We start from the raw sequence: 55809 nt of genomic DNA on the forward strand, positions 1-55809 counted from the left end.
ACGATGGCGAGTTCATCCAATGCCACGATCGATATTTGCCGTTCGTTCCGCATTTCGGTGCCGCGCGGATACCAGGGCTCGCGTCCGCCCGACCGCCGCGTCGACCCGGCATGGAAATCGCCCGCTATACCGTCGAAACCCAGCCGCAATTCGTCCGCCAGGCGCGTCTGGAAATGATCCGATGGCGCCACGTAAAGTGCTGCCGCCTTGGCGACAAGCTTTCGCGCGGGGACGATTTCAACCGGCTTTTCAGCTTCGGGGAAGAGATCCAGCATGGCTTCATTCCTTGGATGATGCCGCTTGGTTTTGCCCTTCGGCTGGCAAGGCCGCAAGAGCGGTTTGGGCCAAATCGCGCAACTCTTCGACCGAAGCGCCGTCCCGAGCCTGGATCGACATGCCATTCATCACACCGGCAAGGTATTTGGCGAAGCCCTCGACCGAGAGGTTTTCCGGGAGGTCGCCCACTACCCTGCCCTTGGCCAGCCGGGCTGCAATCGCCGCTTCACTTGCCTTGCGATAGATCTTGAGTTCATCGGCGATGGCTTGCGCCTGCGGCGAGGCTGCCAACGCGCCGCTGACGAACAGACAGCCAGCAGGCTTGCCGGGCCTGGAATACGCCTCCGCCGCGCCGACCAGCAACCGCCGGATCGCTTCCCGCGTCGATACCGGCGCGCTCAGCGCTTCCAGCGCAAACCCAATCTCGGTTTCGTGGTAGCGCGTCAGTGCCTTGCGGAACAAGGTCTCCTTGTCGGTGAAGGCGTTGTAGATCTGCGGCGGCGTCAGGCCCATCGCCTCGCGCAGCATGGCCAGCGACGTCGCCTCATAGCCATGCTCCCAGAATAGATGCATCGCCGCATCCAGCGCCCGGTCGGGATCGAATGCGCGCGGCCGTCCGCCACGGGGCTTTTCCAAATCTTCCATATCGATCGATACGAAACCTGTTGACTCGCCTTCTTCTTGTAACGTAACAATTGATACGAAACATCGCAAGCCGGACGAATATCCGCCGGAAGCTATGCAAACCAGTGAACAGGAGAGAGCCAAATGCCAATCACCGTGACCGCGCCGGAAGGCGTACTGACCCCTGCGGGAGAACGCGAGATCCTGCCGCGTCTCAGCACCGCCCTCATCGAAGCCTCGGGCGCCACCGGCAATCCGTTCTTCACCGCGATCGTCGGCGGCACGGTCCATGTCCTGCCGCTTCATCGCATCTACGCCGGCGGCGTCAATTGCCCGGTCGTGATGGTCGAGCTGAAGCTGCCCAACATCGGCCTCGGTTCGATCGAAGCTCGAAATAGCTTCATCACCGCAGCCGCCGGGATCGTCGCCGAGCTTTGCGAGCCAAACCACCGGCCCGAAGACACCTGGATCAACATCGTCAACGCACCCGACGGCGGCTGGGGGATCGGTGACAGGCAATATACGGGCGAGGCGCTTATCACTGCCGCCACCGCCGCCGCGCACTGATCCGGCAAAAAGCAAACCCATGCGGCTCTCCCCTTCCCTGTTCTTCACCACCAATTGCGAACCGGCACTGACCTTCTACGAGCAGTGCGGCCTTGGCCGGGGGACGATCCTGCTGCGCTGGGGCGACAACGATATGCCGGTGCGAACCGAAGCCATGCGTGGAAAGGTGCTGCACGCGCGGTTCGAAGGCCCAGGCGTCCTGTTCCACGCTTCGGACAATGACGATGCGGAGCCAATGAAAGGCTCCGCCTTGATGCTGGAATTCGACGACCTGACCGCGATGCGCGGGCTTTTCAACCGCATGGGTGAGGCTGGCCGGATCACCGTCCCTCTGGCGAGGCAAGTTTGGGGAACCAGGTTCGGCATGCTGGTCGACGCCTTCGGCGTGCAGTGGATGTTTAACTGTCCCAATGAATGAGGTCCGCTGCGGGTCACGATCTTCTTACCTGAATCGAACCACTCCCACACAGCGCCGCATTGCCGCCGCGCTGTGCCGGCTACATGATGCCTCCGAACCATCGCGGAGGGTCTCATGCGTCCCGGGACGGCAATCACGCTTCTTTGGCTGATCTGGGTGGTGTCGTGGGCCGCTGCCGCCTTCTGGGCCGACAAAGCCTCGAAGCGTGCCGGCTTCCGGGCCGAGGCGCCTTACCGCGCGGCTCTGATGATCGGCACCATCCTGCTCTTCATTCCGGCGCATAACTATGTCGGCCGGCTTCGCCTGTGGTCCCCCAACCTTGCCGAAGCGTGGATTTGCGTCGCACTGATTGCCGTGGGCTTCGCCCTCTGCTGGTGGGCGCGCCTGCATCTCGGCCGCTTGTGGTCGGGTACCGTCACCGCCAAGGCCGGGCACCGTGTCGTCGACACCGGCCCGTACGGCCTCGTCCGCCATCCGATCTACACAGGACTGCTTTTGGCCATCCTTGCCACCATGGCGGCGAAAGGCACTGTCTGGGGTGTTGCCGGCGCCATCCTGCTGACCATCGGCATCGTCATGAAGGCAAAACTCGAGGAACGCTTCCTGCGCAGCGAGCTGGGCAGCGCGTATGACGACTACATCAGGCGGGTACCGATGCTGGTGCCGTTCGCACCGGTCTGACACGAATAGCTCTCTACAGCATCCTGAGAAGCGCGCCGCCTATCGAATACCCCGCGCCAAAAGCGCAGATCAGGCCGAAATCGCCAGGGTTCATGTCGGCGTGGTTCTCCGACAGTGCAACGATGGCGCCCGCGCCCGCCGTGTTGCCAAGCCGTTCAAGCACCATCGGCGCGCGGTCGTGATCGACCTCGTGGCCGAATGACAGTTTCAGGATCATGGCATTCATCCGCGCATTGGCCTGATGAAGCCAGAAGCGCCTCACTGCCTGTGGCATCAGGCCATGCTCGGCGAGGAATTCCACGATGAACTTCTGCCCGGCGACGGTGACTTCCTTGAACACCTTGTTACCGACCTGCTTGATCAGATTGCCTTCCAGGTTGATCATGTACGGATCGTCCTGGGCGGTGCGGGTGTGGTAGCCGAGATTGGTGCGGATGTTGTTCGACATCTGCGTCCAGATGCGTGTGTCGAGCACCTCGAAACGTCCAGGCCGCTTGTCGCCCTGAGCAAGTCCCTCCACCACCATCGACACCGAGGCATCGCCGAAGATGAAATGCGTCTGCCGGTCGCGGAAATTGAGATGGCCGGTGATGATTTCCGGCGTCGTCACCAGAATGCGCTTGTGCGCGCCCGAGCGCACCAAATTCACCGCCATGTGAAGGGCCGCCGCGGCGGACGAACAGCCAAGCCCCATGTCGAATCCGGCGCCCTTGGTGCCCAGCGCCTCCTGCATTTCGACGGCGATCGCCGGATAGGGCCGCTGGTGATGCGAGGCCGAGCAGATCACCAGGTCGATATCGGACGGTTCTAGGCCAGCATGGTCGAGAGCCTTCTTGGCCGAGGCGATACCGAACTCGGCTTCGAGCGACAACGCATCGTCGGGCCGTGCCGGAATGCGCGGCGCCATGCGGGTCGGATCGAGAATGCCCTCGCGCTCGATGACGTGACGGGTGCGCACGCCCGAAGCGTGGACAATGAAGTCACTGTCGGATTTCGGCAGCGGCGGCTCGCCGGTGCCCAGGCGGCGCGCATTCTCCATGTCGACCCAGGCATTGAAGCTGGCGACCAGTTCTTCATTGGTGATTGTGGCTTCAGGGATTTCAACGCCGATGCCGCTGATGATGACGCGATGCATATATCCAGTCCGTCCGGCGTTCCAGGCTTCATGTGGACGCCGGAATGCGCCGGCGCAACAGTTTTCTCACCGCGGCGGTTTACACCGGCTTAAACCAAAGGTTTAGGCCGACTTAAGCCAATCCTCACCAAGCGCACATCTTGGTGTTGGTCTGCGGGTTGTTCCAGCAGGCACCATCGTCGCGGCTGCGCACGAACTGCCCCGGCAGCGGCACATTGCGGTGGCCAAGATTGACATAACCATAGGCAAAGCCCGGCTCGTCGATCTCCAGAACATAGGTCGGATAGCCCGGCGACGAGATGCGGAAACTGCCGGCGCCGTCAATCGAGCGATAGCTGCAGGCGAAATAACCGTCATCGCTGGTGAAGCAGCGCGCTCGCTTGGCCTCCGCCGAGATCGAGAACGCCAGAAGTGCCGCCGCGCACACGCCACCGCCGAAAAGCATCTTTTTCAGTGTCATTATCCACCCCTGCCTGCTGGCATTGTCATCCCAAGATGACTGAAATGCGCATGGCGGCGACACCCGGTCAAGCGGAGCAATGTTACGCCGTGCAACGTGGATAATCAGGCCCGTTTGGCGACGATGAAGATGCGCGGAAAGCGCAAAAGCACCTTGCCGCTCGCCGTCTTCGGATAGGCCTTGGCGATCTTGGCAGTGTAGCTGTCTAGGAACAGCGCCCTCTCATTCGCATCGAGCGGGTCGACAAAGGGCTTCAAACCCGTCGACTTCACCCATTCGACGATCGCCTCGGCGTCGGCAAGCGGGTGGTTGTAGATCGTGTGCCAGATGTCCAGCCGATCGCTGAGCGGCGAAAGAAGGTCATAGTAGAACGACACCGGCGGCAGGGGGGCGCGCGCCGCGCCCTTCATCTTGGCGGCAAACGGCATTTCGGCGGCGGTTTCTCGCATCAGGCGGTGCGAGTCCTCGCCCATATTGTCGGGCATCTGGACGGTCAAGGCGCCACCCGGCGCCAGGAAGCCCATCAGCCGCTGGAAGACCGCGGGATGCTCGGGCAGCCATTGGAACACCGCATTGGCGAAGATCACGTCGACCGGCTCCGCCGGCTGCCATTTTGAGGCATCGGCGAGATCAAAAGTGACCTCGGGGAGACGCGCCTTCGCCTTCTCGATCATGTCGGGCGAAGTGTCGAAACCGCTTACCTGCGCATTCGGCCAGCGCGCGACAAGCAGCTCGGTCGAATTGCCCGGCCCGCAGCCGACGTCGACGACCCGGCGCGGAAAATCCACCGGCACCTGCGCCACCAAGTCCCGCGCGGGCCGCGTGCGCTCATCCTCGAATTTCAGGTACTGAGCGGCTGACCAATCGGGCTTTTGTAAAACGCCGCCGTTATTCATCGATAGACCTCGCGACGGTTGCCTATTTCCACGACCAGGACGACAAGACGGCTATCCCAGAACTGGACGATGATGCGGTAGTCGCCGACGCGAAATCGCCAAGCTTCTTCTTTGGTCGCGGTCAGACGCTTGGCCAGAACTTTCGGATCGGGATGCGCCGAAACTCTTCCAGAGAGGAATTCCAGGATTCGGCGCTGGTCCTTTGTCGAAAGCCGCTCAATATCTTTTTTGGCTCGCAGCGTGAACTCGACACGCCAACTCATCCAGCGGCGGGCTTCTTGCCGCGCTCCTCGACTTCACGAAGTTCAAGCTTGCGGATCATCTCCTCCAGCGGGACACGAACGCCGTCATCATTCCTGATGCGCTCCTCGGCAATCCTGGCGTCCTGCCAATCCTCGATAGCCTCGAGGATCGCATCAACTGCGACCTGATCGGCCGTGCGACCGCTGGCCTTGGCCATGTCGGCTAGGAGCTTCTCGGTCTTTTGCGGCAGTTTGACTGTGATCATGTACAGCTCCGTCAGGCCAATTTAGGTCAAACGCCGATCACCCGCAACGGCCCTGCCCCTTACCGCGTCAGCCTCTTATAGGTCATGCGGTGCGGGTTGACGGCATCCGGCCCGAGGCGGCGGATCTTGTCCTGCTCGTAATCCTCGAAATTGCCCTCGAACCATTCGACGTGGCTGTCACCCTCGAATGCGAGGATGTGCGTCGCCAGGCGGTCGAGGAACATGCGATCGTGCGAGATGATGACCGCGCAACCGCCGAAGTTTTCCAGCGCGTCTTCCAGTGCGGCCAGTGTTTCCGTGTCGAGATCGTTGGTCGGTTCGTCGAGCAGCAGCACGTTGCCGCCGGTCTTCAGCATCTTGGCCAGGTGCACGCGGTTGCGCTGGCCGCCCGAGAGGTTGCCGACCTTCTGCTGCTGGTCGCCGCCACGAAAGTTGAACGAGGCGCAATAAGCACGCGTGTTGGCCTCGAACTTGCCGAGTTTGACCACTTCGGCGCCGCCGGAAATCTCTTCCCACACCGTCTTCGACGGATCGAGCGCATCGCGGCTCTGGTCGACATAGCCGAGCTTCACCGTTTCGCCAACGCGGATCGTGCCGGCACCCGGCTTTTCCTGGCCGGTGATCATGCGGAACAGCGTCGTCTTGCCGGCGCCGTTCGGGCCGATGACGCCGACGATGCCGCCGGGCGGCAGCTTGAATTCCAGCCCGTCGATCAAAAGCGTATCGCCAAAGCCCTTCGACAGGCCCTCCGCCTCGATCACGACATTGCCGAGCCGCTCGCCATGCGGAATGACGATCTGTGTATCGCTCGGACGCCGCTTGTCGGCTGCATCCAGAAGATCCTGGAACGCCTGGATACGCGCCTTGGATTTGGTCTGGCGCGCCTTCGGGCTCGACTGGATCCATTCGCGCTCGCGGCCGATGGCGCGCTGACGGGCATCGTCCTCGCGGCCTTCCTGCTTGAGCCGCTTGGCCTTGGCTTCGAGGTACTTGGTGTAGTTGCCCTCATAGGGAATGCCGCGGCCGCGATCGAGTTCGAGGATCCAGCCGGTGACATTGTCGAGGAAGTAGCGATCGTGCGTGATGATCATCACGGCGCCCGGATAGGCACGCAGATGCTTTTCCAGCCACGCCGTGGTTTCGGCGTCGAGATGGTTGGTCGGTTCGTCGAGCAGCAGAAGGTCGGGCTGGCGCAGCAAGAGCTGGCAAAGCGCTACGCGGCGGCGCTCGCCACCCGAAAGCTTGGTGACTTCTGAATCCTTGGGCGGGCAGCCCAGCGCTTCCATCGCCATCTCGACCTGTTGTTCGAGATCCCACAGGTTGAGCCGGTCCATCTCGTCCTGGAGCTTGGCCGACTCGTCGGCCGTCTCGTCGGAATAGTTCATCATCAATTCGTTGTAGCGCTCGATGATGGCGGTCTTGGCGGCGACGCCTTCCATGATGTTTTCGAACACGGTCTTGTTCGGATCGAGGGCCGGCTCCTGTGCCAGGTAGCCGACAGTGGCGCCTTCAGCCAGCCAGGCTTCGCCGTTCCACTCCTTGTCGAGCCCGGCCATGATCTTGAGGATCGTCGACTTGCCCGACCCGTTGGGGCCGAGGATGCCGATCTTGGCGTCCGGATAGAAGGACAGATGGATGTTCTCGAGCACCTTCTTGGTGCCGTAGGCCTTGTTGAGGCCGGCCATGTGATAGATGAACTGGCGTGCCACGCGCGCTTTCCCTGAAAAACTGACTGATCCAGAAAACTGACTGGATTTGTCGAATTGAGTGGAGGTTGGCCGCTATGTAGGCGATGCGGCGGCGAACGGCAATCGCTTTTGCCACATCTGGGCGGTCACGTGGACAAGCGCGCACTGCCGGGACCCGCCCGGAGCCGCGCCCCGTACTTACTGGAACCCGATCGCGTCGACGGTGCCGGTCGGGCAGCCGGCCTTGTTGGTCGGCACCGACGCCAGCAGCAGACCCTTGAGCGAGCTGTCGGGGCCGATCGGGCCAGCGAGGCCGAGTGTCAACTCCCCGATCAGCCGCCGGCCGCTCGACGGATCGATGACGCAGGACACGCGTACACGGTCCCCGGCCCCGGCACCGAAGGCGGCGTCGAAGGCGCCGCGGATCTGGTCCGCAGTCAGCTTGCCGCCGATGTTCTTGGCAAAGAGACCGCGCACCGGCGAGCTGTTCACCTCACGCATCAGCTTGAGCGCGTCGGAGAAGTATTCCTGCTGGCTTTTGCCGTAGCAGGTGCCGTGCTTGATCCACTCATGCCGATCGAGCTGCGAAGCCGTGCCCGGCATCACCTTGTCGAGTTCCGCGCGTGTGCCCGCGTCCAGATTGACGGGCGGCAGATCCTTCCAGTGGGCCGGAATGTCGTTGGCCTTGTCGCCAGCTGCGGCCTGGCAATAGAAATTGCCGTTCGGCTGCGGCCACAATCCGTGCAAGGTGAAGTTGGTGGCATCGAATTCGTTCGGATTTTGCGCCTTGCATTCGGCCTTGCTCGACTTGGTCTCGCAAAAAGCCGGCTGCCAGCTCAGTGCGAAGACGTATTCGGGTTTTCCGGCCGTTGCCGGATTGCCTTTACCGGCTGGTGCTGCCGGCACGGTCGCCACGCTGCCGGAGACATGGCCGCAGCTAACCTTCACCCACCGTCGCTCCGGATCGGCGCCCGGCACCTGGATAAGGTAGTGCGTCGGCGGCTCCTTGTTGCCGGCAAGCAGCTGGTAGCTCTGTCCGGCATCGGTCGAGACATTGCCGGGGTTCTTGCCGTTCTTGATGGCTTGCGTTGCCGGACAGGCGGCGTCGGCGACGAAGCTGCCGCTCATCTTGACATCGGCATGCGCCGCACCAGCCAGCGACGCCGCCAGCATGGCCAATCCGAAAACAACACCAATGCGCATGGAGAATCCCCGGCTGAAGAAAGTGGGCGACAGACTGAAGCTGTCTCCATGTCAGAATTGCGATATTTCAGCGGCCAAATGCAAGAAACATCGTCGCGGAAAAGCAGGCACAGCGGATTGACGCAAAACCGGCACCGGCGCAAACAAAGCCGGCGCCGCGATGGTGCCGGAGCCTGGAGACCAAGCGGCATGTCATTCAGCCAGCAGCGCGTGGTTGCCTCGCCGACCGGTGCCGTTCTCAATCTTTTCGTCAGGCATGCCGAGGGCCGGCCGCGTGCCGTCGTCCAGATCAACCACGGGCTGGCCGAGCACGCCGCGCGCTATGCCCGCTTTGCCGATTTCCTCGCCCAGCGCGGCTTCCACATCTATGTCCACGATCATCGCGGCCATGGTGCGACCAAGGCCCCCGACGCGCCGCTCGGCAGGTTTGCCGGCAAGGACGGACCGGCCAAGGTGATCGCCGACATCGATGCCATTCACGATGTCATCGCCAGCGAATGCCCGAACCGGTCGGTCATCCTGTTTGGTCATTCGATGGGTGCGTCAATGGCGCTGAACTACCTGCTGCGCCATTCGCCGCGCGTTCATGCCGCCGCGATCTGGAACGGCAATTTTTCTCAAGGCCTGCTCGGCCAGCTGGCGCTCGGTATTCTTGCCTGGGAGCGGTTCCGGCTGGGCTCGGACGTTCCGTCGCGGCTGCTGCCGAAACTCACCTTTCAGGCCTGGGGCAAGGCGGTGCCTGACCACCGCACGCTGTTCGACTGGCTGTCACGCGACGAGGCCGAGGTGGCAAAATACATCGCCGACCCGCTATGCGGTTGGGATGCCTCGGTGTCGATGTGGCGCGACGTCGTCAGCATGGCATTGAACGGCGGCAAGGATGCCGGCTTTGCCGGCATCCGGCGCGGCCTCCCCGTCAACATCGTTGGCGGCGAAAGAGATCCCGCCTCGGATTACGGCAAGGGGATCACGCACCTTGCCGGTCGTATGCGTGCGATGGGCTTTTCGAATCTCGTTTCAAAGGTTTACGCCGACACCCGCCACGAAAGCCTGAACGAAGTGAATCGCGACATCATCATGGATGATTTTGCGACCTGGGCCGACGGCGTGCTGAAGGGCTGAAGGGATTGGCCTATCGCAAGAGCCGTGACAGCCATTGCAGGGCTTGATAGAGGCTCTGCATTCGCAGCAATCAAGGTGATTGCAGCAACCACGGTGATTTATGGCCGAACCCCCGCTGAAAGGCGTCCGCGTCGTCGAACTCGCCCGCATCCTTGCCGGGCCATGGGCCGGGCAATTGCTTGCCGATCTCGGTGCCGACGTGATCAAGGTCGAGAGCCCCGATGGCGGCGACGACACCCGCAAATGGGGTCCGCCCTTCGTTATGGGCAAGGATGGCGAGAACCTGTCGGCTGCCTATTACCATTCCTGTAATCGTGGCAAGCGCTCCATCGCCATCGACTTCTCGACGCCGGCGGGCGCCGAGACCGTGCGCCGGCTGGTCGCGACGTCGGATGTGCTGATCGAGAATTTCAAGCTCGGCGGCCTGAAGAAATACGGCCTCGACTATGACAGTCTGCGCGAGATCAACCCCCGCCTCGTCTATTGCTCGATCACCGGCTTCGGCCAGGATGGCCCATACGCGCCACGCGCCGGCTATGACTTCATCATCCAGGCCATGGCCGGCATGATGTCGATCACCGGCGAGGTCGGCCGCGAGCCGCAAAAGGCCGGCGTCGCCATCTCCGACATCTTCACCGGCCTCTATTCGGTCATCGCCATCCAGGCTGCACTACGCCATGCCGAACAGACCGGCGAAGGCCAGCAGATCGACATGGCACTCTTCGACACCCAGATCTCGGCGCTCGGCAACCAGAACCTCAACTATCTCGTTTCCGGCAAGTCGCCGGTGCAGATGGGCAATGCGCATATGAACATCGCCCCTTACGAAGTGGTGCCGGTCAGGGATGGCCACATCATCCTGGCCGTCGGCAATGACGGCCAGTTCGCGAAATTCTGCGCTGCCGTCGGGTTGGACGATTTGCCTGTCGATCCAGACTTTGCGACAAATCCGGCCCGGGTCGCCAACCGGGTCAAGCTGCGCGAACGCATCATCGAGGCGCTGAAGGTTTTTGATCGCGATCCGCTGCTGGCAAAGCTGGAAGCGGCGAGCGTGCCGGCCAGCCCGATCAATACAATCGGCCAGATGTTCGCCGATCCGCAGACCATCGCCCGCGGCATGCGGCTCGATCTCGACGACGGCCACGGCAACCTTCTGCCTTCGGTGCGCGCGCCGATGGTCATGTCTGGCACGCCGCTCGTCTATGAACGTCCCTCGCCGCGCCTGGGCGAGCACACGCAAGAAATCCTTGCCGAACTGGAGAAGTCTGGACAATGAAGACCGGCGGACAACTGATCGTCGACGCGCTCGAAGCCAACGGCACCGACCGCATCTATTGCGTGCCGGGTGAATCCTATCTGGCGGTGCTCGATGCGCTGCACGATTCGGCGATCCGCACCATCGTCTGCCGCCAGGAAGGCGGTGCTGCGATGATGGCCGATTGTCACGGCCGCCTGACCGGCAAGCCCGGCATCTGCTTTGTCACCCGCGGCCCCGGCGCCACCAACGCCTCAGCCGGCATCCACATCGCCATGCAGGATTCCATACCCGTCATCCTGTTCATCGGCCAGGTCGCCAGCCATGCCAAGGAGCGCGAGGCCTTCCAGGAGGTGGATTACGTCAGGTTCTTCGGTGACATCGCCAAATGGGTGGTCGAGATCGACGAGGCGTCGCGCATCCCGGAATTCGTCACCCGCGCCTTCGCGGTGGCGACATCGGGCCGCCCTGGCCCGGTCGTCATCTCGCTGCCGGAAGACATGCTGACCAGCGTCGTCGAAGCGCCTATCGCGCTGGCCCACACACCGGTCGAAACGCGAGCCGGCGAAGCCGAACTCGACGCGCTGGAGAAATTGCTGGCCAACGCCAAGCGGCCATTCGTCATCCTCGGCGGTACGCGCTGGGATGCCGAGGCGGTTGCACAAATGCGCACGATCGCCGAGGCGTGGTCGCTGCCGGTCGGTTGTTCGTTCCGCCGCCAGATGCTGTTCGACCATCTGCATCCGAACTATGCCGGCGATGTCGGCATCGGCATCAATCCGAAGCTGGCGACAGCGATCAAGCAGGCCGACCTCGTGCTGCTGATCGGCGGCCGCATGGGCGAAATGCCGTCGTCCGACTACACTCTCTTGAAAAGCCCTTATCCGGACCAGGCGTTGGTCCATGTCCATGCCGACGCTGGCGAACTCGGCCGCGTCTACCGGCCTGCACTGGCGATCAACGCCTCGCCATCCGCCTTTGTCGAAGCCTTCGCCAAGCGTAAGCCGGCCTCGGAGCCGACCTGGGCATCCGAGACGCCAAAGCTGCATGCCGCCTATCTCGACTGGTCGACGCCGCCGGAGAGCGGCCCCGGCTCGGTCCAGATGGGGCCGATCATGAACTACCTGGAAAAGATGCTGCCCGATGACGCCATTCTCACCAATGGCGCCGGCAATTACGCCACCTGGGTGCATCGCTTCCATCGCTCCCGCCGCTTCGCCACGCAAGCAGCACCGACCTCAGGCTCGATGGGTTATGGCACGCCCGCTGCGGTCGCCGCCAAAGAGCTGTTTCCAGATCGAACCGTGGTCGCCTTCGCAGGCGACGGTTGCTTCCTGATGAACGGCCAGGAGTTCGCCACCGCTGTGCAGTATGACCTGCCGATCGTCGTCGTCGTCGTCAACAACGGCATCTATGGCACCATCCGCATGCATCAGGAGCGCGAATACCCCGGCCGCGTCATCGCCACTGATTTGAAGAACCCTGACTTCGCGGCCCTCGCCCGCGCCTATGGCGGCCATGGCGAAACGGTGGAGAAGACCGCGGAGTTCGCCCCGGCCTTCGAGCGTGCGCTCGCCAGCGGCAAGCCGGCGATCGTCGAAATCAGGCTCGATCCGGAGGCGATCACGCCGACCCGGACGATGAGCCAGATCCGCGACAAGGCGTGATTCACACAAAAGGGGCGGTCGCCCGCCCCTCTTTCGGAACAGCCTGTACCTACTTCGCCTTTTCGATCTGGCCGCGGATCTCACCGTCCTGGTTGGCTGATGTATGGATGTTGACGTAATATTTGCCTGCCTCCAGGTCAGCCGTCTGGGCATCCGTAAGCGTTTCAGATCCCCTGATCGGGCTCTTGAGCTTTTTGAATGGGATGACCGGGTCGGCGTTTGCACCCATCGCCGCCGGGCCGTGAATGTGCGCGCCCGTTGCTGGTCCGCTGAGGCCGGAATATTTGACGTTCCAGCTGAGCTTCTTCTTGGCCGTGTCGAACGTGAAAGTGGCCGTGCCCTTGCCCTTCGTGGTGACGGGCGGGTTTTGCTGGCCGCCGTCGAGCGTCGCCTTGAACTTTTCCGTGGCGGCCAGAGCCGGCGATGCGAACAGGAACGCGGTCGAAATGGCCAGCGCCGAAAGCGCCGGGAAGAAGGATAGGTTGCGCATGAAGCACCTCCGATTGGGATGTCGCATCCGTCGCGCCTCCCGGCGCGCGCATGCGGTAATGCAACGGCTGAGCAGCGAAATGTATCCCACCACACGCTTTTGTGATGGCTGATGAAGGAATCCGATCATTGCCCTTCCCGATTCCAGGGAAGGTGACCCGTCAGACTGCCGCCAGCGCCTGTGTCAGGTCGGCGATCAGATCGTCCGGGTGTTCGACACCAATCGACAGCCTGACCGTGGTCTCAAGCACGCCGATGCGCTGGCGCACCTCGAAGGGAATTCCCGAATGGGTCATGGCCGCGGGGTGACTGGCCAGCGATTCCGTTCCGCCGAGGCTTACCGCCAGCTTGAAGATCTGCAGCCCGTTGAGGAAGGCGAAGGCCGCCTTCTCCCCGCCCCTGATGTCGAAGGAGAAGGTCGAGCCGGCGCCACTGCATTGCGCCCTGTAGACGCGGCCCGCTGGCGTACCCTCGCCCAGGAATGGCAAATAATGTACCGTCTCGACCTTGGCATGATCGCGCAGGAATTCGGCGACCAGGCGCGCATTGTCGTTGGCCCGCTCCATTCGGATCGACAGCGTCTCCAGCGACCGGCCGAGCATCCAGCAGGAATGCGGGTCGAGCTGCGTGCCGATCGCGCCGCGAAGCGCTTTGATCGACTTGGTGACCGCCTTGCTGCCCATGGCGGCGCCGGCTATGAGGTCGGAATGGCCGCCGACATATTTGGTCAGCGAATAGACGGAGACATCGGCGCCATGTTCGATCGGCCGCTGGAAAACTGGGCCGAGCAATGTGTTGTCGCAGACGACGATCGGCGTCGACCCTTGAGCCGCGCCAATCTCGTCGGCGATCATCCGCATCAGAGCGATGTCGACCAGGCTGTTGGTCGGATTTGACGGCGTCTCGATCAGGATGACCGATACGCGGCCTTTCGCGACGGCCGCGTCGGTAGCCCCGCGCACTGCCGTCTCGTCGACGCCGTCGGCGAAGCCGACAGCACCAATCCCGAGACCTGAAAGCGTGCGCGTCAAAAGCGTCTCGGTGCCGCCATAGAGTGGCTGCGAATGCAGGATGACGTCGCCCGGACGGGCATAGGCGAGCAGTGTGGTGGCGATCGCCGACATGCCTGACGAAAACAGGATGCAGGCATCCGTCCCTTCATAGATCGCCAGCCGGTCCTCGACGATCTCGCTGTTGGGATGGTTGAAGCGCGAATAGACCAGGCCGGACGCGGTACCACTCGGCGGCTCCTTGCGGCCCGACGTGTAGTCGAAGAAGTCGCGTCCCTCTTCCGCCGACTTGAAGACGAAAGTCGAGGTCAGGAATACCGGTGGTTTGACCGCGCCCTCCGAAAGCTGCGGATCGAAGCCATAGCTCAGCATCAGCGTTTCCGGATGGAGCTTGTGGTTGCCGATATGGGTTTTCGACGGGCGTGGCGCGGTCATGATTTTTCCTGCCTTTTTCGAGGGGTGTCACGGCAATTTATGCGATCCCGATCCGCCAGTCCTTGCTATTCTGCGGCTCGCATGGGCGCATTGCCGCAACAAATTGCCTGGAGAGACCGAAAGTGCAGCAGAAGATAGCTGATGATTTCGACCGCAAGATCCTGCGCGAGCTGCAGGCCGACGCCCGCATCACCAACAACGAGCTTGCCGAACGGATCGGCCTGTCGCCCTCGCCCTGCCTGCGGCGGGTGCGGCGGCTGGAGGAAACCGGCGTCATCAGGGGCTACACCACGCTGGTCGATCCCTCAGCCTTTGGCTGGAGCATGGTCGCCATCGCCACAATCCGGCTCAGCCGCCAGAACGAGGACGAGATCGTGATGTTCGAGGACGCGATCCGCGGCTGGGAAGAGGTGCTGGAATGCCACCTCGTCACCGGTTCGCGCGACTATGTGCTGAAGGTGGTGACCGGAAGCCTCGAGCAGTACGAGCGCTTTATCAAGGAAAAGATCGCGCGACTGAAATGCGTCGCCTCGATCGAGACCAGCTTCGTCATGAACACCATAAAGGAACGGCGCCTCTGACACCAATGCATGTCGCCCAAAAGTGTGCAGCGGTTTTGGGATGGCGACATGCATCAAAACAAAAGGGATAGAGCGGTTCTACCGAACCGCTCTATCCAAAGGCGCCGCTATCGAGATCGGGATGCCGACTAGGCTTACTTGACCGCCTTGTCGGTGATGGCGGTGGTGTAGGCGCCGGTCGGCTCCTTGGTGATGATCTTCTGGTCGAGAAGCGCCTTGGCGGTGCGCTCGTAGGTTGCCGGATCGAGCTTGCCGTCGGCATTGTCGATCAGCTTGGCGACTTCGCTCATCATCCGCTTCTGGTGGTTTTCGTCCTGGCCGCCGCCGTCCATGACGATGCTCGCGGCTTCGTCATTGTGGTCGATGGCGTATTTCCAGCCCTTCATCGAAGCGCGCACGAAACGCACCATCTTGTCCTCGAAGGCCGGATCCTTGAGCTTGTCTTCCGACGCATAAAGCCCGTCCTCGAGCAGGTCGTTGCCCATGGCCGAATAGTTGAACACGGTCAGCTGTTCGGGCTTGTAGCCGGCGTCGATCAGCTGCCAGTACTCGTTGTAGGTCATGACCGAGATGCAATCCGCCTGCTTCTGGATCAGCGGCTGCACGTCGAAGCTCTGCTTCAGGACAGTGACGCCGTCCGGACCGCCATCGGTCTTCAGGCCAAGCTTGTTCATCCAGGCGTAGAATGGATATTCGTTGCCGAAGAACCAGACGCCGAGCGTGTGGCCCTTGAAGTCGGCTTCGGTCTTGATCGGGCCGTCCTTGGGGCAGACCAGCTCCATGCCGGCCTTCTTGAACGGCTGGGCGATATTGACCAGCGGCACGCCCTTCTCGCGGGCGGCCAGCGCACCGCCCATCCAGTCGACGATGACGTCGGCGCCGCCACCGGCGATCACCTGCTCGGGGGCAATATCCGGACCGCCCGGCTTTATGTCGACGTCGAGGCCTTCGGCCTCATAGAAACCCTTGGCCTTGGCAACATAGTAGCCGGCAAACTGGGCCTGCGTGACCCATTTCAGCTGCAAGGTCACCTTGTCGGCGGCCATTGCCTGGAAAGCGGCTAGCGACATCGCGCCGGCCAGAACTGGAATAACAAGTCTTTTCATGTTTTTACCCTCTGAAGTTAGCACCCTTAAACCCACCGCCCCTATCCACCACGGACAGAGGGATGCCAAAACGTGACGGCTCTTTCGACAAGAGCGACCACGCCATAAAAGACCGAACCCGCAAGTGCTGCAACTGCGATTTCGGCCCAGACCATGTCGATGTTCATCCGCCCGACCTCGGTCGAGATGCGGAAGCCCATGCCGACGACAGGCGTACCGAAGAACTCGGCGACGATGGCGCCGATCAGCGCCAGCGTCGAGTTGATCTTCAGCGCGTTGAAGATGAAGGGCGCGGCTGCCGGCAGCCTGAGCTTCAGCAACGTCTGCCAGTAGCCCGAAGCATAGGTGCGCATCAGGTCGCGTTCCATATGGCCCGAGGCGGCGAGACCCGCGACCGTGTTCACCAGCATCGGGAAGAAGGTCATGATGATGACCACCGCCGCCTTGGACTGCCAGTCGAAGCCGAACCACATGACCATGATCGGTGCGACGCCAATGATCGGCAGCGCCGAGACCATGTTGCCGATCGGCAGCAGCCCGCGCCGTAGGAACGGCACACGGTCGGCGAGCACCGCGGCGATGAAGCCGGCGCCACTGCCCACGACATAGCCGAAGACAACCGCCTTGAAGATGGTTTGACGGACGTCGGCGCCGAGCACAGGCAGCGAACCGGCGATGCGCACGCCGATGGCGCTAGGCGGCGGCAACAGGATGAAGGGGATGCCCGCGCCTCGCGTCACCGCTTCCCAGATGATCAGGATCCAGGCGCCGAAGATGGCTGGGATGATCAGGCGCAACCCCGTCCGAGCCCAACTGGCGAAAGGACGTAATGACGACAGCACCGCCACGCAGCGCCAGCCAAGCAGCCATGCGGCCGCGAGCAGCAGGAAATACGGCGCCAGTGCGGTGCCCTCAAAACCGGTAATGCCCGATATCAGCAGCCAGGCGATCAGGTGAGCGCCGACAAAGAGCACCATCGCTTCAGCAAGGGGCGGAATCCTGATCATCGAGACCAGCGCTGCCAGCATGGCCAAGCCGAACATCAGGCTTTTGGTTCCGAGAGAGGGATAGTTGATGCTGACCGTTGGGTCCGTAAGCGCCGCCGCTTCCGGCTTCGACATCGCGCCGAGCGCCACCGCGATCAGGCACAGCACGATGGCCAGCCCAGCTTGCCAGGAAGGTTTCAGCCAGTTCATGCCGGCCTCCCGCCCATGGCACGGTCGACGATGCGCCCGGCAATGCCAACCACCATGACCAGGAGTGCGGCCACCACCGAACCTGCGACCAGTGCCGACCAGATGTCGATGGACTGGCTATAATAGGCGCCGGCCAACAGCTTGGCGCCGATGCCGGCGACAGCGCCGGTCGGCAGTTCGCCGACGATGGCGCCAACGAGGCTGGCCGCCACCGCCACCTTCATCGAGGTAAACAGGAACGGCACGGAGGCTGGCACGCGCAATTTCCAGAAGGTCTGCGCACGGCTGGCATTGTAGGTGTGCATAAGGTCAAGATGCATGATCTCGGGCGAGCGCAGCCCTTTCACCATGCCCACCGTCACCGGGAAGAACGACAGATAGGTCGAGATCATCGCCTTCGGCACCAGCCCGGTGATGCCGATTGCCGCCAGCACGACGATGATCATCGGCGCCACCGCCAGGATGGGAATGGTCTGCGAAGCGATGATCCACGGCATCAGGCTGCGGTCGAGCGTCGCCACATGCACGATGCCGACAGCGATGATGATGCCCAGCGCCGTGCCGAAAGCAAAGCCGAGCAGCGTGGACGACAGCGTCACCCAGGCATTGTAGACGAGGCTGCGACTGGAGGTGACGGGCCGCAGGAACGTGTTTTCGAAAAAATTCACCGCCACCTGATGCGGCGCCGGCAGCGTCGGCTTCGGCTGCGCCAACGTGTTGGCGATGAACTCGCTCAGGGCAGGTGATTCACCGGCGCGGCGGTCGAGATCGCGCTGGAACGGTGTGTTGAGGATGACGGCGAAAACATACCAGAGGACGACGACGCCAGCGAGGATCGAGGTCACGGGAATGAGCTTGTCGCGGAAGGTGTCCATCTAGCGAACCTCGCTAGGTACGCGCCCTCCTCTCCCCGACGGGGAGAGGGTGGCCGGAGCGAAGCGGAGGTCGGGTGAGGGGGTAGAAATCTTTCCGTCCAGGCAAGCCAAGATCGTATCCAGGACCGCTCGACGTTCGGCCAAAACCTCATGGTTCCAGAACCGGAGAACCGAATAACCATGGCCATTCAGCCAAGCTGTTCTGGCCGGATCGGTTGGTGAATCCGCGTGTTGGCTGCCGTCGAGTTCGACAATCAGGCCCATCTCACGGCAAACAAAATCAGCGATGAATGGCCCAAGCGGCACCTGCCTCACAAATTTGTAGCCGTTGAGGTGACGGCCCCTCAGTTCTCCCCAAAGCCTGTACTCGGCTTCGGTCTCGTCAAACCGCAGCTTTCGGGCGCGCTCGGTTGCCCCGACCTTTCTTTTGGTCGGATCTGTCGGTGCCGCCCCCTCACCCGACCTCCGCTTCGCTCCGGCCACCCTCTCCCCGTTGGGGAGAGGAGGAACCTCATCGTTCGCGAGCTCAATCATCATAACTATGCCCTGCCCGCAACCCGTCGCGCACCCGCGCGGCGATCGCCAGAAACTCCGGCGTCTCGCGAATGTCGAGCGGCCGCTGTTTCGGCAGCGTCGACTCGATGACATCGCTGACGCGGCCGGGACGCGGCGACATGACGACGATGCGCGTCGATAGATAGACGGCTTCTGGAATGGAATGAGTGACGAAGCAGATGGTCTTGTTGGTCCGCCCCCACAGTTCCAGCAATTGCTCGTTGAGATGGTCGCGCACGATCTCGTCCAGAGCTCCGAACGGCTCGTCCATCAGCAGCAGGTCGGCATCGAAGGCCAGCGCGCGGGCGATCGAGGCGCGCTGCTGCATGCCGCCCGAGAGCTGCCAGGGATATTTCTTCTCGAATCCCGAGAGGTTGACGAGATCGAGCGTGCGCTTGATCCGTTCCGCCTGCTCCGCCTTGGACAGGCCCATGATCTCCAGTGGCAGCCCGACATTGCGCTCGATGGTGCGCCAGGCAAACAGCGCTGCCGCCTGGAAGACATAGCCATAGGCGCGTTTCTCGCGTGCCTGTTCTGCTGTCATGCCGTTGACCGAAATCGTCCCCGAGGTCGGCTTCTCCAGATCGGCGATGACGCGCAGCAGCGTGGTCTTGCCGCAGCCCGAGGGCCCGATGAAGGAGACGAACTCCCCCTTGCCGATGGTGAGATCGACATTGGACAGCGCCTGCACCGGCCCGTCACTGGTCTGGAAGGTCAGTCCAAGTTTGCTTGCCGCGACGACGGCTGGCGAAGTCCCTGTCATCGGCTGCCGCCCGCCTGGTCCCGTCCCCGCAGCGCCGGCTGGAATCCGATTGCTTTTATTGCGATGTTGTTTTCCACTCGCCCTGTCCCATTGGTCTTGTCCCACACTCAATCGACGCCCGGAGTTTCCCGATGTCGCCCAAACCCACTTGTCATCTTATCCGCCCTGAAAGCACTTATGAAGGCAGGCAGGGATTGACCTATTTCGCCGGCATCGCCGCCGAAACCGTCGGCGCCTCCGGCATCTGCATGCACGTCCTCACCATGCCACCCGGCGCCCGCGCCAAGGCGCACATGCATGAGAGCCATGAAACGGCGATCTATGTCCTCTCCGGCGAAGTCCATACCTGGTATGGCGACCGGCTTGAGCATCATATCGTCGTCAAGGCTGGCGACCTTTTCTACATTCCCGCCGGCGTGCCGCATCTGCCGGCCAATCTGAGCGGCGCCCCGTCTTCGGCCGTCATTGCCCGCACCGATCCCAACGAACAGGAAAGCGTCGTCCTGTTGCCGGAACTGGATGCGCTGGTCGCCTGAATCCGACGGCATCGATAGGAACTTGCGCGTCATCGGCACCGGGAAACTTCCCCATACACAGTGCCATCCTCATCCGCGATCACCAGCTTCTTGGCGTTCTTGGGACTGCGCTTGATGGTGAACTGTATCGGCGACTGACCATCCCCGCCGTCTGCCTCGCACATTGACTTTACCACCAGCGAACCGTCAGCCTGCGTCTTCCTGTCGGTAAAGGTGCAGGCGTTGGTCGCGGTGATGAATTCCGTAGCGTTCAGCAGCAGCATGTCTTCCGCATAGACTTTCTGGCCGTTCTTGTTGATGCAGCCGGACTTGTTGCCATAGGGCTTGGACAGATCGATGCCCGCCGCCGAGGCTTGGCCCGCAGCCAGCACGAGAACCATCGCGACAGATAGACCAAAACCACGCATGCTCACCCCCAAAACGTCACAAACATGATTGCAGCGGCCCTATTTCCTCAAGGCCGGGGATGGTGATAAAGAAACCATCCTCTCCCTTGTTGGTGACCACGACGGTTTCGACCGTCGTTCCTGCCTCGCCTTCGGCAGAACAGGTCGAAATCAGCGATTGTTCACCCAGCACCGGCTTCAATTGCTGCGCGAACCGGCAGCCGCTGCCATAGGTTTCGATGCCTTCGGCGGTCAGGACGATATAAGCGTCACTGTCCTGATAGCCGACCTTGAGGCCGGCACACCCGACATCATTGCCCCAGGAGCCGGCCAGCACGCCGCCGGCTGCCGGGCCGGCCAGGACCAACGAAAAGAGCGCGGCCGAACGCGCCAAGCTCAAACCCCGGTCGCCGGGATACCGGTGCGTTCCACCTTGCGCGGCGCGGAAATCTCTTTCCACGTCGACAGCGCCCGGTTGACCGCCGCATTCGGCTCGCGAGCGACGAACTCGCCATGGCCGGGCTTGGCCTTGACCTCGGCCTCCTGGATCGACAATTCGCCGCGCGAGAAGACGAAGCGCGGCAGGCCAGTCACTTCGAACCCTTCGAAGACGTTGTAATCGATCACCGACTGCTGCTTTTTCGACGTGATCTTCTTCTTGGCGCCGGGATCCCAGACGACGATGTCGGCATCGGCACCTTCGACGATGGCACCCTTTTTCGGATACATGTTGAGGATCTTGGCGATGTTGGTCGAGGTCACCGCGACGAACTCGTTCATCGTCAGCCGGCCAGTGTTGACGCCAGTCGTCCACAGCACCGGCATACGATCTTCCAGTCCGCCGGTGCCGTTCGGGATCTTGGTGAAATCGCCGACGCCGTTGCGCTTCTGCTTGGTGGTGAAGGCACAGTGGTCGGTCGCCACCACCTGCAGCGAGCCCGCCTGCAGGCCGGCCCACAGCGAGTCTTGGTGGAGCTTATTGCGGAAGGGCGGGCTCATCACGCGGCGCGCCGCATGGTCCCAGTCCTTGTCGAAATATTCGCTCTCGTCGAGTGTCAGATGCTGGATCAGCGGCTCGCCGAACACCCGCATGCCCTTCTGCCGCGCGCGGCGGATCGCCTCATGGCTCTGCTCGCAGGAGACATGCACGACATAAAGCGGCACGCCGGCCATGTCGGCGATCATGATGGCGCGGTTGGTCGCCTCGCCCTCGACTTCGGGCGGGCGCGAATAGGCATGACCCTCCGGACCATTGTTGCCGGCGGCAAGCAGCTTCTGCGACAGGGCCGCAACCACGTCGCCATTTTCGGCATGCACCAGAGGCAGCGCGCCAAGGTCGGCGCAGCGCTGGAACGACGCATACATCTCGTCGTCGTCGACCATCAGCGCGCCCTTGTAGGCCATGAAATGCTTGAACGAGGTGATGCCCCTGTCGACGACATCAGCCATCTCGTCGAACACCTGCTTGCCCCACCAGGTGACCGCCATGTGGAAGGAGTAGTCGCAGGATGCCTTCGAGGTCTTGTTGTCCCACATCTGCAAGGCTTCGAGCAGCGACTGCTTCGGCGCCGGCAGGCAGAAATCGACCACCATCGTCGTGCCGCCAGCAAGGGCTGCCCGCGTGCCGGATTCGAAATCGTCGGCCGAATAGGTGCCCATGAACGGCATTTCGAGATGGGTGTGCGGGTCGATGCCGCCCGGCATGACGTAGCAGCCGGTGGCGTCGAACTCGTGGTCGCCATGCAGTCCCGCGCCGATGGCAACGATCTTGCCGTGGCTGAACAGCACATCGGCCTTCCAGGTGCGGTCGGCAGTGACGATGGTGCCGTTCTTGATGACTTTGGTCATTTTTCTTGTTCCCTTGTTCTCTTCGCGCTTCTTTGCGAGCGGCGTTTGGAAAGTAGATTTCTAAGCTCACTCCACGATGACAGCCGTCTCCACCACCGCGTGGAACAATACATCGGCGCCGGCGCTGGCCCATTCCTTGGTGATCTCCTCAGCCTCATTGTGGCTGAGACCATCGACGCAGGGGCACATCACCATTGCGGTCGGCGCAACGCGGTTGATCCAGCAGGCGTCATGACCCGCGCCGGAGACGATGTTGCGATGGGAATAGCCGAGGCGTTCGGCGGCATCGCGGATCGCCTTGACGCAACCTGCGTCAAAGGTGACCGGATCGAAAGCGCCGACCTGTTCGACTTGGTAGCGGATGTCGAGCGCCTCGCAGATCGTGTCGATGCCTTCGCGGATGCGGCCGTCCATGGCATCCAGCACTTCCTTCTCGGGCGAGCGGATGTCGATGGTGAAGACGGTGCGGCCGGCGATGATGTTGCGCGAGTTGGGATAGACCTCCATGTGGCCGACCGCGCCGACGGCGTCGGGCTGGTAGTCCATGGCGATCTCGTGCACCAGTTCGATCACCCGTGCCATGCCGAGCCCGGCATTGCGGCGCTTTGGCATCGGCGTCGAGCCGGTATGCGCTTCCTTGCCGGTCAGCGTCACCTGCAGCCACTTCAGGCCCTGGCCGTGGGTGACGACACCGATGTCGATGCCCTCGTCCTCAAGGATCGGTCCCTGCTCGATATGCAGTTCGAAAAAGGCGTGTATCTTGCGGTCACCGACTTTCTCGGTGCCCTTCCAGCCGATGCGTTCGAGCTCCTCGCCGAATTTTTTCCCCTGCTGGTCGGTGTGCCCGTAGACATCGGCCTGGTCGAGCACGCCGGCGAACACGCCGGACGCCATCATCGCCGGCGCGAAGCGCGCGCCCTCCTCGTTGGTCCAGTTGGTGACAACGATCGGATGTTTGGTCTTGATGCCGAGATCATTGAGCGAGCGCACCACTTCAAGCCCGCCCAGCACGCCGAGCACGCCGTCATATTTGCCGCCCGTCGGCTGCGTATCGAGATGACTGCCGACATAGACTGGCGGCAGGCTGGGATCGGTGCCTTCTCGGCGGGCAAACATCGTGCCCATCTCGTCGACGCCCATTTCGAGTCCGGCCGCATCGCACCAGCGCTTGAACAGATGCCGGCCCTCGCCGTCCTCGTCGGTCACGGTCTGGCGATTGTTGCCGCCGGCAATGCCGGGGCCGATCTTCGCCATCTCCATAATGGAATCCCACAAACGGTCTGAATTGATTCGCAGATTCTCACCGGGTGCGGCCATGCTTTAAAACCTCATCGATTGCAGGGCGCCGGCGTCCCCCTCCCCCTCGAGGGGAGGGTGGCCGCGAAGCGGTCGGGTGGGGTCGCCGAACATGCGCTCGACCTTCTCCTTGACCACCTGTGCGACATGCCACGCGCTATTTATGACATCGGGCTCGTCAACGCGAAAGACGTCGAACCCGAGCGACCGGAGATAGGCATCGCGGACGGCATCGTGCCGCTTACCCCTCTCATGTTCGTGCAGGTCACCATCGACTTCTACGACCAGCTTTACGGCGAGGCACGCGAAGTCGACGATATAAGGCCCGATCGGGCACTGGCGGCGGAACTTGATGCCCGCCGACTTCAGCTCCCGCAGTTCATACCACAACAGGGATTCGCCCTTGGTCGCGTGAACTCGAAGCGCGCGCGCCTTCTGGCGCATTTCGAAACTCACGCGGGTACGGGGCATCAGGAGCGACCTCGCAGCAAAAGATCAGGTCGGCGCACTGCCGCACCGACCCCACCCGACCGCTTCGCGGCCACCCTCCCCTCGAGGGGGAGGGATATCCGCGTCCAGTTCTTCAATCGATCGCCCTCAGCACGTCCCGGACATGGTCGATCAATTCGTTGATCTGGCCCTTGGTGATGATCAGCGGCGGCGACAGCGCAATGATATCCCCGGTGGTGCGGATCAGCGCGCCGCGCTCGAATGCCTTGACGAAAGCGGAGAAGGCTCGCTTGGTCGGCTGGCCGGCGATCGGAGCCAGTTCGATCGCGCCGATCAGGCCGATGTTCCTGATGTCGATGACGTTCGGCTCGCCCTTCAGCGAATGCAGCGCGTCTTCCCAGTACGGCGCCAGCTCCTCGCCGCGGGTGAGTAGTCCCTCTTCCTTGTAGGTGTCGAGCGTGCCGAGTGCTGCTGCACAGGCGATCGGATTGCCCGAATAGGTGTAGCCGTGGAAGAATTCGATCATGTGCTCGGGGCCGGTCATGAAGGCGTCGTGGATTTCCTTCTTCACGAACACCGCTCCCATCGGGATGACGCCGTTGGAGACGCCCTTGGCGGTGGTCATGATGTCAGGCGTGACGCCGAAGTAATCGGCGGCGAACGGTGTGCCGAGACGGCCGAAACCGGTGATGACCTCGTCGAAGATCAACAGGATGCCGTGCTTGGTGCAGATCTCGCGCAGCTTCTGCAGATAGCCCTTCGGCGGCAGGATGACGCCGGTGGAACCGGCGACCGGTTCGACGATGACGGCGGCGATGGTCGAGGCGTCATGCAGGGCGACGATGCGCTCCAGCTCGTTGGCGAGTTCCGCGCCATGCTCCGGCACGCCCTTGGTGAAGGCGTTCTTTTCCGGCAGATGCGTGTGCGGCATATGGTCGACGCCGCCGAGCAGCGTGCCGAACATCTTGCGGTTGGTGACGATGCCGCCGACCGAGATGCCGCCGAAATTGACGCCATGATAGCCGCGCTCGCGGCCGATCAGGCGGGTGCGGGAGCCCTCGCCCCTGGCGCGGTGATAGGCGATTGCCATCTTGAGCGCGGTTTCGACCGATTCCGAACCGGAATTGGTGAAGAAGACATGATCCATGCCCTTGGGCGCGAGGTCGACCAGGCGGTTGGCCAGTTCGAAGACGATCGGGTGGCCCATCTGGAAGGCGGGCGCATAGTCGAGTTCGGCAGCCTGGTGCTGGATCGCCTCGGTGATCTTCGGCCGGCAGTGGCCGGCATTGACGCACCACAGGCCGGCGGTGCCGTCGAGCACCTTGCGGCCGTCGCTGGTCGTGTAATGCATGTCCTTGGCGGACACCATCATGCGCGGCGCCTGCTTGAACTGCCGGTTTGCCGTGAACGGCATCCAAAATGCGCTGAGATCGTTCGGCGTGACTTTCAGCCGGTTGGACATGACCAAGACTTCCCCTTGTAACCTGTTTCGGTGCGCCCAACGCTTGGTCTTTGCCGCGTTTTCATGCTACGCAAATTTTGACCGATTGGACAAACGTTAGCACCGCCCTGCCGGCGGTCAAGGGATTACTAGCGGAAATGCGGCACCTGAAGTGCGTTCCACAGGCTAGGGAAAAACTGGTCCAGAGAATTGGTCCAGATGACCCTCAACACGAGGGCTTGCAAGGGTGACCACCGGAACGGACGCCCCTCGCCGGACCCGCATCCAGCAGGAAAAGCGGGAACTCATCCTGGAGGCGGCGCTCGAGGTGTTCTCCACCAACGGTTTCCGTGGTTCGACCATCGACCAGATCGCCGAAGCCGCCGGCATGTCGAAGCCGAACCTGCTCTACTATTTTCGCCGCAAGGAAGACATCCACGAGACTCTGATGCAGCGCCTTCTCGACACCTGGCTGGCGCCGCTGCGCGAGTTGGACGACATTGGCGATCCGCTGACCGAATTGCGCAGCTATATCAGACGCAAGCTGGAGATGGCGCGCGATTTCCCGCGCGAGAGCCGGCTGTTCGCCAACGAGATCCTGCAAGGCGCGCCGCGCATCATGCCGCTGCTGGCCGGCGAGTTGAAAACGCTGGTCGACGAGAAGGCCGTCGTCATCAAGGGCTGGATGCGTGCCGGCAAGATCGCCCGCACCGACCCCTGGCACCTGATCTTCTCGATCTGGGCAACGACGCAGCACTATGCCGATTTCGACGTCCAGGTCCGCGCCGTGCTCGGGCCGAACCGCGGCGGCGACGGCCGCTTCGAGGACGCGGCGAGATTTCTCGAGCAGTTGTTCCTCGACGGGCTCAAGCCGAAGGCCTGAAGCCTCAGGCGCTGCGACGTTCGGCCGGCAGCGCGTCCAGCAAGGTCTGCAGCTTGGCGACGGAGTTTTGCTCGGCAAGAGGCGTGTAGACGATCAGCTTCATGTCGGAGCCGTCGCCGATCGACAAGCTCATATGCTCGAAGGTCATGGCGCCCGCGCTCGGGTGCCGGACGTGCTTCACTCCCGACAGTCGGTGCGCGACGTCGCGCTGCGGCCACCAGCTGCGAAACTCGGGGCTAGAGCGCGTCATCAACTCGATCAGCCGCTCGAAATCCGGGTCGCCGACATATCTGGCGCTTGCGGCCCGAAACGAGGCAAGCACGGTGCGCGCCAATTGCTCCCAGTCGACCAGCAGGCGCCGGTGGTGCGGGTTGGTGAACACCATGTGGACGATGTTGCGGGCGTCACCTTCCAGCAGGCCATAATCGCCGAACACCGCGACCGCCGCCGGGTTCCAGGCCAGCACGTCCCAGCGCCGCCCGACAACATAGGCCGGCTGCAGCACCAGGCTTTGCAGCATATGCAGCAACGGACCGTCGACCTTTTCCGGCGCTACGGCACGGCGCTCCGGCTGCTGGCGGTCGGCAAGGATGAACAAATGCTGTTTTTCGGCGGCGTCGAGGCGCAACGCTTCGGCGAGCGCGGTCAGCACCTCGACCGACGGCCTGACCTCACGCCCTTGCTCCAGCCATGTGTACCAGGTGGTGCCGACGCCGGCGATCATCGCCACTTCCTCTCGGCGCAAGCCCGGCGTGCGCCGCCTGAGACCGGCGGTAATGCCTGTGGCTGACGGGGTCAGCCTTTCGCGGCGCGAGCGCAGGAAGGCGCCAAGCTCGCGCCGGCGGCTGTCTTCAGCCGAGTGAGTAGGGGTCGGGCGGGGTTGGGACTCCATGCGCCTAATATAGCAGTATTGATACCAGGATAAAGTTTGAACTGTTTGGCTCGCGCCAACTGCCCCATCTTCCACTCAGAGCAACAGAACGGAGGCTCTGAACATGGACCCGAAAGACAAGACAATCCTCGTCACCGGCTCAACCGACGGCGTCGGCCGCGTCGTCGCGCAACGGCTCGGCGCCGCGGGCGCCCGCGTGCTGGTACATGGTCGCGATGCAACGCGCGGCAAGGCTGTTGTCACTGAAATTGAAGCCACCGGCGGCAAGGCTGAGCTTCTGGTCGCCGACCTGTCCTCACTGGCCGAGGTCCGCCGCCTCGCCGGGGCCGTGCGTGCCAGGACAGACCGGCTCGACGTCCTTATCAACAATGCCGGTGTCGGCACCGCTGGACAAGGCGCCAAGCGCCAGGTCAGCGCCGATGGCTACGAATTGCGCTTCGCCGTCAATTATCTCGCTGGTTTCCTGCTGACGTCGGAACTTCTGCCGTTGCTGAAGGCCAGTGCTCCGGCGCGCATTGTCAATGTCGCCTCGGCGGGGCAGCAGGCGATCGACTTTAGCGATGTCATGCTGACCCGCTCGTATGACGGCGTGCGCGCCTATTGCCAGAGCAAGCTGGCGCAGATCCTGTTCACCATCGACCTATCGGAGCAGCTGAAGGGTACCGGCGTCATCGTCAACGCGCTGCATCCGGCGAGTTACATGAACACCACCATGGTTCGGCAGGCGGGTGTCACGCCTTGGAACTCGGTCGAGACCGGGGCTGACGCTATCCTCAATCTCGCCACGTCGCCAGCGCTCGACGGAAAAAGCGGCCTCTATTTCGACGGCCTGCGCGAATCCCGAGCCGATGCCCAAGCCTACGACGCCAAGGCAAGACAACAGTTGCGCGCCTTGAGTCTCGACCTCATCGACCCGGCCTCACCAACATCGAAAGAACAGCGTTCATGACCAAGGCGACCCAGCACACCGTCATCATCGGCGGATCGTCCGGCATCGGCCTGGCGACGGCGCGAAAACTGCTCGGCCCGGGCATGAAGGTGACCATCACCGGGCGCAACGAGGAGAAGCTGAAGAGCGCATGGAAAAGCCTCGGCGGCGCTGCCGACAAGGCTGCTTTCGATGCCGCGAAGCCGGACGAGGTCAGCGGCTTCTTCGAGCGCCTTGGCCCTTTCGATCATCTGGTACTGGCCGCCAGCGGCGGTAAGGGTCTTGGCCTCTTCCCCACGCTTGACCTGACCGACATCGGCAGCGGCGTCGACGAGAAAGTCCGCCCGCAGCTGTCTTGCCTGCAGGCTGCTTTGCCGACTCTGAACAAGGCCGGATCGGTCACCTTCATCTCGGCGGTCTCGGCTCAGCTCGCTATGCCGGGCGTCGCCGGCATCGCTGCCATCAATGGCATGCTGTTGACAGTGGTGCCGATCCTGGCGGTGGAGCTGAAACCGTTGCGCGTCAATGTGGTGGCGCCCGGCGTCATCGACACGCCGTGGTGGGACTTTCTGGCCGAGGAGCAGAGGCAGGAGCTCTTTGCCGATTATGCCGGCAAGACCCCAGTCGGCCGCATCGGTCGCGCCGAGGACGTCGCGGAGGCAATAGCCTTTCTCGTATCCAACAGCTTCATGACCGGCCAGGTGCTGACGTGCGATGGCGGCCTGCGCTATGCGGCCTAACGGGGTGCTCCGGAATGTGGGAATAATCAGGCGTGTCGGCCCCATACATCTTGTTGTCGATCGCTTCTTGCCACCTGGAGTCGGCGTCGGACGGTGAGACGCCGGCGGTCCCATGGGAGCGGGAATGAAGCCAATTCGGCGTGATTTCTCGAATCAATTGTGCAAGGCGTCCCATCGAAACCGTTCCTTTCCTTCCTTTCCCGCACGCGCGATCGCGGTTGCGCCGCTAGACCTAAAGTTGACCTCTCAGCCAGGCGAGCGTCTCGTCAACGCCGGCAAGCCCGTATCGCGCGGTGGTGTATGCTGGGGGTTTGACTCGTATCGACATGCCGCCGGCATCGTTGACGGTTTCGAAGCCGTTTTCGTCCGACGTGTCGTCGCCCAGGAAGACCGGGCGCCGGCCGGTGAATGGCGCGATATCCATGAAACGCCGGATCGCGGCGCCCTTGGCCGCCTCGAGCGGCAGCAACTCGACACCGGCATTGCCGGCAACCACCCGGTAGCCCTTGGGCAGCACGGCCAGCGCTTGCTCGACAAGCTGCGTCGCGCGAGGGAGCAGGTGCGGGGCGGCGCGCGTGTGGATGGCCAGCACCCGGCCTTTGCGCTCGATATAGGCCCCACGACCGAGCTCGGCCTCGATCTCGTCGGCAAGGGCCGCAATATCCGCCGGCTCATCCGCGATTTCGACGTCGTCGCCCGGCAGGAGCCTGTGTTCCAGGCCATAAAGCCCGGCTGCGCGCAGCTTCAAAGGCTGAAACAGCTGGTCCACGGCCGCAACGGAGCGGCCTGTGATGAAGGCCAATGCGCCGTTCAACTTGTGATCCAGGCCTTGCAGCAAAGCGCGAAGCTCGGCGCTGACCGAGACCGCGTCCGGATGTTCCGCATGCTCCAGCAGGGTGCCGTCGATGTCGAGGAACAACGCCCAATCGCCGGTCAGCAAGGCCTGCGGCCTTTGCAGGGTTTTGCTTGCAACCTTTTGCAGGATTTCGCTCATGACAATGCCACCCGTTTCCGCTCGAACATGGACACGACATTGTCGATGCCCGGCGGCCGGTCGCCAGCACCGGTTACCCGATCGAGGTCACCGCGCTTGCGCAAGCGTGCCGCGTCCAGGAGCATGCTGCCGGCCCAGCGATAGACATTGTTGTCGCGAACCATCTGCCGCATGGGCCGCATGCGCTCGCGCTGTTCGTCTGGCGTCATGTTCAGCGCCTGCAGCAGCGCTTCGCTCATCATGGCCGCGTCGTAAGGGTTGACGATCAGCGCCTCCAGCAATTCGCGCGACGCACCGGCGAATGTGCTGAGCATCAAGACGCCCTGTTCGTCGTCGCGCGCCGTGACGAATTCCTTTGCGACCAGGTTCATGCCGTCATGCAGGCTGGTGACCATGCATATGTCGGCGGCCCGATAGATCTCATAGACCTGTTCCTGCGAATGATGTTCGGCTACCATGATCACCGGCCTGTAGCCCTCGCTGCCGTAACGCTGGTTGAGCTCTTCGGCATAGCGATGGCATTCGTCGTGGAGCAGCTTGTAAGCCGGGAGCGTGCCACGGCTGGGGGCCGCGATCTGCAGGAAGACCAGTTTTCCGATCCACTCAGGGTATCGCTTGAACAATTCGTCCAGCGCATGAAACCGATCCAGAATGCCCTTGGTGTAGTCGAGACGTTCGACCCCGACGGCCAGCTTCACATCCGCCGTAAGTCCGAACCTATTCCGCAGGCGGGCGCGGCAGTCATCGGTATCAGGCAGTTTTGCCAGCAGGTCCGCCGGCCATTCTATCGAGATCGGATAGGCGTGCACCAGCGTCGTCTGCCCACCATAGGAGATGGCCGCATCCGCCCGCTCGATACGGCTTTCCAGGAAGCGATCGACGCTTTCGGTGAAGTTGTTGGCATGGAACTGGGTATGGAAGCCGATGATCGAACTGCCGAGCAGCCCTTCGAGGATGCGTTCGCGCCATGGGCAAATGCTGTAAACCTCCGAATTCGGCCATGGGATGTGCCAGAATGTGATGACGATCGCCTCGGGCAGGCGCTCGCGGATCATGCGCGGCAGCAGCGCGAAATGGTAGTCCTGAACCAGCACGATCGGCCGCTCGTTACGCGCCTCGGCCACCACCGTGTCGGCGAACTTCCGGTTGACGGCTTGATAGGCTTCCCAATCCGAGGCGCGAAAGATCGGCCGGGTGAAGGCGATGTGGCAAAGCGGCCAGAGGCCCTCATTGGCGAAGCCGAGATAATAGCTCTGATATTCTTCCTCCGTCAGCCAGACCCGGCGCAGCGTATAGGACGGATTGCCGGGCGGCACCTGCACGCGGTCGTTGTCGTCGACCATGAGACGGTCCGCCGTTCCGCCGCCATAGGCGATCCAGGTGCCGCCACAGGCGCGGGTAATCGGCTCGAGCGCAGACACCAGTCCGCTGGCCGGCACCAGCAATTCGACGTCATCGTTCTTGCTGTTGTGGATATACGGTTCGCGGTTGGACACCACGATAACCTGCGCGCCCGGCAGGTCGTCGGCCAGAATCTTGCGCAATGTTTCAGGCGACCATGTCACCAGCGCCGCATCGGCCGATTGGCCATTCTTTTCGAACTCGCGTATCACCTTGCGCGCCGCTTCCGCGGCTACGTCTTCGCCGGCGATATGTGCAACTGTCGGAGGGCGACTGCGGCGCTGACGCGATATGGAGACGAACACGGCGAAAGCGGAAAAACCGAGGCTCGCGAAGATCAGAACCCAAAGCAGGTCCGCACCGTAATTTGTCATTGGAATATCAACTCACCTCCGGCCGTTTGGCCGCCGTTTTGTTCGTGTTCCCGATTTAAGACTATCCGCGGGGCATAGGGCCGCCGTTCGGGCCTGTGTTTTTTGCAACGCAGAAAGCCGGGATCGGTTCCGCCCAATTTGGTTCATGTTCTGACGACGAGCGGCACCAGCCCTTCATGGCGGTCCGCGAGGAACGCGACTACCCGATCGCCGACGCGTTGGAAGGTAAGATCGACCACCCTTTCGCCGACGCCCAGGTGGCGAAGAGTGAGCGTGTCGATGCCTATCGGCAGCCTGGGACGGCTAACGCGGATTTCACCATCCCAGCCGTCGATCTCCAGGCCAAGGCAGGCCTGCATCAGCATGAAGGCGGAACCCGCCGACCACGCTTGCGGCAGGCAGGCCACGGGATAGGCGATCGGTGCTTCGCCCGGCGCTCGGGTAAAACCGCAGAACAGTTCCGGCAGCCGCATGTTGAAATGGACCGCGGATTCGAACGTGCCGCTCAACAGGCGGACCACGCTTTCACGCTCGCCGTAGCGCGCCAGGCCGGTACCGCACATAGCGGTGTCATGCGGCCAGATCGACCCATTGTGATACGACATCGGATTGAAGAACACGGCATCGTCGGCAAGCGTCCTCAGCCCCCAGCCGGAATGGAAGGAGGCGGAAAGAAGCTGATCGGCGACCATCCGCGCCCGCTCCGGCTCAGGCAGTCCGACAAAGAGGAGGTGGCCCGCATTCGAGGTCCGCACCTTGCAGGGCTCCCCTGCTCCATCGATCGCCAGCGCATAAAAGCCGAGATCGTCGACCCAGAAATCGCGTTCCACCGCTGCCCGCATGGCCTCCGCGCGGTCATCCCAGTGATCGGCCCTCTCGTCCTCGCCGCGGCGACGGGCAAGTGCGGCCAGCCCCCGGAAGGCGGCAAAGACATAGCCTTGAACCTCGACCAGCGCGATCGGACCCTTGGGGATGCGGCCATCGGCGTGAAAGATGGAATCGAAGCTGTCCTTCCATCCCTGGTTGGCGAGGCCGGACTCGGCGGCCCGCTGGTAGGTGACGAATCCGGTCTCGCGGCCCGCCTCCTCCGTCCATTCTGCCGCGGCGCACAGCGACGGCCACAGGATGTCGATGAACGCCATGTCGCCGGTACGATCGGCATAGGCACAGGCGAGATGGATGTAGAGCGGCGTCGTGTCGACGCCGCCATAGTAGCGGCCGAACGGAAGCTCCCGCAGCGCCGCCATCTCGCCCTTGCGCGTCTCGTGCATGATCTTGCCGGGCTGCGAATCGCTGAATGGCAATGTCTCCGTCGCCTGGTGCTGGGCAAGGAAGGCCAGCACCCCCCGCGCCAGGCCTGGATTGAGCCACAGCATCTGCAGCGCCGAGATGACGCCGTCACGGCCGAACGCCGTCGAGAACCAGGGGATGCCGGCATAGGGATAGGGTCCCGTCGCCAGTTCGGTTGTGAGCAGCGCGACATCGGCGCGGGCGCGCTCCACCCAGTCGTTGAAGACGCGGCCCGAACTGTGCACCGTTGCGCCGTGGCGGCGCTTGGCCCGCATGCCAAAGCGAGCCCGGGCGGCGGCCGCCCGGAAACGGTCGCGGTCAGGCGCATCCGCCATCTCGGGACCGACCTCGACATAGAACACCTTGCTGCTGCGCTTGGTGACGGCAACCAGGAAATCGGCGCGTTCGGAGGTCAATTTGTCCGGCGCCTGCGAGAACGATATCGCCGATACGCGCACCAACTCATCCAACCCCTCGTAGCGCAGCAGGACGGATGTCGCATTCATCTCGGCCACATGGGCCATTCCGCGCCTCGGCCGTGTCGAGCCGCGCACTTCGAACATGTCACGGAAATCGGCGGCAAAGTGCAGGGAAACGCCGATTGTCGAGGTCTCCCGGCTGTAGTTGGAAAGGGTGATGCGCTCGAACAGCCTGTCCTGCCATAGCAGCCTGACGCGTTCGATATGAATCGCGCCCTGCGGAATGTCGCGGCCGCTGACGCTCTGGATCGGCAGATTGGTCAGGTTGGCGGTGAACAGCACATTGTCCTGGCTGAGGGAGGCGCCAAGCAGCGACGTCTGCCTGCCGCCGATGGTCAGCCGGAATTCGGAGAGCACCCGTGTATCGTCGCGGAAGAAACCGTCGCCGGCGCCGCGTATGTCGCCATAGGCATCGGCAACCGCAAAGCAGTCGGCCTGCTTGAGCGCAAACAGCCGGTGCGGCTCACGAGGAGCGGTCGCGTCGAGCGACGCAAGCGCTACGGCGGGATCGAGCTGGCGCTCATCGAGTTGGGCCATTCGTCACAAATCCTATTGTTTCGTTGCCATCGCTCGAACGTTGCTCACGATGCCTTCGCCTCAACCGGGACGCCGATCAGGCGCGCATAGGCGGCGAGGTAGTCCCCAGCCATTCTTCTGGCGGAAAACCGCTTTTCGAAAACAGCCCTCACCTTTCGCCTGTCGAGTCGCAGCAGGTCCGGCACCGCGGCGACGGCGTCGTCCATCGACCCGGCAATAAAACCGGTTACGCCCTGATCGATGATCTCTGGCAGTGCACCACAATTCCAGGCGATCACCGGCGTGCCACAGGCCATAGCCTCAATGGCGGCAAGACCGAACGGCTCCGGCCAGTCGATCGGAAACAGCAGGCCAGCCGCCTTGCCGAGAAATTCCACTTTCTGGTCCTCTTCGATCTCGCCGACATAGACGACACGGTCGCCGTCGATCAAAGGCTCGACCATCTCGTGGAAATAGGAACGATCGTCGTCGCCGATCTTTGCCGCAAGCTTCAGTTTCAATCCCGAGCGCAAGGCGATCTCGATGGCGCGGTCCGGGCGCTTGTCGCGTGAAAACCGGCCGAGGAAGCAAAGATAGGGTTCCTCCGCCGTCGTCTCGAAACTCGGCTCGTAGATGTCGGTCGGCAGTCCGTGGTGAATCGTCGCCAACCAGTTGGCCTTTGCGAGGCCCGCCTTCTGGCTGCGCGAAATGGAAATCATCGGAAAGCGCGGAAAATGCGCATAGGCCGGCGCCAGGTCGACATAATCCAGCCTGCCATGCGGCGTCGTTACCGTCCGCTCCGCCATGTCCTCGAAGAAGGAAAAGTGCAGGAAGTGGCTGAGATGGAAGTGGATGACGTCGAACTCCCGCGCCCGTTTCCGCACATCGGCAAGCATCGAAAGATGCGCCGCGATCTCGGATTTGAAGGGACGCGGATCGAGGCGAAGCGCGCATTCCCGGCCGGCCACCAGCTTTGCGGAAGTCCGGCTGTCGCCACTGGCAAACAGCGTCACCTCATGCCCCAACTCGACGAGCGCTTCGGTGAGATACGACACGATGCGTTCGGTGCCACCATAGAGCCTTGGCGGCACCGACTCATAAAGCGGCGCGACATGGGCAATTTTCATATTGAGTCCTGGATGCTCGGCATACAGGTGCCAAATGCGTCAACGGCTCGATTGGTTCCGATTTAATGATCGATGCCGTCTGCGCCTTGCGTCCGCCCTTGTCCTGAAAACGCGCATCGAGGGAATGAAAATGACCTTAGGGCCGCGGCCGGACTGTCAAACAGACTGCGCGATCAGCGTCAGGAAACCACCGCTCAGTGCGACATTGCCGACGAAGCCATTGATGCGCGAAGCCCGATCCGGGCCCTGATGGTCCCAGAAATTGTGGAACATCGGCGTGGCGACGATAAGGAATAGCAGCAGTACCGCTGCAGCGATTGCCGTCCACAGCCCGGCGATCACCAGCACGCCGGCAGCGACCTGAAGCACGATGCCAAGCCACAGCGCCAACCGCGCTTGCGGCACGCCGCGCGCGGCCATCAGCTGGGTCAGGAAAGCCGCGTTCTGAATGTTGCGCAGGCCGGCGAAAACGAAGGCGCCGCCGAGCAGCAGGCGGCCAAGAAACAGCAAGCCCGAAGGCAAATCGGCAGGCATCGAACTCTCCCTTTGAAAAACGATTGGAGCGCCGCCTCTCGACGGCGCTCCAAAACTGACCGGACAATCAGGCGGCCTTGGCCGCCGGCATCGGATGAAGTGCCTGAAACGGGACGCAGAGCCGGTTCCAGGTGTTGATCATGCCGAGCGCGACGGACAGCTTGACCAATTCTTCTTCCGAGAAATGCTCAAGTGTCCTTGCATAGAGTTCGTCCGGCACGCCGTTGTTGGCGATCAGGGTCACGGCCTCGGTCCAGGCCAAGGCGGCGCGTTCACGCTCCGAAAACAGCGGCGATTCCTTCCACGCCGACACCAGATAGAGCCGCTGCTCGGTCTCGCCGTCGCGCCTCGCCTCGCGGCTGTGCATTTCGACACAGAACGAGCAGCCATTGATCTGCGAGGCTCGCAATTTGATCAGGTGCAGCAGGCTTTCCTCGATCCCGCATTCGTCCACCGCCTTGTTGAGCGCCGCCACCGCCTTCATGATCTTCGGCGCCTTGGCGAAAAATTGCAGCCTCTGTTTCATCTGATGTCCTTTACGCTTGCTTGGTTGAACTGGATTTTTGCGGCCGCTGATGGCGCGCGACAAAGGCGCAGCCGGCGGCGACCGAACGCGGATCGGCATCGGTCATGTATTCCGAAACGATGTCGGACAGCTTCGCCTCGGCGAGTGCAGCCCGATAGGCCTTCTCGGCCTTCAGCATCGCGGCGTTGATGCCGCAGGGTTTGACATAGGCAGATGCGTCGAGCCTGACCGGACTGTTGCGGCGGATCTCGCCGCAGCGAAAGGCCGGCTCACGCCCTTCGACGGCCAGCACGATATCGAGCAGCGAAATCCGCTCGGCCGACCGCGCCAGCCGATAGCCGCCGGCCGGTCCCGAGACCGATTCCAGGATGCGCGCGGCGGTCAGCATGTTGAGATGTTTCAGGAGATAGCTCGGCGACAGGCCGAACGCCTCCGCCATCGCGGAGGCCGCCAAGGTGCTGTTGCCTTCGACACCGGCCAGCATGGCGGCGCAGTGGATGGCCGCCTCAACGCCCTCGCCCAACTTCATTGGATGGATCCCCTAATCATGGATATCTTTTATCGTGGATAATTTTTATCTGCAATAGGGAAATGAAAAAACGGCGTCCGAAGGCGCCGTTTTTGTCGAACGGCTCGCTACTCCGCCGCCACCTTGGCCATCGGATTGTTCGGATGCGTCGTCCAGTTGGCATAGATCGGCGACACCGGCTTGCCGGTGCGCTGGTCCATCACGCCGACCGCCAGCGGCTCCATGGTGATGCAGTTCTCGACCGGGCAGACATTGACGCAGAGGTTGCAGCCGACGCATTCGGCCTCGATCACCTCGAAATGCCTGACGCCGTCGACCATGCTGGTGATTGCCTGGTGCGAGGTGTCCTCGCAGGCGATGTGGCAGCGGCCGCATTTGATGCAGGCGTCCTGGTCGATATGCGCCTTGGCGACGTAGTTGAGGTTGAGATACTGCCAGTCGGTGACATTGGGCGTGGCGCGGCCGACGATGTCGTCGAGCGAGGCATGGCCCTTCTCGTCCATCCAGTTTTCGAGGCCGGCGATCATCTCCTGCACGATCTTGAAGCCGTAGGTCATCGCCGCCGTGCACACCTGCACATTGCCGGCGCCGAGCGCCATGAACTCGGCCGCGTCGCGCCAGGTGGTGATGCCGCCGATGCCGGAGATCGGCAGGCCGTGGGTTTCGGGATCGCGCGCGATCTCGGCCACCATGTTCATGGCGATCGGCTTCACCGCCGGGCCGCAATAGCCGCCGTGCGAGCCCTTGCCGTCGATGGTCGGCTGCGGCGCAAAGCTGTCGAGATCGACGCCGGTGATCGAGTTGATGGTATTGATCAACGACACCGCGTCGGTGCCGCCCGCGTGTGCCGCGCGCGCCGGCTTGCGCACATCGGTGATGTTGGGCGTCAGCTTGGTGATGACAGGCATGCGGGTGTTCTGCTTGCACCAGCGCACCACCATTTCGATATATTCCGGCACCTGGCCGACGGCGGCACCCATGCCGCGCTCCGACATGCCGTGCGGGCAACCGAAATTGAGCTCGATGCCGTCGGCTTCGGTCTCCTCGACCACCGGCAGGATCGCCTTCCAGGCCTCCTCGACGCAAGGCACCATCAGCGAGACGACGATGGCGCGGTCGGGCCAGTCCTTCTTGACCTGCTTGATCTCGCGCAGATTGACCTGCAGGTCGCGGTCGGTGATCAGCTCGATGTTGTTGAGGCCGAGCAGGCGGCGGTCGGCGCCCCAGATCGCGCCATAGCGCGGGCCGTTGACGTTGACCACCGGCGGGCCTTCCTCGCCCAGCGTCTTCCACACCACACCGCCCCACCCGGCCTTGAAGGCGCGGATGACGTTGTAGGCCTTGTCGGTCGGCGGCGCCGAAGCGAGCCAGAACGGATTGGGCGATTTGATGCCGACGAAATTGTTTCTGATATCTGCCATGCTCATGCCCTCCCGTTCGAGGTCAGTGCCCGATTGATACTCTCCGCCGCGTCGCGGCCCTGCGCGACCGCCGAGACGGTGAGGTCGTCGCCGCCGAAGATGCAGTCGCCGCCGGCCCAGACCCTGGCAAGTGAAGTGCGCCCTTCGGCATCGACCTTGATGCGGCCTGCTTCGAGCTCGATAGACGCGCCGCTGCCGTTGAGTGCTGCCGGCACAAAGCTTTGGCCGATGGCCTTGAACACCTGGTCCGCAATGAGCGTCAGTGTCTCGCCTGTGCCGGCAAGAGTGTCGCCGCTCAACGCCGTGTATTCGAGTTCGATGGCCCTGACCTTGCCGCCCTCGGCTATGACCCGCTTCGGCTGCAGCCAATGGCGGATGGTGACGCCATTGGCGGCCGCAAGATCCTGTTCGAACTCGGACGCGTTCATGTGCTCCTGGCCGCGCCGGTAGCAGATCGTCACCTCCTCGGCGCCGAGCAGCTTCGACTGCACGGCGGCGTCGATCGCCGTCATGCCGCCGCCAATGACGACGACGCGCCGGCCAACTGGCAGGCCGGAAAGGTCACTCGCTTGGCGCAGCTCGGCAATGAATTCGACCGCATTGACGACGCCGTCGGCGTCCTCGCCATCGGCGCGCAACGCATTGACGCCGCCAAGCCCCATGCCGAGAAACACCGCATCATAATTGCGGATCAGGTCGGACAGTTGATAGTCGCGGCCAAGCGCCTTGCCGTTCTGGATATCGATGCCGCCGATCGCGGTCACGTAGTCGACTTCGGCCTGGGCGAAATCGTCGACGCTCTTGTAGGCGGCGATGCCGTATTCGTTGAGGCCGCCGGCCTTCGGACGCGCCTCCAGTATGGTCACGTCATGGCCATGGCGGGCAAGCCGGTGCGCGGCGGCAAGGCCTGCCGGCCCGGCGCCGACCACGGCGACTGTCTTCCCGGTCGGCTCGGCGCGCGTATAAAACTGCTTGTTCTCGCCCATGGCGACGTCGGTGGCATAGCGCTGCAGGCGGCCGATCTGCACCGGCTTGCCTTCCGCCACTTCGCGTACGCAAACTTCTTCGCACAGCGTCTCGGTCGGACAGACGCGGGCGCACATGCCGCCCAGAATGTTCTGATCGAAGATCGTCTTGGCCGAACCGATCGGATTGCCGGTCGATATCTGGCGGATGAACAGCGGAATGTCGATCGAAGTCGGGCATGCATTCATGCACGGCGCGTCATAGCAGAAATAGCAACGGTCGGATTCGACCAGCGCCTCATGGTGATCGAGCGGCGGGTGCAGGTCGGAAAAATTGTCCGCGTACTGGTCGGCCGAGAGCCTGCCGCCTGTAATGCCTTCTTTGAACTGGCCTTCTGGCATTTTCAGTTCCCCATGTTTTTCGTTTTGGGGAAGGCTAGCACATTTTGTTTTTTTATCAATTGGTCAATTTTTGGCACAAGATGTTGAAAAGCCTCGCAATAATATGAATTTTTTACTCATGTTAAGGCGATTGCGGTTGCCTCTGCGGAGCGAGCGAATGGCTGGGCTCAGGTCTGCGGCCACGAATAACCCTGATCTCGTCCGCGACCAGTTCCTGCAACCGCCAAAGATTGCGATCGTGGATGCCGAATGCCTCGAGGTGGCTGACCGTGTGGTAGAGATATTCGGCGCCGGACCCGATATGCCCGCAGGCTCTGGCCAGCACGCTCGCAACCTTGTCCAGCGGCTGGTTCAGGGACGTTCCCCTGTCCTTAACACCGACCCAGAAGCCAAGCGCGTGCAGCGCACCTTGCGCCGTATGCACCGGCAACCACCTGACCGTGCCGACACTTTCGTGGTCGCTGATCTCGCGCCGCAGCAGCCGTTCGATCTGGACCGGCTTTTCGCCGTCCGGCAAGGGATAGATCACCCCATTGCATCGACCGCCCCGTTCGAGCGCCATCATCAAACCCGACTGCTCGGCGCTGGGGCGCCAGCGCACCATGTCGAGGCAGAAGGAGCGGTGCCAGCCAAAGGCCGCGGCGAGCTGTTGCTCGATCGACTCGAATTCCGGCTTCCAGATCAGCGACCCGTAGGCGAACACCCATAGCGACCCTCTGTCGGCTTCATCGGACGGCCGCAAGGCAAGGGCCCGGAAATCCTCGTCGTTCAATTCCGTCCAACTTGGATCCGGGCCGGGTTCGGGCTCTTCCCGATGGCACAGTGCGACAAGCTCGGGTGTGAGCGGCATCAAGCGCATGAACGATAACCCCTCGTGACCGCAGAGAAATCGAAAACCGCCGCGCGCGCAATCGGGGAACGCTTGGCATGCAGAGACATTGTTGTTCGGGGGCTGTCGGATTTCCGTCGTGAAGATCGTCCTAGGATGGATCGGACGACGATCGATGCATGAAAGGTGAGGAGACCGAAAAATGCCAAAAGCCCCGATGCCCTTCTTCTGGTACGAATTGATGACATCAGATCTCGACGCCGCCGAAGCGTTCTACCCCAAAGTGGTCGGCTGGACAGCGAAGCCTTTCGACATGGCGCCCGGCATGCCACGCTACATCGTCATGAACGTCGGCGAACGTGGCGTCGCCGGCCTGATGACCATGCCCGAGGATGCCGCCAAGATGGGCATGCCGCCCGCCTGGCTGGGCTACATCCATACAAAAGATGTCGATGCCTCGACGGCATCGCTGGAAAAAGCCGGCGGCACCGTTCATCGCCAGCCCGAAGACATTCCGGGCGTCGGACGATTTGCCGTCGTCGCCGATCCGCAAGGCGCGACATTCATGTTCCTACAGCCGAACGGCCCCGACCAGCCTGTCGTGCCGGCCAGCACGCCAGGCCATATCGGCTGGCACGAGCTTTACACGAGCGACTGGAAGGCCGCGTTCGATTTCTATTCCGACCAGTTTGGCTGGGTCGATGCCGGCGATTTCGATATGGGCCCGATGGGCACCTACCAGACCTTCACCGCCGGCCCCGAATCTGGTGGCGGCATTATGAACAAGCCGGAGCAGATTCCGGTCTCGGTCTGGCAATTCTATTTCAACGTTCCGGCCATCGACGCGGCGGCCAAACGCGTGACCGACAATGGCGGCAAGATCCTGATGGGGCCGATGGAGGTCCCCGGCGGGAGCTGGGTCGTCCAGTGCCAGGACCCGCAAGGCGCGCATTTCGCATTGATGGCGCCGGTACGCTGACGGCGATAAACAGCGTGGGAGCAAAGCACCGGCCCTTCATCGCAACACCGATGAAGGGCAGTATTCCTTAGCTTGGTGCCAACCTATTCCGGCGCCAGCACCGCAACCTTCAGGTCAGCCTCTTTCGCGCCGCTGAACTGGACGGTGGCCGGGCCGGACGCAAGCTTGAAGCGTACGCTCTTGCGGATGCCGGGGCAGGTTTTCACGCCGCTATAGCCCGCCGACTTGATGGCGTGACCATCCTGAATGACATCGATCCAGGCCTCACCCGAGAGACTTATCTGTATAGCTCCCTCGGGTGGCACCTCCACGCTGGTAACAGCGCCGAACGTGCCTGCCACCGGAGCCCGTTCGGGCGGTATCGCGAAGCCGGCTCTCTCGACCGGCACCAGTGCCAGGTCCGCGGCCGCACCGACCGCCAGCGTCGTTCCCGACAGAGTCGCAGGCGCTGCGGCAAACAGCACCTGTTCCCGCGTCACCGGCCATCTGAAGGCCTCGCAGCCTGCCTCCTCGGCCAAGGCGAAGCTGGTGCCTGCAAGGAATGCGAATAGGCTGATGACGACTTTTTTCATGGCAAGGGGACCCACGGGTTGGAGTTCCACACCAATACAACCATAGCGGAAATAATGCAACCCTAGCGTGAATAATATAAAATGGCTGGGGAACATTTCCGATCACCGACTGTTGATGGCAGGCCATGGGATGTGAATGGTCCATTGCCAGGCGATAATTTATGCCCGGTCCGGGAGGTAAAGGGAGTTTAAGATGAAGCCTTTCGATGGCCTTGCCAGATATCAGCCGCAGGCACTCGGCGTATTGCGCATCGTCACGGCCCTGCAGTTCATCGAGCATGGCTCGCAGAAACTGTTCAATTTCCCGGTCGGCGAGCATGCCGAAGCCCTGACCGGACTGACACTCACAGCCGGCATCCTCGAATTCGCAGGCGGTATCCTGCTGGCGCTGGGGCTGCTCACCCGCCCGGTCGCATTCCTTCTGGCGGGCGAAATGGCGATCGCCTATTTCATGGCGCACATGCCGCGCGACTTTTTCCCCGTCAACAATGGCGGCGATTCGGCGATCTCGTTCTGCTTCATTTTCCTTTATCTGGTGTTTGCCGGCGCCGGCGCATTCGCGCTGGACAATCGCCGCAACGCCTGACGCCTTGCGATGCCCGCCTGGATTCAGGCGCGCATCCGCTCAAAATTGGCGTCGAACAACGGAGCCGGTTGCATGCACGCGGCATGTCGCTTGCCCAACAACTCGATCTCGAACCCGTCGCTCTCATCGGCGATCTCTTTTGGCACATAGCCGACAGCGACGGATTTTTTCGAGTGATGCGCGTAGCCCCCCGACGTGACCCAGCCTCGCACGGCGCCGCCGAACCAGATTGGCTCGTCGCCGATGACATCGGCGTCGTCTGCATCGACGATGAAGGCGCGCAGGCGCAATTTGCCGCCTTGCTTGCGCTCGGCGAGCGCAGCGGCCTTGCCGATGAAGTCGGCGTCCTTGCCATAGGCGACGAAACGGTCGAGCCCGGCCTCAAGCGGCCCATAGATCGGCCGGTACTCGCGTCCCCATGAGCCGTAGTTCTTTTCCAGCCGCAGCGCGTTGAGCGCGCGCGAGCCGAACAGGCCGATGCCGACTTCCTCGCCGGCCGCCATCAAGGTCTGGAACGCGGCGCGCTGGTATTCCGGCGCCACCCAGATTTCGTAGCCCAGGTCTCCGGTGTAGCTGACGCGGCCGACCAGGCACGGCGCCATGCCGATGTCCATCCTGCCGATGGCCATGAACGGAAACGCCGCATTGGACACATCGGAGCGGGTGGCTTTTGCCAGCACATCCCGCGCCCTCGGCCCGGCGATCGAAAGGCCAGTGAGTTTCACCCCCAGCGCCTCGATGCGAACCGATCCGTCGTCAGGCAGATGCTTCTCGAACCAGCGCATATGGTATTGCTCGGCGATGCCGGACCCGGCGAGGAACCAACCGTCCTCCCCCAGATTGGCCAGCGTGAAATCGCCGATCAGTCTGCCGTCCTGCTTCAGCATCGGCGCCAGCGTCATGCGGCCGGGCTTCGGCAGTTTGCAGGCAAGCATCCAGTCGAGCCAGGCGGCCGCGCCCTCGCCTGTCACCTCGTATTTGGCAAAGCTCGAAATCTCGGACAGGCCGACACCGTCGCGAACGGTCGCGACCTCCTTGGCCACCTGCGTGAAATCGCTCGAGCGGCGCCAGGAGAACTCGTCCTTGACACCCTCCGGCGCGTACCAGAGCGGCACCTCCAGCCCATAGGCAACGCCCCATTGCGCACCCCTGGCCGACAACAAATCATAGACCGGTGTCGTCTTCAGCGGCCGCCCCGCGGGCAGTTCCTCATTGGGGAAGCGGATCGAGAACCGCCTGGAATAGTTCTCGCGCACCTTGGCGTTGGTATAGGCCATCGTCGCCCAGTCGCCATAGCGCGCGACATCCATCGCCCAGATGTCGGCGCCGGGATCGCCCTCGATCATCCAGTTTGACAGTGCCAGCCCGACGCCGCCGCCTTGTGAAAAACCAGCCATGACACCGCAGGCGACCCAGAACCCTGGCAGTCCGCGCACCGGCCCAACCAGCGGGTTGCCGTCCGGGGCGAAGGTGAAGGGCCCGTTGATGATCTGCTTGATACCGGTATTCTGGAACGCCGGGAAATGCCGGAACCCGACTTCCAGCGATGGCGCGATGCGGTCGATGTCCGGCGCCAGCAATTCGTGGCCGAAATTCCACGGCGTCTGGAACTCGGACCACGGCTTGTTGGCCTTCTCATAGGTGCCCATCAGCATGCCGCCCCGCTCCTGGCGCAGGTAGAGCTCGCCATCGAAATCGACCGCGTGGATGATTTCGGTACCAGTCTTGGCGTTCCAAGCGGCGACCTCCGGCATGTCCTCGGTGATCAGGTACATATGCTCCATAGCCAACACCGGCAGTTCGAGCCCGACCATGCGGCCGACCTCGCGCGCCCACAGGCCGCCGGCGTTGACGACATGCTCGGCCACCACCTCGCCCTTGTTGGTGATGACGCGCCATAGGCCGTCCGGACGACGCACGATGTCCTCGACCTTGGTGAAGCGTTCGACCTCGGCGCCGAGTTTCCGCGCCGCCTTGGCATAGGCATGGGTGACGCCGGAGGGATCGAGATGGCCATCCTCCTTGTTCCTGACAGCGCCGACGAACTGCTTGGGATCGAGCAGCGGCATCAGCTCGGCCGCCTCGTTGGGCGAGATTTCCTCAAGCTCGATGCCGAGATAACGGCCCTTGGCGACGACGCCGCGCAGCCAGTCGAGGCGCGCCTCGGTCGCCGCCAGAAGCACGCCACCGGTCAGATGCACGCCAGTCGCCTGGCCGGAAAGCTCCTCGATCTCCTTGTAGAGGTTGATCGTGTATTTCTGCAGCTTGGCGACGTTGGGGTCGCCATTGATGGTGTGCATGCCGCCGGCCGCATGCCAGGTCGAGCCTGACGTCAGCTCGTCTCGCTCCAGCAGCACCACGTCGGTCCAGCCGTGGCGAGCGAGATGGAACAGCACGGAGCACCCGACGACACCACCGCCAATGACCACGACTTTTGCATGCGATTTCATGGATTTTTCTCTGATATCAGTGGGTTGGATGGGCGAATGGATTCACGATGGGAGGCATCACGGTTCGCCCTGCCCGATCGCTTCCTTGCGCTTGGCCATGTAAGCCTCCAGCGCCTCGCGCACGGCGATGTCCATCACCGGCTCGACATAGTCTTCCAGCGCCTTCTTCCACAGCCGCGTTGCGCGTGCCGTGGCGTCGAGCCCGCCGGCCTCTTGCCAGGCTTCGTAATTCTGCCAGTTGGACAGCATCGGCTGGTAGAAGGCAGTGGCGTAGCGCTCGAGCGTGTGCGGCTCGCCGAAGAAGTGGCCGCCGGTCGGCACCGCGCCCAGCGCCTCGACGGCAAGTTCGGCCTCGTTGACCTCGATCGGACGCAGGAATTCCATCATGTGCTGGATCATCTCGACATCGATGATGAGCTTCTCGAACGACGCCGTCAGCCCGCCCTCCTGCCAGCCTGCGGCATGATAGACGAGATTGCCGTGGCCGAGCACCGCGCCCCATAGCGCCATCAGCGTCTCATATGCGCCTTGCGCGTCGGCGGCGTTGGAGGCCGAACCCGGCGTCGTGCGATATGGCAGCCCGTAGCGCCGCGCCAGTTGCCCCGACGCGATGTTGGCCTTGGTGTTCTCCGGCGTGCCGAAAGCCGGCGCGCCCGACTTCATGTCGACATTTGAGGTGAAGGCGCCATACATGACCGGCGCGCCGGGACGCACCAACTGCGTCAGCACGACGCCGAACAGCGCCTCGGCATTCTGCTGCGCGAGCGCGCCGGCCAGCGTCACCGGGCTCATCGCTCCCATCAGCGTGAACGGCGTCACCGCCACGGACTGGCCGAACTCGGCCATGGTCATCAGCCCCTCGGCCATCATCTCGTCGAAGCGGCGCGGCGAGTTGACCGAGATGATGGTGGTGACGCCGGGGTCGTCGCGCATCTGGTCGAGACTCAAGCCTCGGGCGATTGCCATCATTTCGATGCCGTCGAGCGCCCTGCCCCGGCCGATTGCCGAGACATGGAAACTCTTGTCGGTCAGCGTCAGATTGGTGAAATAGGTGTCGAGATGGCGGGAATTGGCCGGCAGCTCGACCGGCGCGCAGACCTGGTTGCCGAGCATGTGGATGCAGTTGAAATGCTGCGCCAGCCGGGTCAGGTCCGAATAGTCGCGGAGATTGCCGGCGCGGCGGCCGCGCTCCATGTCGTGCACGTTGGGCGGTCCGGCAACGAGGGTGAAATTGATGGTGTTGCCGCCGAGATGAACGGCCTTGGCCGGATTGCGCGGCGTCAGCACATAGCTGGACTGCGTGGTTTTCAGTGCCTCGGCGACCAGACCGCGATCGATGCGGACATTCGCCGAGGCATGATCGACCTTGGCGCCGGCCTTCTCGAAAAGCGCCAGTGCGCGCGGGCTCATAACCTCGATGCCGAAATTCTCCAATATGTGCATCGACGCGTGGTGGATCTGCTCGATCTGGTCGGCAGACAGCATGGCCATTGGCGGATAGGGATTGGTCACACGCCGCTGCGGCAATTGCGGAATGGCCGACGGCCCCCTGTTGCTGGTGCGCTCTGCGCCGCGTTTGCGTCTTGGTTCGTTCATGCCTGGCATCAAAGCCCCGGCAAACCAGGCAGGCTGTCAGGAATACGTCGTATGCGGGCGTGATTTTAGCCAAGGCGGCATTTCTGTGATATCAATATAGATAAAACGACGAAATTCGTCGATTTATTGATACGGTGCTTTCTCTGAGGACCACGCCGCCGAAGCATTAACGAAGGCTGCAAGATTCCCTTTATGATTTCGGCCTATTGCTCTGCCGATGCGTAGTTCGAGTTTTAGTAAAATTGCTGCGGTTTGCGTGCTGCTGGCGCTTTCGGCCTGCGCCACCGCGCCTAATCACATCAACAATGTCTGCGCCGTATTCGATCAGAATGACGGCTGGTTCGACAACTGGCAGTCGGCCGCCGAGCGGACGCAGCAGAAATATGGCGTGCCGGTTCCCGTGCTGATGGCGACGGTGCGCAAGGAATCCGGCTTCAAGAGCAACGCCCGCCCGCCACGCACCAAGCTTCTCGGCTTCATTCCGTGGAAGCATGTCTCATCGGCCACCGGCTTCTCACAGGCGCTGGACGGCACCTGGTCGCAATATCAAGGCGAGACCGGCAACTGGGCGGCGCGGCGCACGAAATTCGCCGATGCGGTCGATTTCGTTGGCTGGTATCACTCCAAGACGGCAGACACCTACGGCATCGCCCGCAACGACACCTATAATCTCTACCTTGCCTACTATCTCGGCTGGACCGCCTATGGGCGGGGTAACCGGGGCGATGCCGGCGTACAGGGCTACGCGCGGGCGACCGACAAGATGGCCCGCGATTATGCGCAGCAGTTGAGCCAGTGCGGCAACTAGAAGGACTGCCGCGACAGCGGCAGCCTTGATCAGCTCGGCTTCGGCTTCTTGCCGCGCGGACGCTTCGGCGGCGGGCCGGCAAAGCCCGGGCCATCGCCATGCGGCGAGTCCTCGGGCACGCCCTCATGCGCGGCATGTTCCTTGTCGAACTTGATCACCGGCTCCATCTTGGCCAGCACGTCATCGGAGAGCCAGCACAGGCTCATATGGCCGTCGCCGAGATGCTTGACCGGCGGCACCTTGGTCTCGCACAGATTGTCCGGCACCAGTTTCTTGTAGCCGCAGCGCGTCTGGAATGGACAGCCCGACGGCGGGTTCATAGCCGACGGGATATCGCCTTCCAGCACGATGTGGCGCTTGACCACGCTGGTGTCGGCGATCGGGATCGCTGACAGCAGTGCCTCGGTATAGGGGTGATAGGGCGGCGCGAAGATCTGGTCGGTCGTCCCCTGCTCGACGATATAGCCGAGATACATCACGACGACGCGGTCGGCGATGTAGCGAACGACGGACAGATCGTGGCTGATGAACAGCATCGTCGTCTTGTTCTTACGCTGGATGTCCATCAAAAGCTCGGTCACCGCTGCCTGCACGGACACGTCCAGTGCCGAGACCGGCTCGTCGGCCACTACCACCTTGGCGTCGCCGGCAAAGGCCCGCGCCACGCCGATGCGCTGCTTCTGGCCGCCGGATAGCTGGCGCGGCTTGCGGGTCTCGAAGGCCCGCGGCAGCTTTACCAGATCGAGAAGTTCCAGCATGCGCTTGCGGCGGTCGGCAACCGTCTTGCCGACATTGAACTTCTCCAGGGTCCGGATGATCTGCGAGCCGACAGAATGGCTGGGATTGAGCGTATCGAACGGGTTCTGGAACACCATCTGGATCGACGATACAGTCTCGACGCTGCGGCTCTCGATGCCGGTCGACTGGATTTCCTTGTTGCCCAGCGTCACAGTACCGGCACTTGCCGTCTCCAGCCCGAGCAGCACCTTGGCCAGCGTCGACTTTCCGCAGCCGGATTCGCCGACGATGGCAACCGTCTCGGATTCGCGCGCCATGAATGAGATCGTCTCGTTGGCCTTGACGACGCGGCCCTCGCTCGAGCCGAACACCTCGCTGCCGCCGACCTTGTAGTATTTTCTCAGATCCTCGATCTTGAGCACCGGCGCGCCGGGCACGATGCGCTCCTTGACCTTCTTGGCGCCGGGCGGCAGCGCGTCCCAGTCGATCTCGTTGAAGCGCACGCAGCGCGAAAAATGGCCTTCGTGACCCGCGACCTCGATCATCGGGATTTCGGCGGCGTTGCAGACGCCCTCGACGAAATGGTGGCAGCGCGGGCCGAAATTGCAGCCCTTGGGCCGCTCATGCGGCAGCGGCAATTGCCCTGGGATGGAAATCAACGGCCGTGAGTTCTTGTCGGCGCCGGGCAGCGGAATCGAGCGGAACAGGCCTTGCGTGTAGGGATGGCGCATCCGGTCGAACACGTCCTTGATCTTGCCGGTCTCAACCGCTTCGCCCGAATACATCACCGTGATGCGGTCGCAGGTTTCCAGTATCAGCCCCAGATTGTGCGAGACGAAAATCATCGACGTGCCGAACTTCTCGCCAAGCCCCTTGACCAGGTCGACGATGCCCGCTTCCACAGTCACGTCGAGCGCTGTCGTCGGCTCGTCGAGCAACAGCAGCGCCGGCTTCGACAGCAGCGCCATGGCAATGACGATGCGCTGCTGCTGGCCGCCGGAGAGCTGGTGCGGATAGGAGCGCATCATGCGCTCGGGATCGGGCAGCTTGACCGAGCGCACCATTTCAAGCGCGCGTTTATATGCCTCTTCCTTCGACACCTTGTCGTGGATCAGCGGCACTTCCATCAACTGCTGCCCGACCTTCATCGCCGGGTTGAGGCTCGCCATCGGCTCCTGGTAGATCATAGCGATCTTGTTGCCGCGGATGGTGCGCAGCTCCTCGTCGGAGAGCTCGCCCATGTCCTTGCCCTGGAACTTGATCTTGCCGCCGACGATCTTCCCGATGTTGGAGAGGTCGCGCATGATGCCGAGCGACACGGTCGACTTGCCGCAGCCGGATTCACCGACGATGCCCATCGCCTCGCCCGGCATGACGGTGCAGGAAAAATCCATGACCGCCGGTATCTCGCCCTTGCGGGTGAAGAAGGAGATCGACAGGTTCTCGATCTCGATGATCGGCCCATTGGCCGGCTTGGCGGGATTTCGAACTGCCTCATTCATGGGTCGCTCCAATCCTGGTTCTTTCGGGCCTGGTTCTTGGTTCTTTCAGGCGCATCGGGTCGAGACCCGCAGATCAGTCTTTCATCGATTGTTCGCGCAGCGAGTCAGCGAGCAGGTTCAAGCCCAGCACGAACGACATCAGCGCGATCGTCGGCGGCAGCGCCGGGTGGACGAAGGAACGCAGCAGCCGGCTGGCGTCCTTGATCGCGGTGCCCCAGTCCGGGCTTTCCGGCGCCAGGCCAAGGCCGAAATAGCCGAGCGTGCCGAGCAGGATGGTGGTGTAGCCGATACGCAGGCAGGCATCAACGATCAGCGGCCCGCGCGCATTGGGCAGGATCTCCCAGAGCATGATGTACCAGGGCGATTCACCGCGTGTCTGCGCCGCTGCCACATAGTCGCGTGTCTTGATGTCCATCACCAGGCCGCGCACGATGCGGAACACGCCGGGGCTGGAGGCGAACACCACCGCCACGAAGATGTTGAGCTGGTTGGGATCGATGTGCACGATCCGCAGCGGGTCCTTGTCGAACACAAGGCCGAGATAGATCCAGCCGCCGACGATCAAGGTGATGCCGAGCAGGATGTAGAGCCGGTCGGGCCGGTTCTTGTAGCGCGTCCAGAACAGCACGCTGAAGAAGATGATCGGGAAAAGGAAGAACACGCCGGCCATCGCATAGGGGATCGGCGTATCCATGATGCCCGGCGTCACCAGCAGGTAGAACAGCAGGATGACCGGGAAGGCGAGCACCAAATTGGCCAGGAACGACAGCACCGTGTCGATCTTGCCGCCGTAATAGCCGGCCGGGAGGCCGAGAGTGATGCCGACCATCAGCGCGAAGCCGGTTGCGGCAGGCGCGATGATCAGCACGATCTGGCTGCCAAAGACCATGCGCGAGAACACGTCGCGCGCCAGCTTGTCGCCGCCGAACAGATAGGAAAGTCCCGATTGCGGTTCGATGGCGCCCGGTAGCACATCCTTCATGATGGGGACCTGGGCCAGCGGATCGAACGGTGAGATCGTTGCGGCGAAGATCGCCGTGAACAGCCAGAACAGGCAGATGCCGACGCCGACGACGCCGACGCCGCTATCGAACAACTGGCCGTAGAGCGCCAGCTTCTTCTTGTAGGCGTAGCTCGCGCCCATGACGATGACGAGCGCGATCCAGACCGGCCAGAAGCGCGACAACACTTCGAGAACGACGGTGAAGCCACTGATATATTGTACCGGCATCCGCTTCGCTCCCTACTGAACTCTGATACGCGGATTGAGAAACGCGTAGCCGACATCGGAAATGAGCTGCGTGATCAAGACGATGAACACCGAAACCAGCGAGCAGCCGAGCAAAAGGTCGATATCGTTGTTGCCAGCTGCCTCGACCAGCGTATAGCCGAAGCCCTGGTAGCGGAACATCACCTCGACGATGACGACGCCTGTGAGCAGCCAGGGAAACTGCAGCATGATGACCGTGAAGGGCGCGATCAGCGCGTTGCGCAACGCGTGTTTGACCACCACGCTGCCGAAGGAGAGACCCTTCAATCGGGCGGTGCGGATATATTGCTGCGTCATCACCTCGACCATCGAAGCGCGCGTCATGCGGGCGATGTAGCCGATGCCGTAGATCGCCAGCGTCATCACCGGCAACGTGAAATTGTAGAAGGTGATGCCCTGGCTCGCCGACGCGGCCGAGCCATTCAGCAAGCCAAGCCACGAGGCGAAGATGACGGTAAAGATGACGCCCGATACATATTCAGGCGTCGCCGTCGAAGCGATCGAGGCGACCGAAAGCACGCGGTCGGTTCGCGAGCCCTCACGCATGCCGGCCAGAATGCCGATCAGCAGCGAGATCGGCACCATCACCGCCAGCACCCAGAACATCAGGATACCGGTGGCGCCGAGCGCCGGAAACAATTTCGAGGCGACCGATGCCTTGAACTTGGTCGAGCAGCCGAAATCGCCTTCGAGGACGCCGGCGAAGGTCGGCTCGACAGGATCGTTGCAGAAGGAGAACCGCTGCGCCGGCTTTCCGGTCGCAGGGTCGGTCACCGGTTGCTTGGGCACGACGCCCAGCCACTGGCCATAACGGACGAAGAAGTTCTGCCGGTAGCCATGATTGACCAGCCAATTCTCAAGCTGCTCGGCCGACGTATGCATTTCGGTCTGGCTGATCGCCAGCTTCTTCAGATTGGGTTCGAGATTGATCAGGAAGAAGACAACCATGGTCAGGCACAGCATCGTCAATGCCATGGTGCCAAGACGCCTGATAACGAAAGAAAGCATAGCTGCCCCTGCCGATGGGTTGGGGTTTGAGCCGGCTATGAAAGCCAACCCTGCCGTGACCGGCGGGGCTGGCTGTCAAACAGGCCTTCGGATGCGATCAACTTTGTTTTTGTTGCATGACCTTGGCCTGGAGTCCCGCAACTTTTTTGAGAAGCGCGCACCCTCAGGGGCAGACGATGCAAAGAGCGAGGGAAAGGGGCGACGCCCCTTCCCCTTGTCGGCGCAATCAAGCCTGTTCGAGCCAGACCTTGCCGTAGTCGCGCTCGAAGGTCGGGTGCATCTTGTAGTTCTGCACCGCCTTGACCGAGTGGCTGTACAGCTTGCGCCAGTACGGCTGGATGATGATGCCTGAATCCTGCAGGATCTGCTCGATATCCTTCATCATTTCCTTGCGTTTGGCGGCGTCGGCAACGGCGAGCGCCGCATTGAGCTTGGCATCCCAGTCGGGATTCGACCACGCCGTCTCATTCCAGGCCTCGCCGGTGCGATAGGCAATGGCCAGGACCTGGACGCCGAGCGGGCGCATGTTCCAGTTGGTCATCGACAGCGGATACTTCGTCCAGTCGTTCCAGAACGTCGAGCCCGGCAGAACGGTGCGCTTCACCTTGATGCCAGCTTCGCGCAACTGGGCGGCGATCGCATCGCCGGTGTTCTTGTGCCAGTCCTCGTCGACGGTGATCAGCTCGTGTTCGAAGTCCGCCTGGCCGGCTTCCGCCATCAGCGCCTTTGCCTTGGCCGGATCGCGGGCCACCTTGGGCAGCTCGTAATATTCCGGATGGATCGAGCACACATGGTGGTTTTCGGCCACCGAGCCGGCATTGCCGTAGCCGAGCTGCAGGACGACATTGTTGTCGACCGCAAGCTGCAGCGCGTTGCGCACCTTCTGTTCGCCATAGGGCTTGTTGTTGACGTTGGAGCGGCAGACGATGGTCGATGCCGTAACGATTTCCGACTTGACCAGATCCATGCCGTCGAGAATCGACACATAGTCGGCCGAGGTCTCGAAATTGGTGTGCACCTCGCCAGCTTCGAAAGCGCTGACCATGGCGGCCGGATCGGTGCCGTAGTCGATGAATTCCAGGCCATCGAGGAACACTTCGCCGTCCCACCACTTGTCGTCGGTGCGGCGCTTGTAGACCACTTTCTGGCCGACATCGTAGGAGACGAGTTCGAACGGACCGGTGCCGATCGGGCAGGCCTTGAAGTCGCCGCCCTTCTCGTCGAAGCTCTTGTGGACGATCAGGCCGGGATAGTCGCACATGTTGGGAATGAGCGCGATGTCGGGCTTGCCGAGCTTGAGTACGACCGTGTGGTCGTCAGGCATGGTGACGGCGCTCTCGTCGAGCTTGTCATCCTTGACCAGCGAGCCGAGACGGCCGGGCATCGAATTGCCTTCGGCTTTCTTGTCGGCCCAACGCTTCAGATTGAAGACGACGTCGGCGGCAGTGAAGGGGTCGCCATTCGACCAGGTGACGCCCTTGCGCACATGCAGCGTGTACTGCGTGGCGTCGTCGTTGACGTCCCAGCTCTCCAGCAGATAGGGGCGGAACGTGTATTCGGATGTGTACTTGACCAGCGGCTCGAGCGCCTGGCGCTCGGCATTGGCGATTTCCGACCAGTCGGCCTTGCGCGGGTCCTTGGGATCCTTGATCCACTGGGCGATCTTGAGCGTGCCGCCCTTCTTGCCTTTTACCTCTTCGGCCTTCGCCGGAGTCGGGTCGGCGAGGCCGAGCAAGCCGTAAGCCATTGCCGTCGATGCACCGAAGACGCTGGCCATGGCCAGGAATTCGCGGCGATCCACCTTGCCTGCCTTGGCGTCTTCGGCCATGGCCAGGATGTGATCCGGAACGCGATCGCCATTACTTTTATAAATCGTCATGACTTAACTCCCATTGTTGGCTTTCCGCCTTTTAACATTCCGCATCCGGGCCATGATGTCAAAGACGGCATGGATTGGGAACATGTTAGGGAATGTGCAACTTTGGCAAAGAAGCGGTTCGCGTGATAACGACAGTCTTGGCGCAAAATTGCTACTGCGTGACGGATTCCTCTGGAATCTCGATAGTCGATTAAACTGAGACATTTACGCGGGCCCGGACAGCGCCGGCCTTGAACCGACCTAAGGCCAAAAGCTCCGACGAAGTATCAGTATTCCCTCTCGTAAAAGATGCCGCCCTTGGCTTCACCGGCGTCGTTGGCCTCGCCGCGCAGCTTGACCCCGCGCCCGACATTGAGATCGACCGTCGCCTTGCCCGAGCCTGGCTTGTCACCCTTCTGGATCGTCACATAGGTGCGGTCGTTGAGGTATTTGCCGGCCGAAACCGCCGTGCCGCCCTGCTCGTCCGTCGTGACGTCCAGATCGTCGACGCCGATGGCGCTACGCAGGTTTTCCAGCAGCGACGTCGAGCCGCCAACCCCGGCCAGTTGCCCTGCCGCTTCGGCGAGCTGGGCGATCTGCAGCGGCGACAGGTTTGACATCGAGCGGCCGAAGATCAATTGCGCCAGCACCTCGTCCTCGGGCAGCGCCGGCACCGAGGAGAAGATGAATTTCGGATTTGTCGCCTCGCCCGACACCAGAATGGTGACGGTGGCGCTGCTCGTCGTCGTTGTCGCCGCCAGGTTGAGATAGGGTACCAGCGAGCCGGAGAAGCCAACCGTGCCTTCGGTGAAGGTCAGCCGCTTGCCGAGGATCGACAGCCGGCCGCGCTGCAAGGTGAAGGTGCCGATCGCTTGCGGCGACGAGGCCGGGCCGGTCAGCCTGAGCGAGCCGCCGAATTCGGCATCGACGCCCCTGCCCTGGATGAAGATCTGGTTCGGCGCATTGACCGTGACATCGAGGGTGAGGCCAGTGCCGCCGCCCTTGCCGCTGGTCGTCGGCGGCCGCAGCGCCTTGTCCTGCGCCCGTACAGCACCAGGCGCGTTTTTGTGCTTGACGTCGAGCGCCGCCAGCGAGCCCGGCAATTTGTCCGGAACCGTGATCACCGTCTTGGCGAGATTGATGGTGCCGGCAATCACCGGGGCTGACGTCAGCGGTCCCTTGATCGTCAGGTCGCCGCCGAGATTGGCGGTCACGACCCGTCCGTCCGTATAGCGGCCGTCGACCAGCTTGATCGACAGGTCGGCCGGGAAACCCTGCGCCGGGTTGATGCCGACCGTGCCGCTGGCCGACAGACTGCCGCGCGTCGACAGCGTCCCGGTCAGCCGGTTGATCCTGGCGATGCCGCCGGCAATCGAGATATCGGCGGCGAGATCGTTGACGGCGAGGCCCGAGCGCGCATCCACAAGACGCGCGCCGGAGGTGCTGACGCTACCGCCAATGACAGGCGCTGAAGCCGCACCGCGCACCTGCAAATTCACATTGGCGGTTCCAGACAGCGACAAGCCTTGCGCGGCGAGCTTCTGGCTGAGCAGGCCGAACGGCACGGCGCCATTGAAATCGAGCACCAACGCCGGCGTGCCAGCGGTCGTCACGGTGCCGCCGCCCTTGAGGCCAAGGCCGGCGCCATCACTCACATTGGCGTTGAAGGCCAGCTTGTTGGCGGCAAAGGTGCCGGACGAGGAAACACTCACCGCCCCGACACCAGCGCCTCGGGTCTGCGATGTCTGCACACCCGCCGCGTCGATGTTGAAGGCGACCGCAGGGCTCGCCGGCGCACCCGTCACCTTCACCGTGCCCGAAATCGAGCCGGCGGCGTCGAGGCCCGCCGAGAAACTGTTCGCAAGCGACATCGGCACCCGCGCCAGCGTCGCGTTGATGTCGAGCGCCGTGCCGATCTTGCCGGTCACCGTCGCTGTGCCGCCGCCAAGGTTGAGCACCAGCCGGTCCAGCGTCGTCGTGCCATTGGCAATGCTGACGGTCGAGGCCTGGGCGATGGCGGTCTTGATGCCCTGGACCGTTGCCTGGCCGGACGCAAGCTCGATGGTCGTCGTGCCGTTGGCCACTTTCACGCGGCCAGCGGCCCGCGCCGGAATGCCCTTGGCGGTCGCGCCGCCGGAAAAGCCG

General features: G+C 62.6%; 55 protein-coding genes (2 of these 55 running past the window's edge). 14 read left to right on the forward strand and 41 right to left on the reverse strand.

From position 1 onward, the window contains the following. Positions 1–275 carry the 5' portion of an MOSC domain-containing protein gene (locus NKI20_RS08050; RefSeq protein WP_352829690.1) on the reverse strand. 343 nt of this gene lie to the left of the window's left edge, so 275 of the gene's 618 nt are visible here — the first part of the coding sequence; it begins with the start codon at positions 273–275; its stop codon lies off the left edge, out of view. Between the two features lie 4 nt (positions 276–279). Beyond that, on the reverse strand, positions 280–921 hold the full coding sequence (locus NKI20_RS08055) for a TetR/AcrR family transcriptional regulator (RefSeq protein WP_352829692.1): 642 nt from the start codon (positions 919–921) through the stop codon (positions 280–282). A 123-nt stretch (positions 922–1044) separates the two neighbouring features. Here NKI20_RS08055 and NKI20_RS08060 point away from each other — a divergent pair, with 123 nt between their 5' ends. From NKI20_RS08060 to NKI20_RS08070, 3 genes are all read left to right on the forward strand, one after another. Continuing rightward, complete coding sequence (locus NKI20_RS08060) at positions 1045–1467, forward strand: tautomerase family protein (RefSeq protein ID WP_023756978.1); 423 nt, start codon at positions 1045–1047, stop codon at positions 1465–1467. A gap of 19 nt (positions 1468–1486) precedes the next feature. After that, the gene (locus NKI20_RS08065) at positions 1487–1885 is read left to right on the forward strand and encodes a VOC family protein (protein ID WP_023756977.1); all 399 of its coding nucleotides are present in this window, start codon (positions 1487–1489) and stop codon (positions 1883–1885) included. Positions 1886–1999: 114 nt separating this feature from the next. After that, positions 2000–2566 (forward strand): methyltransferase family protein, encoded by a 567-nt coding sequence (locus tag NKI20_RS08070; protein WP_352829695.1) that lies wholly within the window; start codon positions 2000–2002, stop codon positions 2564–2566. A 13-nt stretch (positions 2567–2579) separates the two neighbouring features. Here the strand turns inward: NKI20_RS08070 and NKI20_RS08075 are convergent, their stop codons facing one another. The 7 genes from NKI20_RS08075 to NKI20_RS08105 all read right to left on the reverse strand — a co-directional run bounded on the left by NKI20_RS08075 (position 2580) and on the right by NKI20_RS08105 (position 8456). After that, complete coding sequence (locus NKI20_RS08075) at positions 2580–3701, reverse strand: beta-ketoacyl-ACP synthase III (RefSeq protein WP_352829697.1); 1122 nt, start codon at positions 3699–3701, stop codon at positions 2580–2582. Positions 3702–3825: 124 nt separating this feature from the next. Further along, entirely contained in the window at positions 3826–4161 is a 336-nt protein-coding gene (locus NKI20_RS08080; RefSeq protein ID WP_352604233.1) for a hypothetical protein, read from the reverse strand. Between the two features lie 104 nt (positions 4162–4265). Continuing rightward, positions 4266–5057, reverse strand: coding sequence for a trans-aconitate 2-methyltransferase (gene tam, locus NKI20_RS08085; protein ID WP_352729518.1), 792 nt, complete (start codon positions 5055–5057; stop codon positions 4266–4268). After that, a complete protein-coding gene (locus tag NKI20_RS08090) occupies positions 5054–5320 on the reverse strand; it encodes a type II toxin-antitoxin system RelE family toxin (RefSeq protein WP_023756972.1) in 267 nt (88 codons plus the stop codon). The genes tam and NKI20_RS08090 overlap by 4 nt, the downstream gene beginning before the upstream one ends. Further along, on the reverse strand, positions 5317–5565 hold the full coding sequence (locus NKI20_RS08095) for a DUF6290 family protein (protein ID WP_352604237.1): 249 nt from the start codon (positions 5563–5565) through the stop codon (positions 5317–5319). The genes NKI20_RS08090 and NKI20_RS08095 overlap by 4 nt, the downstream gene beginning before the upstream one ends. A 59-nt stretch (positions 5566–5624) precedes the next feature. Continuing rightward, on the reverse strand, positions 5625–7274 hold the full coding sequence (gene ettA, locus NKI20_RS08100; protein WP_352829698.1) for an energy-dependent translational throttle protein EttA: 1650 nt from the start codon (positions 7272–7274) through the stop codon (positions 5625–5627). A gap of 177 nt (positions 7275–7451) precedes the next feature. Further along, the gene (locus tag NKI20_RS08105) at positions 7452–8456 is read right to left on the reverse strand and encodes a ribonuclease T2 family protein (RefSeq protein ID WP_352829700.1); all 1005 of its coding nucleotides are present in this window, start codon (positions 8454–8456) and stop codon (positions 7452–7454) included. 189 nt (positions 8457–8645) lie between these two features. Between NKI20_RS08105 and NKI20_RS08110 the strand changes: the two genes are divergently transcribed. The 3 genes from NKI20_RS08110 to NKI20_RS08120 all read left to right on the forward strand — a co-directional run bounded on the left by NKI20_RS08110 (position 8646) and on the right by NKI20_RS08120 (position 12500). Next, positions 8646–9578: an alpha/beta fold hydrolase gene (locus NKI20_RS08110; protein ID WP_352829701.1), complete on the forward strand. Its 933-nt coding sequence runs from the start codon at positions 8646–8648 to the stop codon at positions 9576–9578. Positions 9579–9678: 100 nt separating this feature from the next. Beyond that, positions 9679–10854: a CaiB/BaiF CoA transferase family protein gene (locus NKI20_RS08115; RefSeq protein ID WP_352829703.1), complete on the forward strand. Its 1176-nt coding sequence runs from the start codon at positions 9679–9681 to the stop codon at positions 10852–10854. Further along, entirely contained in the window at positions 10851–12500 is a 1650-nt protein-coding gene (locus tag NKI20_RS08120) for a thiamine pyrophosphate-binding protein (protein WP_352829705.1), read from the forward strand. The genes NKI20_RS08115 and NKI20_RS08120 overlap by 4 nt, the downstream gene beginning before the upstream one ends. Positions 12501–12549: 49 nt before the next feature. On the opposite strand, the gene NKI20_RS08125 is transcribed toward NKI20_RS08120, so the two are convergent. After that, on the reverse strand, positions 12550–12990 hold the full coding sequence (locus NKI20_RS08125) for a CHRD domain-containing protein (RefSeq protein WP_352604247.1): 441 nt from the start codon (positions 12988–12990) through the stop codon (positions 12550–12552). A 160-nt stretch (positions 12991–13150) separates the two neighbouring features. Then, positions 13151–14434, reverse strand: coding sequence for a cystathionine gamma-synthase family protein (locus tag NKI20_RS08130; RefSeq protein ID WP_352829707.1), 1284 nt, complete (start codon positions 14432–14434; stop codon positions 13151–13153). Positions 14435–14556: 122 nt separating this feature from the next. Here NKI20_RS08130 and NKI20_RS08135 point away from each other — a divergent pair, with 122 nt between their 5' ends. Then, positions 14557–15015, forward strand: coding sequence for an Lrp/AsnC family transcriptional regulator (locus tag NKI20_RS08135; protein ID WP_352631597.1), 459 nt, complete (start codon positions 14557–14559; stop codon positions 15013–15015). 134 nt (positions 15016–15149) lie between these two features. Here NKI20_RS08135 and NKI20_RS08140 read toward each other — a convergent pair whose 3' ends face one another. From NKI20_RS08140 to NKI20_RS08160, 5 genes are read right to left on the reverse strand one after another with little or no spacing between them, the layout of a single operon-like run. After that, complete coding sequence (locus NKI20_RS08140) at positions 15150–16121, reverse strand: ABC transporter substrate-binding protein (RefSeq protein ID WP_031259518.1); 972 nt, start codon at positions 16119–16121, stop codon at positions 15150–15152. A gap of 41 nt (positions 16122–16162) precedes the next feature. Further along, positions 16163–17317: an ABC transporter permease gene (locus tag NKI20_RS08145; protein ID WP_352829710.1), complete on the reverse strand. Its 1155-nt coding sequence runs from the start codon at positions 17315–17317 to the stop codon at positions 16163–16165. Then, positions 17314–18192: an ABC transporter permease gene (locus NKI20_RS08150; protein WP_352604255.1), complete on the reverse strand. Its 879-nt coding sequence runs from the start codon at positions 18190–18192 to the stop codon at positions 17314–17316. The genes NKI20_RS08145 and NKI20_RS08150 overlap by 4 nt, the downstream gene beginning before the upstream one ends. After that, complete coding sequence (locus NKI20_RS08155; protein WP_502898056.1) at positions 18193–18729, reverse strand: endonuclease domain-containing protein; 537 nt, start codon at positions 18727–18729, stop codon at positions 18193–18195. After that, positions 18719–19510, reverse strand: coding sequence for an ABC transporter ATP-binding protein (locus NKI20_RS08160; RefSeq protein WP_352604257.1), 792 nt, complete (start codon positions 19508–19510; stop codon positions 18719–18721). The genes NKI20_RS08155 and NKI20_RS08160 overlap by 11 nt, the downstream gene beginning before the upstream one ends. A gap of 131 nt (positions 19511–19641) precedes the next feature. On the opposite strand from NKI20_RS08160, the gene NKI20_RS08165 reads away from it, so the two are divergent. Next, complete coding sequence (locus tag NKI20_RS08165) at positions 19642–20046, forward strand: cupin domain-containing protein (protein ID WP_352829713.1); 405 nt, start codon at positions 19642–19644, stop codon at positions 20044–20046. A gap of 29 nt (positions 20047–20075) precedes the next feature. Here NKI20_RS08165 and NKI20_RS08170 read toward each other — a convergent pair whose 3' ends face one another. The 6 genes from NKI20_RS08170 to aptA form a co-directional block, all read right to left on the reverse strand. After that, complete coding sequence (locus NKI20_RS08170; RefSeq protein WP_352829715.1) at positions 20076–20453, reverse strand: hypothetical protein; 378 nt, start codon at positions 20451–20453, stop codon at positions 20076–20078. 16 nt (positions 20454–20469) lie between these two features. After that, on the reverse strand, positions 20470–20826 hold the full coding sequence (locus tag NKI20_RS08175) for a hypothetical protein (protein WP_352829717.1): 357 nt from the start codon (positions 20824–20826) through the stop codon (positions 20470–20472). 2 nt (positions 20827–20828) lie between these two features. Beyond that, positions 20829–22280 carry a dihydropyrimidinase gene (hydA, locus tag NKI20_RS08180; RefSeq protein WP_352829719.1) on the reverse strand — a complete coding sequence of 484 codons (1452 nt, stop codon included), beginning with the start codon at positions 22278–22280 and terminating at the stop codon, positions 20829–20831. A 66-nt stretch (positions 22281–22346) separates the two neighbouring features. Next, positions 22347–23597, reverse strand: a complete 1251-nt coding sequence (locus NKI20_RS08185; RefSeq protein ID WP_352829721.1) for a Zn-dependent hydrolase — start codon at positions 23595–23597, stop codon at positions 22347–22349. A 3-nt stretch (positions 23598–23600) separates the two neighbouring features. Next, complete coding sequence (locus tag NKI20_RS08190; protein WP_352829724.1) at positions 23601–24020, reverse strand: endonuclease domain-containing protein; 420 nt, start codon at positions 24018–24020, stop codon at positions 23601–23603. A gap of 139 nt (positions 24021–24159) precedes the next feature. Further along, the gene (gene aptA, locus NKI20_RS08195; protein WP_352829726.1) at positions 24160–25488 is read right to left on the reverse strand and encodes an omega-aminotransferase AptA; all 1329 of its coding nucleotides are present in this window, start codon (positions 25486–25488) and stop codon (positions 24160–24162) included. 226 nt (positions 25489–25714) lie between these two features. Between aptA and NKI20_RS08200 the strand changes: the two genes are divergently transcribed. Then, a complete protein-coding gene (locus NKI20_RS08200) occupies positions 25715–26350 on the forward strand; it encodes a TetR family transcriptional regulator C-terminal domain-containing protein (RefSeq protein ID WP_352829728.1) in 636 nt (211 codons plus the stop codon). A 4-nt stretch (positions 26351–26354) separates the two neighbouring features. Here NKI20_RS08200 and NKI20_RS08205 read toward each other — a convergent pair whose 3' ends face one another. Further along, positions 26355–27242, reverse strand: a complete 888-nt coding sequence (locus NKI20_RS08205) for a helix-turn-helix transcriptional regulator (protein ID WP_352829730.1) — start codon at positions 27240–27242, stop codon at positions 26355–26357. 103 nt (positions 27243–27345) lie between these two features. On the opposite strand from NKI20_RS08205, the gene NKI20_RS08210 reads away from it, so the two are divergent. Next, positions 27346–28191, forward strand: a complete 846-nt coding sequence (locus tag NKI20_RS08210; RefSeq protein ID WP_352829732.1) for an SDR family oxidoreductase — start codon at positions 27346–27348, stop codon at positions 28189–28191. Further along, positions 28188–28910, forward strand: coding sequence for an SDR family oxidoreductase (locus NKI20_RS08215; RefSeq protein WP_352829734.1), 723 nt, complete (start codon positions 28188–28190; stop codon positions 28908–28910). The genes NKI20_RS08210 and NKI20_RS08215 overlap by 4 nt, the downstream gene beginning before the upstream one ends. 232 nt (positions 28911–29142) lie before the next feature. Here NKI20_RS08215 and otsB read toward each other — a convergent pair whose 3' ends face one another. From otsB to NKI20_RS08265, 10 genes are all read right to left on the reverse strand, one after another. Next, on the reverse strand, positions 29143–29904 hold the full coding sequence (gene otsB, locus NKI20_RS08220; RefSeq protein ID WP_352829736.1) for a trehalose-phosphatase: 762 nt from the start codon (positions 29902–29904) through the stop codon (positions 29143–29145). Further along, positions 29901–31679 carry an alpha,alpha-trehalose-phosphate synthase (UDP-forming) gene (locus NKI20_RS08225; protein ID WP_352829738.1) on the reverse strand — a complete coding sequence of 593 codons (1779 nt, stop codon included), beginning with the start codon at positions 31677–31679 and terminating at the stop codon, positions 29901–29903. Before NKI20_RS08225 ends, otsB begins: the two co-directional genes overlap by 4 nt. A gap of 143 nt (positions 31680–31822) precedes the next feature. After that, positions 31823–33985, reverse strand: coding sequence for an amylo-alpha-1,6-glucosidase (locus NKI20_RS08230; RefSeq protein WP_352829740.1), 2163 nt, complete (start codon positions 33983–33985; stop codon positions 31823–31825). A gap of 44 nt (positions 33986–34029) precedes the next feature. Further along, a complete protein-coding gene (locus NKI20_RS08235; protein ID WP_023756943.1) occupies positions 34030–35091 on the reverse strand; it encodes a glycosyltransferase family 4 protein in 1062 nt (353 codons plus the stop codon). Between the two features lie 156 nt (positions 35092–35247). After that, a complete protein-coding gene (locus tag NKI20_RS08240; RefSeq protein WP_352604275.1) occupies positions 35248–35625 on the reverse strand; it encodes a DoxX family protein in 378 nt (125 codons plus the stop codon). A 67-nt stretch (positions 35626–35692) separates the two neighbouring features. After that, on the reverse strand, positions 35693–36151 hold the full coding sequence (locus NKI20_RS08245) for a carboxymuconolactone decarboxylase family protein (RefSeq protein ID WP_352829743.1): 459 nt from the start codon (positions 36149–36151) through the stop codon (positions 35693–35695). A 10-nt stretch (positions 36152–36161) separates the two neighbouring features. After that, complete coding sequence (locus NKI20_RS08250) at positions 36162–36680, reverse strand: RrF2 family transcriptional regulator (protein ID WP_352604279.1); 519 nt, start codon at positions 36678–36680, stop codon at positions 36162–36164. A gap of 107 nt (positions 36681–36787) precedes the next feature. Then, positions 36788–38101 (reverse strand): NAD-dependent dihydropyrimidine dehydrogenase subunit PreA, encoded by a 1314-nt coding sequence (preA, locus tag NKI20_RS08255; protein ID WP_352604281.1) that lies wholly within the window; start codon positions 38099–38101, stop codon positions 36788–36790. 2 nt (positions 38102–38103) lie between these two features. Beyond that, on the reverse strand, positions 38104–39468 hold the full coding sequence (locus NKI20_RS08260; RefSeq protein ID WP_352829745.1) for an NAD(P)-dependent oxidoreductase: 1365 nt from the start codon (positions 39466–39468) through the stop codon (positions 38104–38106). Positions 39469–39589: 121 nt separating this feature from the next. Next, a complete protein-coding gene (locus NKI20_RS08265) occupies positions 39590–40327 on the reverse strand; it encodes a gamma-glutamylcyclotransferase (RefSeq protein WP_352829747.1) in 738 nt (245 codons plus the stop codon). A gap of 172 nt (positions 40328–40499) precedes the next feature. Here NKI20_RS08265 and NKI20_RS08270 point away from each other — a divergent pair, with 172 nt between their 5' ends. Further along, positions 40500–41276 carry a VOC family protein gene (locus NKI20_RS08270; RefSeq protein WP_352829749.1) on the forward strand — a complete coding sequence of 259 codons (777 nt, stop codon included), beginning with the start codon at positions 40500–40502 and terminating at the stop codon, positions 41274–41276. Between the two features lie 83 nt (positions 41277–41359). Here NKI20_RS08270 and NKI20_RS08275 read toward each other — a convergent pair whose 3' ends face one another. After that, a complete protein-coding gene (locus NKI20_RS08275; protein WP_352829751.1) occupies positions 41360–41848 on the reverse strand; it encodes a hypothetical protein in 489 nt (162 codons plus the stop codon). Positions 41849–42041: 193 nt separating this feature from the next. On the opposite strand from NKI20_RS08275, the gene NKI20_RS08280 reads away from it, so the two are divergent. After that, a complete protein-coding gene (locus NKI20_RS08280) occupies positions 42042–42434 on the forward strand; it encodes a DoxX family protein (protein WP_352829753.1) in 393 nt (130 codons plus the stop codon). A gap of 23 nt (positions 42435–42457) precedes the next feature. Here the strand turns inward: NKI20_RS08280 and NKI20_RS08285 are convergent, their stop codons facing one another. Both NKI20_RS08285 and NKI20_RS08290 read right to left on the reverse strand, forming a co-directional pair. Beyond that, positions 42458–44884: a GcvT family protein gene (locus NKI20_RS08285; RefSeq protein ID WP_352829755.1), complete on the reverse strand. Its 2427-nt coding sequence runs from the start codon at positions 44882–44884 to the stop codon at positions 42458–42460. Between the two features lie 57 nt (positions 44885–44941). Further along, positions 44942–46480, reverse strand: coding sequence for a trimethylamine methyltransferase family protein (locus tag NKI20_RS08290; protein WP_352829757.1), 1539 nt, complete (start codon positions 46478–46480; stop codon positions 44942–44944). A 217-nt stretch (positions 46481–46697) separates the two neighbouring features. Here NKI20_RS08290 and NKI20_RS08295 point away from each other — a divergent pair, with 217 nt between their 5' ends. Next, positions 46698–47288 (forward strand): transglycosylase SLT domain-containing protein, encoded by a 591-nt coding sequence (locus NKI20_RS08295; protein ID WP_352486324.1) that lies wholly within the window; start codon positions 46698–46700, stop codon positions 47286–47288. 29 nt (positions 47289–47317) lie between these two features. Here the strand turns inward: NKI20_RS08295 and NKI20_RS08300 are convergent, their stop codons facing one another. From NKI20_RS08300 to NKI20_RS08320, 5 genes are all read right to left on the reverse strand, one after another. After that, positions 47318–49528, reverse strand: a complete 2211-nt coding sequence (locus NKI20_RS08300) for a dipeptide ABC transporter ATP-binding protein (RefSeq protein WP_352829760.1) — start codon at positions 49526–49528, stop codon at positions 47318–47320. 73 nt (positions 49529–49601) lie between these two features. Then, positions 49602–50759 (reverse strand): ABC transporter permease, encoded by a 1158-nt coding sequence (locus NKI20_RS08305; protein ID WP_023756932.1) that lies wholly within the window; start codon positions 50757–50759, stop codon positions 49602–49604. Between the two features lie 12 nt (positions 50760–50771). After that, a complete protein-coding gene (locus NKI20_RS08310) occupies positions 50772–51806 on the reverse strand; it encodes an ABC transporter permease (protein ID WP_352604299.1) in 1035 nt (344 codons plus the stop codon). A gap of 226 nt (positions 51807–52032) precedes the next feature. Then, positions 52033–53685 carry an ABC transporter substrate-binding protein gene (locus tag NKI20_RS08315; protein WP_023756930.1) on the reverse strand — a complete coding sequence of 551 codons (1653 nt, stop codon included), beginning with the start codon at positions 53683–53685 and terminating at the stop codon, positions 52033–52035. A 266-nt stretch (positions 53686–53951) separates the two neighbouring features. After that, a protein-coding gene (locus NKI20_RS08320; protein WP_352829763.1) for a translocation/assembly module TamB domain-containing protein crosses the window boundary here: on the reverse strand, positions 53952–55809 show its 3' end. It continues 4196 nt past the right edge of the window; the window shows 1858 of its 6054 coding nt (coding positions 4197–6054); its start codon lies off the right edge, out of view; the stop codon is at positions 53952–53954.

Source organism: Mesorhizobium sp. M0830 (assembly GCF_040319965.1).
In the GTDB taxonomy this organism is placed as follows: Bacteria; Pseudomonadota; Alphaproteobacteria; order Rhizobiales; family Rhizobiaceae; genus Mesorhizobium.

Excerpts from the sequence above, each read along its gene's own strand:
- NKI20_RS08055 (WP_352829692.1), bottom strand. The coding sequence starts at position 921 with ATGGAAGATTTGGAAAAGCCCCGTGGCGGACGGCCGCGCGCATTCGAT.
- NKI20_RS08060 (WP_023756978.1), top strand. The coding sequence starts at position 1,045 with ATGCCAATCACCGTGACCGCGCCGGAAGGCGTACTGACCCCTGCGGGA.
- NKI20_RS08065 (WP_023756977.1), top strand. The coding sequence starts at position 1,487 with ATGCGGCTCTCCCCTTCCCTGTTCTTCACCACCAATTGCGAACCGGCA.
- NKI20_RS08070 (WP_352829695.1), top strand. The coding sequence starts at position 2,000 with ATGCGTCCCGGGACGGCAATCACGCTTCTTTGGCTGATCTGGGTGGTG.
- NKI20_RS08075 (WP_352829697.1), bottom strand. The coding sequence starts at position 3,701 with ATGCATCGCGTCATCATCAGCGGCATCGGCGTTGAAATCCCTGAAGCC.
- NKI20_RS08080 (WP_352604233.1), bottom strand. The coding sequence starts at position 4,161 with ATGACACTGAAAAAGATGCTTTTCGGCGGTGGCGTGTGCGCGGCGGCA.
- tam (WP_352729518.1), bottom strand. The coding sequence starts at position 5,057 with ATGAATAACGGCGGCGTTTTACAAAAGCCCGATTGGTCAGCCGCTCAG.
- NKI20_RS08090 (WP_023756972.1), bottom strand. The coding sequence starts at position 5,320 with ATGAGTTGGCGTGTCGAGTTCACGCTGCGAGCCAAAAAAGATATTGAG.
- NKI20_RS08095 (WP_352604237.1), bottom strand. The coding sequence starts at position 5,565 with ATGATCACAGTCAAACTGCCGCAAAAGACCGAGAAGCTCCTAGCCGAC.
- NKI20_RS08105 (WP_352829700.1), bottom strand. The coding sequence starts at position 8,456 with ATGCGCATTGGTGTTGTTTTCGGATTGGCCATGCTGGCGGCGTCGCTG.
- NKI20_RS08110 (WP_352829701.1), top strand. The coding sequence starts at position 8,646 with ATGTCATTCAGCCAGCAGCGCGTGGTTGCCTCGCCGACCGGTGCCGTT.
- NKI20_RS08115 (WP_352829703.1), top strand. The coding sequence starts at position 9,679 with ATGGCCGAACCCCCGCTGAAAGGCGTCCGCGTCGTCGAACTCGCCCGC.
- NKI20_RS08120 (WP_352829705.1), top strand. The coding sequence starts at position 10,851 with ATGAAGACCGGCGGACAACTGATCGTCGACGCGCTCGAAGCCAACGGC.
- NKI20_RS08125 (WP_352604247.1), bottom strand. The coding sequence starts at position 12,990 with ATGCGCAACCTATCCTTCTTCCCGGCGCTTTCGGCGCTGGCCATTTCG.
- NKI20_RS08130 (WP_352829707.1), bottom strand. The coding sequence starts at position 14,434 with ATGACCGCGCCACGCCCGTCGAAAACCCATATCGGCAACCACAAGCTC.
- NKI20_RS08140 (WP_031259518.1), bottom strand. The coding sequence starts at position 16,121 with ATGAAAAGACTTGTTATTCCAGTTCTGGCCGGCGCGATGTCGCTAGCC.
- NKI20_RS08145 (WP_352829710.1), bottom strand. The coding sequence starts at position 17,317 with ATGAACTGGCTGAAACCTTCCTGGCAAGCTGGGCTGGCCATCGTGCTG.
- NKI20_RS08150 (WP_352604255.1), bottom strand. The coding sequence starts at position 18,192 with ATGGACACCTTCCGCGACAAGCTCATTCCCGTGACCTCGATCCTCGCT.
- NKI20_RS08155 (WP_502898056.1), bottom strand. The coding sequence starts at position 18,729 with ATGATGATTGAGCTCGCGAACGATGAGGTTCCTCCTCTCCCCAACGGG.
- NKI20_RS08160 (WP_352604257.1), bottom strand. The coding sequence starts at position 19,510 with ATGACAGGGACTTCGCCAGCCGTCGTCGCGGCAAGCAAACTTGGACTG.
- NKI20_RS08165 (WP_352829713.1), top strand. The coding sequence starts at position 19,642 with ATGTCGCCCAAACCCACTTGTCATCTTATCCGCCCTGAAAGCACTTAT.
- NKI20_RS08170 (WP_352829715.1), bottom strand. The coding sequence starts at position 20,453 with ATGCGTGGTTTTGGTCTATCTGTCGCGATGGTTCTCGTGCTGGCTGCG.
- hydA (WP_352829719.1), bottom strand. The coding sequence starts at position 22,280 with ATGACCAAAGTCATCAAGAACGGCACCATCGTCACTGCCGACCGCACC.
- NKI20_RS08185 (WP_352829721.1), bottom strand. The coding sequence starts at position 23,597 with ATGGCCGCACCCGGTGAGAATCTGCGAATCAATTCAGACCGTTTGTGG.
- NKI20_RS08190 (WP_352829724.1), bottom strand. The coding sequence starts at position 24,020 with ATGCGCCAGAAGGCGCGCGCGCTTCGAGTTCACGCGACCAAGGGCGAA.
- aptA (WP_352829726.1), bottom strand. The coding sequence starts at position 25,488 with ATGTCCAACCGGCTGAAAGTCACGCCGAACGATCTCAGCGCATTTTGG.
- NKI20_RS08205 (WP_352829730.1), bottom strand. The coding sequence starts at position 27,242 with ATGGAGTCCCAACCCCGCCCGACCCCTACTCACTCGGCTGAAGACAGC.
- NKI20_RS08210 (WP_352829732.1), top strand. The coding sequence starts at position 27,346 with ATGGACCCGAAAGACAAGACAATCCTCGTCACCGGCTCAACCGACGGC.
- NKI20_RS08215 (WP_352829734.1), top strand. The coding sequence starts at position 28,188 with ATGACCAAGGCGACCCAGCACACCGTCATCATCGGCGGATCGTCCGGC.
- otsB (WP_352829736.1), bottom strand. The coding sequence starts at position 29,904 with ATGAGCGAAATCCTGCAAAAGGTTGCAAGCAAAACCCTGCAAAGGCCG.
- NKI20_RS08225 (WP_352829738.1), bottom strand. The coding sequence starts at position 31,679 with ATGACAAATTACGGTGCGGACCTGCTTTGGGTTCTGATCTTCGCGAGC.
- NKI20_RS08230 (WP_352829740.1), bottom strand. The coding sequence starts at position 33,985 with ATGGCCCAACTCGATGAGCGCCAGCTCGATCCCGCCGTAGCGCTTGCG.
- NKI20_RS08235 (WP_023756943.1), bottom strand. The coding sequence starts at position 35,091 with ATGAAAATTGCCCATGTCGCGCCGCTTTATGAGTCGGTGCCGCCAAGG.
- NKI20_RS08240 (WP_352604275.1), bottom strand. The coding sequence starts at position 35,625 with ATGCCTGCCGATTTGCCTTCGGGCTTGCTGTTTCTTGGCCGCCTGCTG.
- NKI20_RS08245 (WP_352829743.1), bottom strand. The coding sequence starts at position 36,151 with ATGAAACAGAGGCTGCAATTTTTCGCCAAGGCGCCGAAGATCATGAAG.
- NKI20_RS08250 (WP_352604279.1), bottom strand. The coding sequence starts at position 36,680 with ATGAAGTTGGGCGAGGGCGTTGAGGCGGCCATCCACTGCGCCGCCATG.
- preA (WP_352604281.1), bottom strand. The coding sequence starts at position 38,101 with ATGGCAGATATCAGAAACAATTTCGTCGGCATCAAATCGCCCAATCCG.
- NKI20_RS08260 (WP_352829745.1), bottom strand. The coding sequence starts at position 39,468 with ATGCCAGAAGGCCAGTTCAAAGAAGGCATTACAGGCGGCAGGCTCTCG.
- NKI20_RS08265 (WP_352829747.1), bottom strand. The coding sequence starts at position 40,327 with ATGCGCTTGATGCCGCTCACACCCGAGCTTGTCGCACTGTGCCATCGG.
- NKI20_RS08270 (WP_352829749.1), top strand. The coding sequence starts at position 40,500 with ATGCCAAAAGCCCCGATGCCCTTCTTCTGGTACGAATTGATGACATCA.
- NKI20_RS08275 (WP_352829751.1), bottom strand. The coding sequence starts at position 41,848 with ATGAAAAAAGTCGTCATCAGCCTATTCGCATTCCTTGCAGGCACCAGC.
- NKI20_RS08280 (WP_352829753.1), top strand. The coding sequence starts at position 42,042 with ATGAAGCCTTTCGATGGCCTTGCCAGATATCAGCCGCAGGCACTCGGC.
- NKI20_RS08285 (WP_352829755.1), bottom strand. The coding sequence starts at position 44,884 with ATGAAATCGCATGCAAAAGTCGTGGTCATTGGCGGTGGTGTCGTCGGG.
- NKI20_RS08290 (WP_352829757.1), bottom strand. The coding sequence starts at position 46,480 with ATGAACGAACCAAGACGCAAACGCGGCGCAGAGCGCACCAGCAACAGG.
- NKI20_RS08295 (WP_352486324.1), top strand. The coding sequence starts at position 46,698 with ATGCGTAGTTCGAGTTTTAGTAAAATTGCTGCGGTTTGCGTGCTGCTG.
- NKI20_RS08300 (WP_352829760.1), bottom strand. The coding sequence starts at position 49,528 with ATGAATGAGGCAGTTCGAAATCCCGCCAAGCCGGCCAATGGGCCGATC.
- NKI20_RS08305 (WP_023756932.1), bottom strand. The coding sequence starts at position 50,759 with ATGCCGGTACAATATATCAGTGGCTTCACCGTCGTTCTCGAAGTGTTG.
- NKI20_RS08310 (WP_352604299.1), bottom strand. The coding sequence starts at position 51,806 with ATGCTTTCTTTCGTTATCAGGCGTCTTGGCACCATGGCATTGACGATG.
- NKI20_RS08315 (WP_023756930.1), bottom strand. The coding sequence starts at position 53,685 with ATGACGATTTATAAAAGTAATGGCGATCGCGTTCCGGATCACATCCTG.